Source organism: Lysinibacillus sp. RU7 (assembly GCF_057837305.1).
Window position 1 is genome coordinate 57,672 of the sequence record NZ_JBYQFK010000017.1, and the last position, 48,954, is coordinate 106,625.

At 38.1% G+C, this 48,954-nt stretch carries 56 protein-coding genes and 1 other annotated feature (1 of these 57 cut by a window edge); of the genes, 38 read left to right on the top strand and 18 right to left on the bottom strand.

Features of this window, described 5'->3' with window-relative positions; translation table 11 throughout:
* Nucleotides 1-1,623, top strand: partial view of an oligopeptide ABC transporter substrate-binding protein gene (locus AC3II9_RS13320; protein WP_489156156.1) — the 3' portion only. It extends 171 nt beyond the left edge of the window; the window shows 1,623 of its 1,794 coding nt (coding positions 172-1,794); its start codon lies off the left edge, out of view; it ends in the stop codon at nucleotides 1,621-1,623.
* A 55-nt stretch (nucleotides 1,624-1,678) separates the two neighbouring features.
* Here the strand turns inward: AC3II9_RS13320 and AC3II9_RS13325 are convergent, their stop codons facing one another.
* Nucleotides 1,679-2,488, bottom strand: coding sequence for a Cof-type HAD-IIB family hydrolase (locus AC3II9_RS13325; RefSeq protein WP_489156157.1), 810 nt, complete (start codon nucleotides 2,486-2,488; stop codon nucleotides 1,679-1,681).
* A gap of 118 nt (nucleotides 2,489-2,606) precedes the next feature.
* On the opposite strand from AC3II9_RS13325, the gene AC3II9_RS13330 reads away from it, so the two are divergent.
* The 3 genes from AC3II9_RS13330 (at nucleotide 2,607) to AC3II9_RS13340 (ending at nucleotide 4,903) form a co-directional block, all read left to right on the top strand.
* Nucleotides 2,607-3,368, top strand: coding sequence for an alpha/beta fold hydrolase (locus tag AC3II9_RS13330; protein WP_489156159.1), 762 nt, complete (start codon nucleotides 2,607-2,609; stop codon nucleotides 3,366-3,368).
* Between the two features lie 56 nt (nucleotides 3,369-3,424).
* The gene (locus AC3II9_RS13335) at nucleotides 3,425-3,739 is read left to right on the top strand and encodes a metal-sulfur cluster assembly factor (protein ID WP_489156160.1); all 315 of its coding nucleotides are present in this window, start codon (nucleotides 3,425-3,427) and stop codon (nucleotides 3,737-3,739) included.
* A gap of 528 nt (nucleotides 3,740-4,267) precedes the next feature.
* A complete protein-coding gene (locus AC3II9_RS13340; RefSeq protein WP_489156161.1) occupies nucleotides 4,268-4,903 on the top strand; it encodes a DapH/DapD/GlmU-related protein in 636 nt (211 codons plus the stop codon).
* A gap of 712 nt (nucleotides 4,904-5,615) precedes the next feature.
* Here AC3II9_RS13340 and AC3II9_RS13345 read toward each other — a convergent pair.
* The gene (locus AC3II9_RS13345) at nucleotides 5,616-6,320 is read right to left on the bottom strand and encodes a Crp/Fnr family transcriptional regulator (RefSeq protein WP_489156162.1); all 705 of its coding nucleotides are present in this window, start codon (nucleotides 6,318-6,320) and stop codon (nucleotides 5,616-5,618) included.
* 201 nt (nucleotides 6,321-6,521) lie between these two features.
* Between AC3II9_RS13345 and AC3II9_RS13350 the strand changes: the two genes are divergently transcribed.
* Together AC3II9_RS13350 and AC3II9_RS13355 are read left to right on the top strand one after the other, a co-directional pair.
* The gene (locus AC3II9_RS13350; RefSeq protein ID WP_489156163.1) at nucleotides 6,522-8,645 is read left to right on the top strand and encodes an ATP-dependent Clp protease ATP-binding subunit; all 2,124 of its coding nucleotides are present in this window, start codon (nucleotides 6,522-6,524) and stop codon (nucleotides 8,643-8,645) included.
* 47 nt (nucleotides 8,646-8,692) lie between these two features.
* Nucleotides 8,693-8,902 (top strand): hypothetical protein, encoded by a 210-nt coding sequence (locus AC3II9_RS13355; protein WP_489156165.1) that lies wholly within the window; start codon nucleotides 8,693-8,695, stop codon nucleotides 8,900-8,902.
* 210 nt (nucleotides 8,903-9,112) lie between these two features.
* On the opposite strand, the gene AC3II9_RS13360 is transcribed toward AC3II9_RS13355, so the two are convergent.
* The gene (locus AC3II9_RS13360; protein ID WP_391375552.1) at nucleotides 9,113-9,301 is read right to left on the bottom strand and encodes a YjzD family protein; all 189 of its coding nucleotides are present in this window, start codon (nucleotides 9,299-9,301) and stop codon (nucleotides 9,113-9,115) included.
* Nucleotides 9,302-9,501: 200 nt separating this feature from the next.
* Here AC3II9_RS13360 and AC3II9_RS13365 point away from each other — a divergent pair, with 200 nt between their 5' ends.
* The 3 genes from AC3II9_RS13365 (at nucleotide 9,502) to AC3II9_RS13375 (ending at nucleotide 12,001) form a co-directional block, all read left to right on the top strand.
* Complete coding sequence (locus AC3II9_RS13365; protein WP_489156166.1) at nucleotides 9,502-10,437, top strand: beta-ketoacyl-ACP synthase III; 936 nt, start codon at nucleotides 9,502-9,504, stop codon at nucleotides 10,435-10,437.
* Between the two features lie 14 nt (nucleotides 10,438-10,451).
* Nucleotides 10,452-11,690 (top strand): beta-ketoacyl-ACP synthase II, encoded by a 1,239-nt coding sequence (gene fabF, locus AC3II9_RS13370; RefSeq protein ID WP_489156168.1) that lies wholly within the window; start codon nucleotides 10,452-10,454, stop codon nucleotides 11,688-11,690.
* Between the two features lie 98 nt (nucleotides 11,691-11,788).
* Nucleotides 11,789-12,001 (top strand): YuzI family membrane protein, encoded by a 213-nt coding sequence (locus AC3II9_RS13375; RefSeq protein WP_391375544.1) that lies wholly within the window; start codon nucleotides 11,789-11,791, stop codon nucleotides 11,999-12,001.
* A 5-nt stretch (nucleotides 12,002-12,006) separates the two neighbouring features.
* On the opposite strand, the gene trpS is transcribed toward AC3II9_RS13375, so the two are convergent.
* Entirely contained in the window at nucleotides 12,007-12,996 is a 990-nt protein-coding gene (gene trpS / locus AC3II9_RS13380; protein WP_391375541.1) for a tryptophan--tRNA ligase, read from the bottom strand.
* A gap of 60 nt (nucleotides 12,997-13,056) precedes the next feature.
* Nucleotides 13,057-13,271 (bottom strand) — a binding site (T-box leader).
* Between the two features lie 427 nt (nucleotides 13,272-13,698).
* On the opposite strand from trpS, the gene spxA reads away from it, so the two are divergent.
* The 4 genes from spxA to pepF all read left to right on the top strand — a co-directional run bounded on the left by spxA (nucleotide 13,699) and on the right by pepF (nucleotide 18,206).
* Nucleotides 13,699-14,097 carry a transcriptional regulator SpxA gene (spxA, locus tag AC3II9_RS13385; RefSeq protein WP_391375538.1) on the top strand — a complete coding sequence of 133 codons (399 nt, stop codon included), beginning with the start codon at nucleotides 13,699-13,701 and terminating at the stop codon, nucleotides 14,095-14,097.
* Nucleotides 14,098-14,435: 338 nt separating this feature from the next.
* Complete coding sequence (gene mecA, locus AC3II9_RS13390; protein WP_391375535.1) at nucleotides 14,436-15,089, top strand: adaptor protein MecA; 654 nt, start codon at nucleotides 14,436-14,438, stop codon at nucleotides 15,087-15,089.
* A 136-nt stretch (nucleotides 15,090-15,225) separates the two neighbouring features.
* Nucleotides 15,226-16,338, top strand: a complete 1,113-nt coding sequence (locus tag AC3II9_RS13395; RefSeq protein WP_489156170.1) for a competence protein CoiA — start codon at nucleotides 15,226-15,228, stop codon at nucleotides 16,336-16,338.
* Nucleotides 16,339-16,397: 59 nt separating this feature from the next.
* The gene (gene pepF / locus AC3II9_RS13400; RefSeq protein ID WP_489156172.1) at nucleotides 16,398-18,206 is read left to right on the top strand and encodes an oligoendopeptidase F; all 1,809 of its coding nucleotides are present in this window, start codon (nucleotides 16,398-16,400) and stop codon (nucleotides 18,204-18,206) included.
* A gap of 465 nt (nucleotides 18,207-18,671) precedes the next feature.
* Here the strand turns inward: pepF and AC3II9_RS13405 are convergent, their stop codons facing one another.
* From AC3II9_RS13405 to AC3II9_RS13420, 4 genes are all read right to left on the bottom strand, one after another.
* The gene (locus tag AC3II9_RS13405; protein WP_489156174.1) at nucleotides 18,672-19,478 is read right to left on the bottom strand and encodes a DsbA family protein; all 807 of its coding nucleotides are present in this window, start codon (nucleotides 19,476-19,478) and stop codon (nucleotides 18,672-18,674) included.
* Nucleotides 19,471-19,875 carry a globin domain-containing protein gene (locus tag AC3II9_RS13410; RefSeq protein WP_489156176.1) on the bottom strand — a complete coding sequence of 135 codons (405 nt, stop codon included), beginning with the start codon at nucleotides 19,873-19,875 and terminating at the stop codon, nucleotides 19,471-19,473. The genes AC3II9_RS13405 and AC3II9_RS13410 overlap by 8 nt, the downstream gene beginning before the upstream one ends.
* Before the next feature lie 147 nt (nucleotides 19,876-20,022).
* Entirely contained in the window at nucleotides 20,023-20,724 is a 702-nt protein-coding gene (locus AC3II9_RS13415; RefSeq protein WP_489156178.1) for a lytic transglycosylase domain-containing protein, read from the bottom strand.
* Between the two features lie 15 nt (nucleotides 20,725-20,739).
* Nucleotides 20,740-21,327 carry a CYTH domain-containing protein gene (locus AC3II9_RS13420; protein ID WP_489156180.1) on the bottom strand — a complete coding sequence of 196 codons (588 nt, stop codon included), beginning with the start codon at nucleotides 21,325-21,327 and terminating at the stop codon, nucleotides 20,740-20,742.
* Between the two features lie 122 nt (nucleotides 21,328-21,449).
* Between AC3II9_RS13420 and AC3II9_RS13425 the strand changes: the two genes are divergently transcribed.
* The 6 genes from AC3II9_RS13425 (at nucleotide 21,450) to AC3II9_RS13450 (ending at nucleotide 26,888) form a co-directional block, all read left to right on the top strand.
* Nucleotides 21,450-21,842 carry a UPF0738 family protein gene (locus AC3II9_RS13425; protein WP_489156182.1) on the top strand — a complete coding sequence of 131 codons (393 nt, stop codon included), beginning with the start codon at nucleotides 21,450-21,452 and terminating at the stop codon, nucleotides 21,840-21,842.
* A 60-nt stretch (nucleotides 21,843-21,902) separates the two neighbouring features.
* Nucleotides 21,903-22,574: a GTP diphosphokinase gene (gene yjbM, locus AC3II9_RS13430; protein WP_489156184.1), complete on the top strand. Its 672-nt coding sequence runs from the start codon at nucleotides 21,903-21,905 to the stop codon at nucleotides 22,572-22,574.
* Nucleotides 22,571-23,365 (top strand): NAD kinase, encoded by a 795-nt coding sequence (locus AC3II9_RS13435; protein WP_391376140.1) that lies wholly within the window; start codon nucleotides 22,571-22,573, stop codon nucleotides 23,363-23,365. The genes yjbM and AC3II9_RS13435 overlap by 4 nt, the downstream gene beginning before the upstream one ends.
* A gap of 12 nt (nucleotides 23,366-23,377) precedes the next feature.
* Nucleotides 23,378-24,268, top strand: coding sequence for an RluA family pseudouridine synthase (locus AC3II9_RS13440; protein ID WP_489156186.1), 891 nt, complete (start codon nucleotides 23,378-23,380; stop codon nucleotides 24,266-24,268).
* An 859-nt stretch (nucleotides 24,269-25,127) separates the two neighbouring features.
* Complete coding sequence (mgtE, locus tag AC3II9_RS13445) at nucleotides 25,128-26,504, top strand: magnesium transporter (protein ID WP_489156188.1); 1,377 nt, start codon at nucleotides 25,128-25,130, stop codon at nucleotides 26,502-26,504.
* A 93-nt stretch (nucleotides 26,505-26,597) separates the two neighbouring features.
* On the top strand, nucleotides 26,598-26,888 hold the full coding sequence (locus AC3II9_RS13450) for a 4-diphosphocytidyl-2C-methyl-D-erythritol kinase (RefSeq protein WP_489156190.1): 291 nt from the start codon (nucleotides 26,598-26,600) through the stop codon (nucleotides 26,886-26,888).
* A 191-nt stretch (nucleotides 26,889-27,079) separates the two neighbouring features.
* On the opposite strand, the gene AC3II9_RS13455 is transcribed toward AC3II9_RS13450, so the two are convergent.
* Nucleotides 27,080-27,589: a CotY/CotZ family spore coat protein gene (locus tag AC3II9_RS13455; protein ID WP_489156192.1), complete on the bottom strand. Its 510-nt coding sequence runs from the start codon at nucleotides 27,587-27,589 to the stop codon at nucleotides 27,080-27,082.
* Between the two features lie 130 nt (nucleotides 27,590-27,719).
* On the opposite strand from AC3II9_RS13455, the gene AC3II9_RS13460 reads away from it, so the two are divergent.
* From AC3II9_RS13460 to AC3II9_RS13485, 6 genes are all read left to right on the top strand, one after another.
* Nucleotides 27,720-28,124: a YhcN/YlaJ family sporulation lipoprotein gene (locus tag AC3II9_RS13460; RefSeq protein ID WP_489156194.1), complete on the top strand. Its 405-nt coding sequence runs from the start codon at nucleotides 27,720-27,722 to the stop codon at nucleotides 28,122-28,124.
* A complete protein-coding gene (gene spoVAC / locus AC3II9_RS13465; RefSeq protein ID WP_489156196.1) occupies nucleotides 28,124-28,579 on the top strand; it encodes a stage V sporulation protein AC in 456 nt (151 codons plus the stop codon). The genes AC3II9_RS13460 and spoVAC overlap by 1 nt, the downstream gene beginning before the upstream one ends.
* The gene (locus AC3II9_RS13470; RefSeq protein WP_489156198.1) at nucleotides 28,573-29,565 is read left to right on the top strand and encodes a stage V sporulation protein AD; all 993 of its coding nucleotides are present in this window, start codon (nucleotides 28,573-28,575) and stop codon (nucleotides 29,563-29,565) included. The genes spoVAC and AC3II9_RS13470 overlap by 7 nt, the downstream gene beginning before the upstream one ends.
* Nucleotides 29,566-29,577: 12 nt before the next feature.
* A complete protein-coding gene (gene spoVAE, locus AC3II9_RS13475) occupies nucleotides 29,578-29,943 on the top strand; it encodes a stage V sporulation protein AE (RefSeq protein ID WP_489156243.1) in 366 nt (121 codons plus the stop codon).
* 63 nt (nucleotides 29,944-30,006) lie between these two features.
* A complete protein-coding gene (locus AC3II9_RS13480) occupies nucleotides 30,007-30,156 on the top strand; it encodes a YjcZ family sporulation protein (RefSeq protein WP_431029265.1) in 150 nt (49 codons plus the stop codon).
* 12 nt (nucleotides 30,157-30,168) lie between these two features.
* Complete coding sequence (locus AC3II9_RS13485) at nucleotides 30,169-30,414, top strand: stage VI sporulation protein F (protein ID WP_489156200.1); 246 nt, start codon at nucleotides 30,169-30,171, stop codon at nucleotides 30,412-30,414.
* Nucleotides 30,415-30,527: 113 nt separating this feature from the next.
* Here the strand turns inward: AC3II9_RS13485 and AC3II9_RS13490 are convergent, their stop codons facing one another.
* From AC3II9_RS13490 to AC3II9_RS13500, 3 genes are all read right to left on the bottom strand, one after another.
* Nucleotides 30,528-30,962, bottom strand: a complete 435-nt coding sequence (locus AC3II9_RS13490) for a GNAT family N-acetyltransferase (RefSeq protein WP_489156203.1) — start codon at nucleotides 30,960-30,962, stop codon at nucleotides 30,528-30,530.
* A gap of 4 nt (nucleotides 30,963-30,966) precedes the next feature.
* Nucleotides 30,967-31,482 (bottom strand): YjcG family protein, encoded by a 516-nt coding sequence (locus AC3II9_RS13495; protein ID WP_391376108.1) that lies wholly within the window; start codon nucleotides 31,480-31,482, stop codon nucleotides 30,967-30,969.
* Between the two features lie 85 nt (nucleotides 31,483-31,567).
* Complete coding sequence (locus AC3II9_RS13500; protein WP_489156205.1) at nucleotides 31,568-32,287, bottom strand: alpha/beta hydrolase; 720 nt, start codon at nucleotides 32,285-32,287, stop codon at nucleotides 31,568-31,570.
* 116 nt (nucleotides 32,288-32,403) lie between these two features.
* Here AC3II9_RS13500 and AC3II9_RS13505 point away from each other — a divergent pair, with 116 nt between their 5' ends.
* From AC3II9_RS13505 to AC3II9_RS13540, 8 genes are all read left to right on the top strand, one after another.
* Nucleotides 32,404-32,991: a phosphatidylglycerophosphatase A family protein gene (locus AC3II9_RS13505; protein WP_391376102.1), complete on the top strand. Its 588-nt coding sequence runs from the start codon at nucleotides 32,404-32,406 to the stop codon at nucleotides 32,989-32,991.
* A gap of 92 nt (nucleotides 32,992-33,083) precedes the next feature.
* On the top strand, nucleotides 33,084-33,698 hold the full coding sequence (locus tag AC3II9_RS13510) for a thermonuclease family protein (RefSeq protein ID WP_489156207.1): 615 nt from the start codon (nucleotides 33,084-33,086) through the stop codon (nucleotides 33,696-33,698).
* 216 nt (nucleotides 33,699-33,914) lie between these two features.
* The gene (locus AC3II9_RS13515; RefSeq protein WP_489156209.1) at nucleotides 33,915-34,442 is read left to right on the top strand and encodes a YceI family protein; all 528 of its coding nucleotides are present in this window, start codon (nucleotides 33,915-33,917) and stop codon (nucleotides 34,440-34,442) included.
* Between the two features lie 96 nt (nucleotides 34,443-34,538).
* Nucleotides 34,539-35,816 (top strand): AAA family ATPase, encoded by a 1,278-nt coding sequence (locus AC3II9_RS13520; protein WP_489156211.1) that lies wholly within the window; start codon nucleotides 34,539-34,541, stop codon nucleotides 35,814-35,816.
* On the top strand, nucleotides 35,813-36,388 hold the full coding sequence (locus AC3II9_RS13525) for an RloB family protein (protein WP_391376090.1): 576 nt from the start codon (nucleotides 35,813-35,815) through the stop codon (nucleotides 36,386-36,388). Before AC3II9_RS13520 ends, AC3II9_RS13525 begins: the two co-directional genes overlap by 4 nt.
* Nucleotides 36,389-36,621: 233 nt before the next feature.
* Nucleotides 36,622-37,401 carry an ABC transporter ATP-binding protein gene (locus tag AC3II9_RS13530; RefSeq protein ID WP_489156213.1) on the top strand — a complete coding sequence of 260 codons (780 nt, stop codon included), beginning with the start codon at nucleotides 36,622-36,624 and terminating at the stop codon, nucleotides 37,399-37,401.
* A gap of 10 nt (nucleotides 37,402-37,411) precedes the next feature.
* Nucleotides 37,412-38,353: an ABC transporter substrate-binding protein gene (locus AC3II9_RS13535; RefSeq protein WP_489156215.1), complete on the top strand. Its 942-nt coding sequence runs from the start codon at nucleotides 37,412-37,414 to the stop codon at nucleotides 38,351-38,353.
* A 23-nt stretch (nucleotides 38,354-38,376) separates the two neighbouring features.
* A complete protein-coding gene (locus AC3II9_RS13540) occupies nucleotides 38,377-39,135 on the top strand; it encodes an ABC transporter permease (protein WP_489156217.1) in 759 nt (252 codons plus the stop codon).
* 16 nt (nucleotides 39,136-39,151) lie between these two features.
* Here AC3II9_RS13540 and AC3II9_RS13545 read toward each other — a convergent pair whose 3' ends face one another.
* Nucleotides 39,152-39,577: a winged helix-turn-helix transcriptional regulator gene (locus AC3II9_RS13545; RefSeq protein ID WP_489156219.1), complete on the bottom strand. Its 426-nt coding sequence runs from the start codon at nucleotides 39,575-39,577 to the stop codon at nucleotides 39,152-39,154.
* 102 nt (nucleotides 39,578-39,679) lie between these two features.
* Between AC3II9_RS13545 and AC3II9_RS13550 the strand changes: the two genes are divergently transcribed.
* The 3 genes from AC3II9_RS13550 (at nucleotide 39,680) to corA (ending at nucleotide 43,087) form a co-directional block, all read left to right on the top strand.
* Nucleotides 39,680-40,195 (top strand): DUF4242 domain-containing protein, encoded by a 516-nt coding sequence (locus tag AC3II9_RS13550; protein WP_489156221.1) that lies wholly within the window; start codon nucleotides 39,680-39,682, stop codon nucleotides 40,193-40,195.
* Between the two features lie 22 nt (nucleotides 40,196-40,217).
* On the top strand, nucleotides 40,218-41,261 hold the full coding sequence (locus AC3II9_RS13555) for an acyl-CoA dehydrogenase family protein (RefSeq protein WP_489156223.1): 1,044 nt from the start codon (nucleotides 40,218-40,220) through the stop codon (nucleotides 41,259-41,261).
* 869 nt (nucleotides 41,262-42,130) lie between these two features.
* Nucleotides 42,131-43,087 (top strand): magnesium/cobalt transporter CorA, encoded by a 957-nt coding sequence (gene corA / locus AC3II9_RS13560; RefSeq protein ID WP_489156225.1) that lies wholly within the window; start codon nucleotides 42,131-42,133, stop codon nucleotides 43,085-43,087.
* An 85-nt stretch (nucleotides 43,088-43,172) separates the two neighbouring features.
* On the opposite strand, the gene AC3II9_RS13565 is transcribed toward corA, so the two are convergent.
* Nucleotides 43,173-43,676: a hypothetical protein gene (locus tag AC3II9_RS13565; protein WP_489156227.1), complete on the bottom strand. Its 504-nt coding sequence runs from the start codon at nucleotides 43,674-43,676 to the stop codon at nucleotides 43,173-43,175.
* Between the two features lie 126 nt (nucleotides 43,677-43,802).
* Nucleotides 43,803-43,955, bottom strand: a complete 153-nt coding sequence (locus AC3II9_RS13570; protein WP_391376082.1) for a hypothetical protein — start codon at nucleotides 43,953-43,955, stop codon at nucleotides 43,803-43,805.
* 267 nt (nucleotides 43,956-44,222) lie between these two features.
* Here AC3II9_RS13570 and AC3II9_RS13575 point away from each other — a divergent pair, with 267 nt between their 5' ends.
* Entirely contained in the window at nucleotides 44,223-45,611 is a 1,389-nt protein-coding gene (locus tag AC3II9_RS13575) for an aldehyde dehydrogenase (protein ID WP_489156229.1), read from the top strand.
* Nucleotides 45,612-45,657: 46 nt separating this feature from the next.
* On the opposite strand, the gene ahpF is transcribed toward AC3II9_RS13575, so the two are convergent.
* Both ahpF and ahpC read right to left on the bottom strand, forming a co-directional pair.
* Nucleotides 45,658-47,187 carry an alkyl hydroperoxide reductase subunit F gene (gene ahpF / locus AC3II9_RS13580; RefSeq protein ID WP_489156231.1) on the bottom strand — a complete coding sequence of 510 codons (1,530 nt, stop codon included), beginning with the start codon at nucleotides 47,185-47,187 and terminating at the stop codon, nucleotides 45,658-45,660.
* A 14-nt stretch (nucleotides 47,188-47,201) separates the two neighbouring features.
* Entirely contained in the window at nucleotides 47,202-47,765 is a 564-nt protein-coding gene (gene ahpC / locus AC3II9_RS13585; RefSeq protein ID WP_489156233.1) for an alkyl hydroperoxide reductase subunit C, read from the bottom strand.
* 348 nt (nucleotides 47,766-48,113) lie between these two features.
* Between ahpC and AC3II9_RS13590 the strand changes: the two genes are divergently transcribed.
* Nucleotides 48,114-48,566, top strand: a complete 453-nt coding sequence (locus AC3II9_RS13590; protein WP_489156235.1) for a nucleoside deaminase — start codon at nucleotides 48,114-48,116, stop codon at nucleotides 48,564-48,566.
* A 133-nt stretch (nucleotides 48,567-48,699) separates the two neighbouring features.
* On the opposite strand, the gene AC3II9_RS13595 is transcribed toward AC3II9_RS13590, so the two are convergent.
* Nucleotides 48,700-48,885, bottom strand: coding sequence for an ATP-binding protein (locus AC3II9_RS13595; RefSeq protein ID WP_489156237.1), 186 nt, complete (start codon nucleotides 48,883-48,885; stop codon nucleotides 48,700-48,702).
* Nucleotides 48,886-48,954: the final 69 nt, after the last annotated feature.

The following is a 48,954-nucleotide window of genomic DNA, read 5'->3' on the forward strand; positions in this document are numbered from 1 at the left end:
ATGGTTGCGATGCAAAAAGATGAGCCATTTCAAGGGATTTTCTCTTACTCACTTTATAAAGATGCATATGATGATTACTTAATGTATTTTGCTTCGAACAAAATCTTCGAAACTGACGGTGACTTCTTAATCACTAACAAAGGGATTGCAAGCTATGAAATCACTTCTCAAGAAGAAGGGAATAATGTCGTAACAATCAAAATTCGTGAAGGCATAAAGTGGTCTGACGGTGAACCGCTTAAAATCGAAGACTTAATTTTACCTTACTATATTATCGGTCATAAAGATTACACGGGCGTACGTTATGATGGGGATTTCAAAAATATCGTAGGTGCTGAAGAATACCACGCTGGTACAGCTGAAACCATTTCAGGTGTAGTAAAAGTGGATGAAACAACATTAGAATTACACTTAAAAGATATTACACCTGGTTTAGCATCAGTTGGTGACGGTCTTTTATACTATGCAGAGCCTAGCCATATTTTAGGTGATGTTCCGGTAGCTAATTTAATTGGAAACGATGCGATTCGTAAAAATCCTGTAACGCTTGGTGCATTTGTGGTGGACAAAGTAGTTGCGGGTGAATCTGTACAATATAAAGCAAATGAACACTACTGGAAAGGTAAGCCCAAATTAGATGGCGTGATCGTAAAAGTAGTACCATCTACTTCTATCGCAAAAGCATTGGAATCGGGTGAATATGATGTAGCTTTAGCATTTGGCTCTTCTAAATATCCTGAAGTAGAAGGGTTAACAAATATTGATATATTAGCACGTCCTGAGCTTTACTATTCTTACTTAGGATTCAAACTTGGTAAATACGATTATGAAAACAGCAAAGTCATTACGGATCTTGAAGGTTCGAAAATGGGTGATGTAAACTTACGTAAAGCGATGGCATATGCGCTTAACATAGAAGAAGTAACAGAAGCATTCTATGAAGGTTTACGTAGCCGCGCGAACGCCATCTTGCCACCTGTGTTCTCTTCATTCCACCCAAGTGATTTAGAAGGATACAACTACGATCCTGAAAAAGCACAGGCATTATTAGATGAAGCTGGTTACAAAGACGTTGATGGGGATGGTATCCGTGAAGATAAAAACGGTCAACCATTTGAAATCAAATTGGCGACAATGTCTGGTGACGACGTGGCAGAACAAATTTCTGCATACTGGTTACAAAACTGGGAAGAGGTTGGTTTAAAGGTAGTATACACAACTGGTCGTACAATCGAGTTCAACTCATTCTATGAAAAAGTACAAGCAGACGACCCAGAAATCGACATCTTCATGGGTGCATGGGGGGTAGCTTCAAACCCATCTCCATCAGGTGTATATGGTGATGTAGCACAATATAACTTCTCTCGTTACACGACTGAAGAATTACAAACAACTTTAGATAACATTGACTCAGCTAAATCATTTGATGCAGACTACCGTGCAGAGCAATTTGCAAAATTCGAAGAAATTATTTTCGAAGATGCTCCTGTAATACCGATGATGTATCGTTTAGAGCTTACGCCAGTGAACAAACGTGTGAAAAACTGGAACGTTGACTTTGCGGACGAAACAATTACAAACTTACAAGATGTTGAGTTAACGGCTGACAAGCCAATTAAATAATAAGCATCAGTAAACGAACAATCCCTTCCTTGCTTTAGGCGAGGAAGGGATTGCTTTATGTTAAATGTAACCGATCAGCAAGGAATTTACCAATACCATCTTCGTTATTGCTCAGTGTAATTTCATTTGCAATGGATTTGAGTTCATCAATCCCATTGCTCATCGCAACACCAATGCCTGCATAATCAATCATTTCTAAATCGTTATCTTCATCACCAAAAGCAATAATACGGTCACGAGGAATTTCTAAATCATGTGCTACTTTTGAGATACCGACTGCTTTATTTAATCCTTTACGAACGATTTCAATAATTGGGAATGGTGCGCCCCATTTGCGATGCTCGATTAGTTCTGCATGCACATCTTGCAGGTGCTTGCGAATAAGGGGGACATTATGTTCATCAGCTTGGATTAATAAGCTTGTTGGGTCTTCTGTTAAGTTAAACTTTAAGTTGCCCGTTGTGACGCGTGGATTCCCCGTATTAAAAATATTTAATAGCGTATCATTTTCATTATGCAAGTATACATCGTCAATTACTTCGGCAATTAAATTTTGATAATGAAATTTATGCACGGAATCTACTACATCATGTACAACGCTCATGGCGATAGGCGAGTGCATCGCGCCCCATGATCGATCGAGTGGATGATGTGTAAAAGCCCCGTTAAAGTTGACGATCGGTGTTGTTAAATTTAACTCACTATAATAGAGCTGGCTTGCACGGAATGGACGACCTGTCGCAATCATCACTTGATGTCCGGCCTCTCTTGCCTTTGCCAGTATTTGTTTTGTATATGGTGAAATGGTTTGGGTATCTGTTAGCAATGTCCCGTCTAAATCTAATACAATTAAATGTTGTTTCATGTAGGAAACTCCTTTCTACGTTCGTTCAATTTTATCGTCTTTTCTTTTCCCTCGTCAAAATATTGTACCCATTTTGACCACAATTTTGATACCCTTGTCATATAAAGTTGGTTGAGGAGTGAATTTATTGTTTGTACAAAGAGAAGTGTGGAACAATATCCCGCTATTACATGTATATAATGAAGAAATAAAACAGGATGCGTCCGTTGTCCTTTTTCTACACGGCTTTATGAGTGCGAAAGAGCATAATCTGCATTATGCATATCATTTAGTAGAGAGAGGTATTCGGGTCATATTGCCCGATGCACCTTTGCACGGAGAGCGCGTTGAAAATGTATCTGAATTGCAAATGAATGCTGCCTTTTGGAAGATCGTTCTAAAATATGTAAAGGAAGTTCAAGAAATTTATGAGACGCTACAAGCCCGTGGTTTTAACGGCAAAATCGGTGTAATCGGTACATCAATGGGCGGCATTACGACAACAGGTTGCTTAAAAAAATATGACTGGATTGATGCAGCAGGGGTGTTGATGGGGGCTGTTAATTATACAGAAATGGCGCAGTTTCAAATAAAACAACTAGAGGAGCAAGGAATGGATGTGCCAATGACGGTAGCGCAACAACAGGCTCTGTTAGACACGTTACAGGAGTATAATGTGACAACGAATCGTACTATTTTTGAGCGTATTCCGGTCGTTTTTTGGCATGGTCAAAAGGATCCAGTTGTCCCGTTTCAAATGACGTATCCATTTTATGAGACACTTGTGCAACAAGGGAAAGCGCAAAAGGTTCGGTACATAGTAGACGAAAAAGCAGGGCATGCTGTATCTCGAGCAGGTGTATTAGCTGTAACAGAATGGCTAGCACAACATTTGGCATAAATCGCAACTTTTGATATGATTACAATACACTATAATGTGAAAGGAAGATACAAGCAATGGCAATCGATCAAGATATGAAAGATAGCATGTTAGGTGCTTTAGAAAATGTAATCGACCCTGAGTTAGGAATTGATATTGTCAACTTAGGTTTAGTATATGATGTAGATTTAAATGAAGAAGGCGTAGCTACTGTAACGATGACGCTGACGTCAATGGGCTGCCCTTTAGGTCCAGTTATCGTTGACCAAGTAAAAACGGCTTTAGGTGAGTTACCGGAAGTAAAAGAAACAGAAGTAAATATTGTATGGCAACCAGCCTGGTCTAAAGATATGATGTCGCGTTACGCGAAGATGGCTTTAGGCGTTCGTTAAAACTAAAAAATCCGCCATGGTGGAATTCAGACAATAGACAAAGTCGATTTTTTCGACTTTGTCTATTGTTTTTTATTTCGTTTTAGAGAAGGAGACAAAAAGGTTTGGATTGTCCAATTCCGCGCCGTTATTAGAAGGCTTGGTTATCTTTCTGGTCAAATTTACAAATGATTTACAAGTTTTTTATATGATATTTACCATGTACACTTGGCACCAAGTTAAGCTAGAAGTGGTAGTGGTACATCGGGATAGGGAAAGGTACAGAAGTAATCAATTAAGTTTTAAAAGTAACGATGAACATGCTTTCTAGTGCAAACATTGGATGAAATGATGCAAGAGGAGTTGTAAAAAAAATCAGTATCACTCTGAGTATAGAAATTTCTATTTTAGATGGACTTGTCGGGGGATACATTACGTTACCGTATCCGAGCAAAAGCCCTTGGTAAACTGTCAAAAAGCTAAGGTATCCGAGCAAAACATCGCTGTATCCAGTCAAAACTAAATTAGCAAAGAAAGAGGCGTGAAAAAGTGAAGAAATTACACCAAGTAAAAAGTGAAATAATGCTTTCAGATGAGCCATCCGTACATGAAACAGCTCAAGTAGCCAATAGTACGGCAGGTGTATATACGTCGGTTGGCGCATTCAATGAAATCGTGGAGTCGCATATTGGGGATTATACATATACGATGGAAAATGTCACGATGAATTATACAGAGATCGGTAAATTTTGTTCCATTGCATCACATGTTTGTATCAACCCTGTAAATCATCCGATGGACCGAGTCACACAACATCATATGACATATCGACGTGTTTCGTATGATTTTGCCAAAACAGATGATCAAGAAATTTTTCAATGGCGACGTGCTCATCGAGTGAAAATTGGTCATGATGTTTGGATTGGTCATGGTGCTATTATTATGAAAGATGTCACAATTGGAGATGGAGCAGTGATTGCTTCAGGTGCGGTTGTAACAAAAGACGTTGAACCATATACCATTGTAGGTGGTGTTCCAGCTAAAAAGATTAAAGATCGTTTTCTAAAAGAGATTGCTGAGAAACTTCAGCAAATTGCATGGTGGGATTGGTCAAGAGAACAGTTAGAAGAACGCTTTGAGGAATTGAATGACTTAGACCGATTTTTAGAGACATACGCTCAATAATTATCGGTACTCATTTTTGATATAAACTTGCAATAGACAAAGTCGATTTTTTCGACTTTGTCTATTGTTTTTTATTGTTACTTTATAACTCATAATGAGTAAATACCTAAACATATATTCTCATTTGAGTAACCGTTGCTTTCCGCTACGGCACTCGCTTTCCACGGGCGAGATCAAGCCTCCTCGTCGCTCATCCTTCGCTCCTGCGGGGTCTTGATTGTCTCGCTTTTCCCGTAGGAGTCTCGTGCCTCCGCTACAAGCAACTAGTGTTTCATAAAAAATCGGTTGCTTAAAAATAATGAAAGATTCACATTCATTACAGTAGAGACTGTGCAATTATACTTGCACATACAAAGAAATTGATTTCTTTTAGAGAAGAGAACTGTTTTTCTAGTATATCGAGAAGTATTCACTTTTTACCGTAGCGCGCCATAGCCACAGGAGTCAAGATTTTCTTTGCGACGAAAGCGTAAGCGTCAGGAGCAGGAACAGGAGATCCAAACAGGCCACGCCTGTTTTAGCTCCTGTGTAGGCTGTGCAAAGCGCGGAGGCTACGATACCACTTTAGCTTAATATCTTTTATTACCCTAATGGTATTTTTAGAATGTATTTTTGCTCATTACGAGTTTATAACTCAGTGTTAGTAAAATATAGTTTAATACCAGTGTATAATGTCTAATAAAATTAATTTGTTAACACTCTGAAATTTCTGTTAGTCAATACGACAAATGTTTAATGGACAGTTTTCACACGCGATGCTATCTTTTAAAAACTGTAAATCATGTATCGTAATATAGCTTTTATTCAACGTGATGATGTTCTGATTTTTTAAATCATTGAGCATACGGTTAATCATTTCACGGCTTGTTGCACAAAGGTTCGCAATTTCTGTATTGGTTAATGGGAAATTAATCAATACGTCATTGTTCGAACGAAATTCACCGTACGTATTAGCAAGTCTGATCAGTGTGGAGAACAAAGCTCCTTTTTTTCCGTTTAGCATTAAATCACGTAGACGACTTTGATGTTTTAAATTTTCAACTTGTAGCCATTTTAAATACTCCATCAATAGAGGTGGGTTTTCAGATAGTAAAAATTCAAAGGTATCTGTGTGAAGTGCAAGTAAATGCGTTGTTTCAAGTGCTTTTGCAGTTGTTGCATGATAACGTGTTTTGCAAAATATCGAATTTTCACCGATGATAGCATCTGTCCCACAAATGCGAATGGTCAGTTCCTTGCCACTTTCGGTTTCTTTACTGATTTGGATTGCACCACTGCGCACGAAAAAGATATTTTCAGCCCGTTCATCTTCACGGAAAATATAATTTCCTTTATCCACTTTAATAGCCAAACCGTGAATTTCAAATAAATCATAGATTTTCATCGGCATACTGTTTAGAGCAACGATAACAATCACATCCTTTTCTTAAGATAACAACTTAAGATTTCACCAACAGTTCATCTAAATTTCACTTAGATTTCACTATATATAAAATGATAACATATGTTAATTGGGAATAAGAGTAAATTTTTTGTGAAGGATTATTTTGCTTTTTATAGGAAATCGTTTTATAATCAAATTAGTCAAAGATGGTCAAACTTTTTTGGAGGGATGAACATGCAATTTACACAAACACAAGATAATCGTCCGCCGCTAGAGCAGTTTGGACGTAATTTAATTGAGGAAGTAAAGAACGGGAAGATGGACCCTGTGATTGGTCGTGATGAAGAAATCCGCAATGTCATTCGTATTTTGACACGGAAAACGAAAAATAACCCTGTGTTAATCGGTGAACCAGGTGTTGGGAAAACAGCCATTGTAGAAGGATTAGCGCAACGTATCGTGAGAAAAGATGTACCAGAAGGATTAAAGGATTGTTTATTATATGAGCTGGATATGAGCGCTTTAATTGCTGGTGCCAGTTACCGAGGGCAGTTTGAGGAACGTTTAAAAGGTGTGCTGAAGCAAGTAAAAGAATCAGAAGGGCGTATTATTTTATTTATCGATGAAATTCACACGATTGTAGGAGCAGGGAAAACAGACGGTGCCATGGATGCGGGGAATATGTTAAAGCCGATGCTTGCACGTGGTGAATTACATTGTATTGGTGCGACAACACTGGATGAGTATCGTATGTATATTGAGAAAGATCCAGCGCTTGAGCGTCGGTTCCAACAAGTGATGGTGCGAGAGCCTTCTATAGAAGATACCGTGTCGATTTTACGTGGACTAAAAGAGCGTTTTGAGCTGCACCATGGCGTCCGCATTCATGACCGTGCGATTATTGCAGCAGCTGAACTATCCAATCGGTATATTACAGAGCGTTTCTTACCAGATAAAGCGATTGACTTAATCGATGAGGCTTGTGCGATGATTCGGACAGAAATTGATTCCATGCCGCAAGAGTTAGATATGGTGACACGCCGCTTAATGCAGTTAGAAATTGAAGAGCAAGCCCTTCGCAAAGAAAAGGATGAAGCGAGTAAAAAGCGCTTATCCACTTTGCAAGAGGAAATTGTGAAGTTACGTACTTCTACCGAACATATGCGTAAGCAGTGGGAGCTTGAGAAAAACGGTCTGCAAACGATTCAGAAAAAGCGTGAGCAGCTCGATAAATATCGCCGTGATTCGGAAGATGCGCAAACACGTGGAGATTATAATAAAGCAGCAGAATTACAGTACAGCAAAATTCCTTCACTCGAAAAGGAAATTGCTGCGCTTGAGACAGAGCTTGTGACAACAGCCGATAAACGGATTTTACGCGAAGAAGTAACAGCCGAAGAAATTGCATCGATTGTTTCACGTTGGACAGGAATTCCGGTCACAAAACTAGTAGAGGGAGAGCGCGAGAAGCTACTTCGCTTAAAGGAAACATTACATGAGCGAGTTGTCGGTCAAGATAATGCCGTGACATTAGTAACGGAAGCAGTATGGCGTGCCCGTTCAGGCATTAAAGACCCTACAAAACCGATTGGCTCCTTCTTATTTTTAGGACCAACAGGTGTGGGGAAAACAGAATTAGCAAAAGCGCTTGCGGCTCAACTATTTGACTCAGAGGATCATTTCATCCGTATTGATATGAGTGAGTATATGGAGAAGCATAGTGTATCGCGCCTTGTTGGGGCACCTCCTGGTTATATTGGCTATGAAGAAGGTGGGCAATTAACGGAAGCGGTTCGACGTAATCCGTATTCGGTTGTGTTACTGGATGAAATTGAAAAAGCGCATCCCGATGTCGCAAATATTTTACTGCAAATTTTAGATGATGGCCGCATTACCGATTCGCAAGGTCGCAATGTGAATTTCTCGAACACAGTTGTCATTATGACGTCCAATATTGGTTCAGAGCATTTGTTAAACCAAACGGAAGAAGGTGCGGAAGATTTAATTATGATGGCGCTTCGCCAGCATTTTAAGCCGGAACTTTTAAACCGTGTAGATGATATTATTACATTCCATGCATTGTCGAATGAACATTTTGGTGCGATTGTTCGCAAGTATGTATCACAGTTAGAGAAACGTGTAGCTGAGCAAGAGATTAAGCTCGTAGTCGAGGATGCAGTTATTGCGTTTGTAGTAGCGCACGGTGCTGACCCGCAGTTTGGTGCACGTCCATTAAAACGTTTTGTGCAACGTTATTTAGAAACAGCGGTTGCCAAAGAGTTATTGCGCGGAGAAGTGGCGCCAGGGGACACACTCTATTTAATAGTAAAAAATGATGAAATTGTCGTGAAGTTTTAATGGTTTTCGCCTCCTTTGGGTATGTTATAAACAAAGGAGGTATTTTTATGGATAAAAAAGAAATGAAAAACTTACCGAAGCGTGACAAATTAGACAACCCTGATATGGTGAATACAGAGAAGCCTAGTTTGTTTGATATGCATGAAGATATGAAGACAGTAGATGCTATCCCTATAGAGGAATTGAATGATCGCTTGAAAGCTGAAAAAGATATCATCCCGACAACGACAACAGCTGATGCGGAACGACAGATGTAAGGAAACAGGTGGTGATTCACCTGTTTTTATTGTGGAAAAATAAACAATGAGTGTAAAATATAAATGAGATTCAGTTTAAAGTAGCGAAATGAGCAAAACGCGGTGTTGTCCGGTCCAAAGCTAATGGTAAGCGAGCAAAATCCCGTGATAGGCGGGCAAAACACTGTATCTTGAACATAAAAAAACGCCCCTACACGGAGCGCTTCCTAATTAATGATGTTCAGCGTGTTCTGGGCTACCTGGAAGAATAGCTGCAACAATAAACACGATTACTGCAAATGCTACAGAAACGATTACACCAGTCATGAAATCGAATGGTACGTTTAATACTGAACTTACTACGTAGTTTAACATAGAAATTAGTAGGAATGACCATACAAATGTCATAATATATTGCATCAAATTCACCTCATAAACATTATTCTATATATTTATTTAGTTTTATACCTCAACTATCATAACACAGGTTGTGAAAAAAGAAAAACAAACTTTTGAAAACATTTCTTGAACATTGTGAAAAATTTTCCGTTGTATAATATTTTTTTATGAGCTATAATTATGACCAACTACTAAATGTTAGTGTAAAAGGGGGATATTTTATGGGTGTAGGTATTATTGGATTGGGGAAATATGTCCCTGAAAAGGTACTGACAAATTATGATCTGGAAAGTGTGTTAGACACGACAGATGAATGGATTCGTTCTAGAACGGGGATTGAACAAAGACATATTGCAGCAGATGATGAAAATACTTCACATATGGCGATTAAGGCAACACAAAAAGCGATTGAAAATGCAGGGATTAAGCCGGAACAAATTGGCTTAATTGTAGTTGCAACGGTTTCGCCAGATCAAGCCTTTCCAAGTGTGGCATGTCAATTAACAGAGCATTTCGGAATACAATGTGCAGCGATGGATATTGCAGCAGCGTGTTCAGGATTTATCTATGGGCTTGTAACAGCACAGCAATTCCTTGAAAATAACAGTTATGAATATGTATTAGTAGTAGGTGTTGAAAAACTATCGAAAGTAACGGATTGGAATGACCGTAATACCGCTATTTTATTTGGGGATGGAGCGTGTGCTGCTGTTCTATCAAAAGTATCGGAAGGACGCGGTATTCTGGCATCTGAATTAGGTGCAGATGGTTCAGGTGGCAAGCATTTATATATAAATGAAGAAAATCATATTGGCATGAATGGGCGTGAAGTGTTTAAATTTGCAGTACGCCAAATGGGAGAGTCTGCCGTTCAAGTATTGGAAAAGGCTGGTTTGCAGAAAGAAGATTGCGATTTCTTAATACCACACCAAGCGAATATTCGGATTATGGAAGCAGCTCGTGAACGACTGAATTTACCTGAAGAGAAAATGTCAAAAACGGTGCATAAGTACGGGAACACATCAGCAGCTTCGATTGGGTTATCATTAGTAGAAGAGCTTGAACAAGGTAAAATAAAAGATGATGATATAGTTGTCCTTGTCGGTTTTGGCGGTGGCTTAACATGGGGCGCTGTCACAATTCGATGGGGTAAATAAGAGGGGGATTATGTATGACAAAGCGTAGAGTAGTAGTAACAGGAATTGGGGCTGTCACGCCACTTGGCAATACAGTTGAAGATACATGGGCTGCAGCAAAAGCAGGAAAATCAGGTGTTGGTCCACTAACACGCGTTGATGCAGAAAAATTCTCAGCTAAAGTGGCTGCACAAGTAAACGATTTTGATATTGAGCAGTTTGTGGAACGTAAAGAAGCGCGAAAAATGGACCGTTTTACACAATATGCTATTGCAGCATCGCTCATGGCATATAAAGATTCAGCATTAGAAATTAATGAATCAAATGCTGCACGTGTTGGTGTATGGATTGGATCTGGTATTGGCGGAATGGAAACGTATGAACAGCAGTTTTTAACATTCCAAGAACGTGGAGCAAGACGTGTCAGCCCGTTCTTCATTCCGATGATGATTCCAGATATGGCTTCAGGGCAAGTATCGATTTATCTTGGGGCAAAAGGACCTAACTCATGTTCGGTAACAGCTTGTGCATCAGGGACAAACTCGATTGGGGATGCGTTTAAAGTAATTGAGCGCGGTGATGCAGATGTTATGTTTACAGGTGGAGCAGAGGCGCCAATCGTGAATATGGCTATTGCCGGCTTTACAGCGAATACGGCGTTAACAACGAATGCAGACCCAGCAACAGCATCACGTCCATTCGATAAAAACCGTGACGGCTTTGTGATTGGTGAAGGTTCGGGTATGCTTGTTTTAGAAGAATTAGAGCATGCAAAAGCACGTGGAGCAAAAATTTATGCAGAAGTACTTGGTTACGGTGCGACAGGAGATGCACACCATATTACAGCACCAGCACCAGAAGGTGAAGGTGCGGCGCGTGCAATGCATATGGCCTTAACGACTGCTGGGGTAAATCCAGAGCAAGTGGATTATATTAATGCACACGGTACAAGTACACCGTACAATGATTTATTTGAAACATTAGCGGTAAAATCGGTGTTTGGTGAGCATGCTTATAAGTTAGCGATGAGCTCAACAAAGTCAATGACAGGACATTTACTTGGGGCCGCTGGTGGTATCGAAGCCATCTTTACAGTATTAGCGTTAAAAGAAGGTATTTTACCACCGACAATTAATCTACAAGAGCAAGATCCAGAGTGTGACTTAGATTACGTACCGAATGAGGCACGTCAAGTAAACATCGAGTATGCGATGAGCAATTCATTAGGATTTGGTGGACATAACGCAAGTCTTTTATTCAAAAAATATGAATAAATTAGTACCAGTGGTGTAAAGATATACCACTGGTTTTTTCATTGAAGGAAAAGCCACCTCTAAGAAAGAGATGACTTTTTGATAGAAAGGATGTTTAGTTGTTTCGCTTTGTCCTTTTTTTATTAAGTTACGGTTTGTGTGTAGCTTCTATTACACAATGTATTTTATATTTAAATTACCGGACGCTCGGTTATTCATGGCATGCGGTGATAAAATTTTTACTGCAAACAGTGGAGTTATATATTGCACTTGGTTCACTTATTGTGATGTTTGCAGTCATTTACGATCTCGGTATATCGCGTTCTTCCTGAAGGAATTATTTTCGTTTACGGCCAAGCCCCATTGCATTTTCCATCTTTTTTAGTGTTTTATGGGCGATGGCATTTGCTTTAGCGGCACCTTCATCTAAAATAGCATCTAGCTCAGGTGAGTCGATGAGTGCGTAATAACGCTCTTGAATCGGTGTTAAGTGCTCAATGACAGCAGCGGCAACACCCGCTTTAAAATCACCGTACCCTTTACCTTCGTATTTCTTTTCTAAATCCGCAATCGATACACCTGATAAAGCAGATTCAATTGTTAACAAATTCGATACACCTGGTTTGTTTTCGATATCGTATTTGACAATGCCGTCAGAGTCTGTAACCGCAGACTTAATTTTCTTTTCGATTTCTTTTGGTGTGTCAAGAAGACGGATTGTTGCTTTTGTATTTGTGTCAGACTTGCTCATTTTTTTCGTTGGTTCTTGTAAGGACTTAATGCGTGCGCCTTCTTTTGGTAATTGGATGTCTGGAATCGTTAAAACATCGTTGTAGCGTTTGTTAAAACGTTCAGCAAGATCGCGTGTAAGCTCAATATGCTGCTTTTGGTCATCTCCAACCGGTACAATATTTGTATTGTATAAAAGAATATCTGCGGCCATTAACGGTGGATATGTTAAAAGAGCTGCTGATACAGATTCTTTGCCATGTGACTTATCTTTAAATTGTGTCATACGTTCTAATTCACCGATTGATGCCACACACTGTAAAATCCAACCAGCTTGCGCATGTGCTGGTACTTCAGATTGAATAAATAAAATTGACTTTTTCGGATCAATCCCAACGGCAATATACATCGCGGCTAAACTACGGATATTTTTACGTAGCTCTAAACGATCTTGTGGTACGGTAATGGCGTGTTGGTCTACAATGCAATAAATGGCTTGTCCTTCGTCTTGTAAAGCGGGAAATTGCTTAATTGCACCAATGTAATTGCCTAATGTAATAGTTCCTGTTGGCTGTACACCAGAGAAAATAGTTGTCATAAAAAATCCTCCTTTAAATCTTTGGAAACTAAAAAAACATCATGCGCCCATTGAGAAATTCTCAGGGACGAATGATGTTTGAATCCGCGGTACCACCCAGCTTGCTCTAGTTTTGAGCCACTCTGCTTCGTAACGTGAAGGAGACGAGCTAGGATACTTTAAGTTCACCAAGCTAACTCGGAAGTCCATTCCATTTGTATACGCATCTGCTCACACCGACCGCAGACTCTCTTTAGCGTAACATCAAATGTACTACTCTTCGTCATCGTTTTTTATTTTCTAATTCATTCTTGAAATTATATTATATTGTACTGCAAAAAATCAAATTTTTTTTAGCATATACCAAGAAAAGAAAGGACATACTATAAGAGAAAAGAGCAACCATTTTTACTATTTATTCGTCAAATGAAATGAAAGGAATAGATAAATTCTCAGTTGTTTTTTAATAATTGAGAATGTAGTGTTTGTTGATTTTTCAAAATAAATGATTTTGAACTAGAAGGTGTAGGAAAAAAGATAATTAATTATAGCATAAATGAGTAATTTCGAGAATAAATGGGTTGATAAAAGTGTCGCTTTTTGATGGGAAGCTATATCCAAATGATAAATATTGTTGTATAATGTAGACAAGGTTTTACATTAAACTAATTCTAAAGTAAGAAGTTGTTATAGATTGAATTTAATATGGAGGGAAGTGGACGAATGTTAGTGACATTATTTACATCTCCTAGTTGTACCTCATGCCGAAAAGCAAAAGCGTGGCTTGAAGAGCATGATATTCCTTATACAGAGCGTAACATTTTTTCCGAGCCGTTAACGATTAGTGAAATTAAGAAAATTTTACGTATGACAGAAGATGGGACAGAAGAAATTATTTCAACTCGTTCAAAGGTTTTTCAAAAGTTAAATGTAGATGTAGAAACATTAACTTTACAACATTTATATGAGTTGATCCAAGAGCACCCAGGACTTTTACGCCGTCCGATTATTTTAGATGAAAAGCGTTTGCAAGTAGGGTACAATGAAGATGAAATCCGTCGCTTTTTACCACGTAAAGTACGGGCGTATCAATTGCAAGAAGCGCAGCGCATGGTGAACTAAATAAAATAGTGAAGATGTTGCAACAATTTCATAATGTGTAGCATCTTTTTTCTTTTTATTAAAATCATAAAATTAGCCTTGATTTCATAGATACAGTACAATACAATTTCAATATTCAAATTATTTGGTTTGAATAGTGTTTTTTCCTTTTCATTTTATGTGCCAACATCATACAATAGAGTTATAGAGTTCGAGCCGCTTCTCGATTCTTTATAGAACGTTTGGAGTGTTCATATGTTGGAAGAAGCATGTATGATTTTTGGTGATTTAACCAAATAGTAAGTAACAGCGGTTTACATGTATTTCAACGGAATGACTGTGAAGGGAGTTGAAGTCTTATGGACATTGAACGCATTAATGAAAATACACTAAAGCTATTTATTACGTATAGTGATATTGAAGACCGTGGCTATAGTCGCGAGGAAATTTGGTATAATCGCTCAAAAGGCGAGGAGCTATTTTGGGATGTAATTGGTGAAGTAAATACAGATGACTACTTTGACTTAGATGGGCCAATTTGGATTCATATTAATGCATCTGAGCAAGGGCTTGAAGTAATTGTAACACGGGCGAATTTACATTCTGATCAAGAGGCGAATGCCCTTATGGATGACTTTGAAGAAAACCGTGAAGTAGCTGAGCAATTGCGTGAAATGGAAAATGTCATTTTTGAATCGTTTGAAAATGATTCAGATGAAGATATGACGATTACAAATGCAAGATTTACGTTTAAAGATATAGATGAACTTGTACCACTAGCAAAGCGTATCGTGTCGTTTGGATTAACATCTTCACTTTACCAATTTGAAGGGCGCTATTATTTACATGTTGATTTCACGAACTTACCTGAACAACGTGAACGCAAAAATATGTTAGCGCTTATTAAAGAATATTTGAGACCATCACGATTAACAAGTTATCGTTTAGAAGAGTATGGCGATGTGATTATGGAGCAAAACTGCTTTGAAACAGTAATTGAATATTTCGCATAAATTTATAATCCGTGCTGATAAAAGGCGCGGATTTTTTTATTGTTTTTCATTCAAATTTTTATTTTGGTTGTTTTTGTATATTTTGATTGAATATAGTGTTTTTATTTCTTACAATGTGGGAAAGGAGGTTTAAGTTATGCTTGTCGCCATAGACGATCAAGGAGACTACTTGATATTGACGAAAAGCTTAACGGAAGCAGCCTTACAACAATTGCGTGAAAAATCATTATACTGTCCACATTGTAAAGAACGCCTTATTTTAAAAGCGGGTGCAATTAAAATTCCGCATTTTGCACACACCGCAAATCGTGCCTGTGAATCACTGTTTGCAGAAGGGGAATCCGAGCTGCATTTACTCGGTAAACAGCAATTATTTATGCATTTTCAGCAACTCGGATATGATGTTCAATTAGAAAGTTATTTGCCGCATTTACAACAAAGACCCGATTTACTCATTACAAGAAAAAAGCGATATGCACTGGAATTTCAGTGTAGCCGTATCCCAGAACAATTACTTCATCAACGTACAGAGGGTTATAAAAAGAATGATATTGTGCCCATATGGTTATTAAAAACACCTGCTTTTCCAACGTTACAAGGAGGTCGCATACTCAAAGCGTCATTCAATTTGTTTTATCAACAATTTATAACTGATAACTATGTCATCACCTATGATCCACATTCCCAACAGTTTTTTTACCTCAGTAATCTTCTTTACTTACAAGGAAATTTATTTTTATCTCAAGTATTAACATTGCCACTAACCTCACAAGTATTTCCGTTTTATGAGCCAAAATTGCTAACTGAAAAAGGGTTTTTATCGTTATTTGAAGAGTATACTAGGTACCGGAAGCAATTTTTACATGGTCGACTTTTTTACAGTCAGGTCGGTGTAAATGATTTATTTTTACGTGCAGTATACGAATGCCGATTGCAGCGAGTGGGACTACCGTCTTTTATTGGTGTACCCGTTCCGCACGCTAGAGGGATTTCGTTATTTTCAGCTGAATGGCAAATGTTATTTTTTTACTTTATGAGCTGTAATAATTTAACGATAGGGAGCGTAAACGACAGTACGAAGCATTATTTTTTATCATGGGCTAAATTACCAACCACTCAGCAATCTTTTTTAGCTGTAGATGATTATGTGAAAATATTACGTGCTTTGTCGATTAATGATATTAGCGCAACGTGTACAACAGAACAATTAATGCGTGTACTGTATAGCGAATTAATTGCAATATGCTGAAAATATTGAGAAAATAAGGTGAGAATTTCGAAAATCGGAATATGTGGAGGGAAAATGAGATGGCAAAAGACGTTTTATTGCGCGAGCAAGTACCAGAAGAGTTAACATGGGATTTAACGCCTATTTTTGCATCAGATGCCGAATGGGAAACAGAATTCAAAGCAATTGAAGCGCTGGAAGAACAGGCAAAAAAGTATCAAGGAAAAGCAACCTCAGATGCGGAAAGCTTATATAAGGCATTGCAGTTTGGCGATCAAATGTATGAACGCTTTAGTAAGCTATATGTATACAGCCATCTAAAGCATGACCAAGATACGACAAATAGCCAATATCAAGCAATGGATAGCCGCGTTAGCTCATTAGGGGCAAAATTAAGTGCGGCATGGTCATTTTTAACACCTGAGATTTTATCGTTAGATGAAGAAACCATCAATCGATATGTAGAAAGCTATAAACCGCTGCAGCTATATGCACAATCGTTAAAAGAGCTTAACTTAGGTCGACCATATATTTTATCGGCGACAGAGGAGCAATTACTAGCGCAAATGTCAGAAGTGACAGGAGCTTCTGGCGATACATTTAGCAAACTGAACAATGCTGATTTAGAATTTCCAAAAATTAAAAATGAAGATGGGGAAGAAGTACGTATTACACACGGTTCTTATATTTCATTTTTAGAAAGTACGAATCGTCAAGTACGCGAAGATGCATTTAAAGCTGTATACGAAACATATGGGAAGTTTCGTAATACATTTGCGTCGACACTTGCAGGGAACGTGAAAGCACACAATGTTCGAGCGCGTATTCGCAAATACGATTCAGCTCGTCATGCAGCTATGAGTAATAACTTTATTCCTGAAAAAGTGTACGACCAATTGATTGCAACAATCCATGAGTATTTACCATTACTACATCGTTACGTAGCACTCCGTAAAGAAGTGTTAGGGGTAGATGAGTTACATATGTATGACTTATTTACGCCGCTTGTAAAAGAAGTGAAGATGGACATGCCGTATGAAAAAGCAAAGAAACTAATGGTTGAAAGTTTTGCACCACTAGGTGAAGAATATCAAGCGATTGTGCAACAAGGATTGGATAGTCGCTGGGTCGATGTAATGGAAAACAAAGGGAAGCGTAGTGGCGCCTATTCTTCAGGTACGTATGGTACAAACCCTTATGTATTAATGAACTGGCAAGATAATGTAAATAATTTATTTACATTAGCACATGAATTCGGTCATAGTATGCATAGCTACTATACACGTAAAAATCAGCCGTATCCATATGCAAGCTATTCTATTTTTGTCGCAGAAGTGGCTTCTACATGTAATGAAGAATTATTATTCGATTATTTATTAAAAACAATCGATGATCCACAACAAAAGATTTACTTATTAAATCATTGGTTAGATAGCTTCCGCGGTACCGTATTCCGTCAAACGATGTTTGCTGAATTTGAGTATCTAATTCACGAAATGGATGCAAAGGGTGAAGCTTTAACAGCTGAAAAGCTAACGGAAGTGTATTACGATTTAAATGTGAAATATTTTGGTGAAGCGATGACAGTTGATGAGGAAATCGGCTTAGAATGGGCGCGTATTCCTCACTTCTACTACAATTATTATGTGTATCAATATGCAACAGGGCAAAGTGCCGCAACAGCACTCAGTAAGAAGATTCTTGAAGAAGGACAGCCTGCTGTTGAGCGCTATATTAACAACTTCTTAAAAGCTGGTTGCTCAGACTTCCCAATTGACGTGTTAAAAGCTGCGGGAGTAGATATGGAAAGTCCGGCACCGATTGCCGAAGCTTGTAAAGTATTTGAAGAAAAATTAACGGAACTTGAAAAGTTACTTTTAAATAAATAAAGCGAAGGACCACTAGAACTCGTTCTGGTGGTTTTTTTCTGCTTTGTAGAATATTTTTCTAAGTATAGTGATATTTTTCTTGAATAATAGTTTGTTCATTCACAAACTATCGTGATACTTCAAAGTAGATTATTGAAAAGTGTTGGTGTTACTTGAATATGCAAACGCTTTCTATTTGACGAATTTGTGAAACTATTGCACGGTTATTGCAGATATTATTATTGTGTGATAAAGTAATAGACGTGAAATAAATCACATAACAAACATACACCCCTTTGTTTGAACGTGAACATTTCTCCCATCCCCTTTGTGAAAAGAGGTGTCCTATCTGTCGAGGATAGGGCACCTCTTTTATTATGGTACCCGGTACTACGGTGGTACGTACCGGGTACTAAGCTGGCACTACGCCGGCACCATAAAAAATCCAGCTAGCATAGAGCTAGCTGGATTTTTGTATAGCAATCGTTATTTTAAACGCCAAAGCGTAACATCATCCGTCATAAGACGCTCGATTTTTTGTTGGAGCATCCGTTTTTTTAATTCACGCTCGGCTGCAACATGATCGATGGAGAAAATCTCTGCTACTTCAGCAGTTGTTAAATGTTCATATCGTTTGAATACATCTTCTAACGATGGGATCGGTTTTGGTACAAGTTCCTCGCCAATCATTTCTTGTAAAATATGCTCATATACCTCGTAATGATAGGAACCATTTACTTTTAATCCCTCATCTTCAATGCACTCGTTAAAGAACACAATGCTTGGCACTTCATCAACGTCCATTTCCCTTGTAATGTATAAATCACATTGGAAGGCACGGGCTGCTTCTTTTGATCCGAAATCTGTTGTAAATTCATTCATATCAAGACCTATTTCCTCTGCGATTTGCAGAAGAGTGGCATGGGAATTGACGTTTTTGGTTTTTAAAGCTGCATATTGTTGTAATTTTGTTAAGTAGCGTGAACCTGCCCGTTTTCCTTGTAATTCAGCAGCTTTAATAGCGATTGAAGGTAAGACTGGGTGTGTAATGTCTAGCTCTGCTCCGTTCAAACAACCTTTCATACGGTTTGTTATAGAATTGAGAGCCGATAGTTCTGTACTAAGTACGTAACGCCATGTGAAATAATGTTCATATTGTAGCTGCAGCTTGCGCAATATGCCCTTCATCGCAAATGCTTTTGGACAAAGTGGGTCGATAAAAATATATAACTCTACTGGTTTATGTGCAATAGAAGGTGCAACAGGCTGTGATAATAATTGAACACTATTCATCTAATCCCTCCTCATCTTCATTCGGTGCATTGACCATATGATGAGCAGTTAAAACAAGACGTTGGAAATATGTTTCACGAAACTTTCCGTCTAAACCAACCTCATCCATTGCTTCAGCCATGCATTCTAACCAAGCTTGTGCACGATCAGGGGTAATTTTAAAGGGCATATGACGAGCACGCATCATCGGATGCCCGTGCTCCTCTGTATATAAATTCGGCCCACCTAAGTACTGGGTTTGAAACTGAATTTGCTTACGAATCGTTTCAGTTAAATCTTCAGGAAAGATCGGAATGAGTTGTGGATGCTTTGCAACACGCGTATAGAAGGCATGTATAAGCTCCGAAAGCTTTTCAGCACCAAGTTCCTCGTAAGGAATCGTATATTTTCGATTCATAGGTGATACTCCTTTATGTCTCACTTCTTTTAGTATACGTTTACTATATACTGTATCGTTATATAACATCTTTATGTTCATTCTAACAATGACACTGAAAATTCACAAATAAAGCGCCTTTATGGTAAAATAAGGGTAATATGAAAATTAAGTATTATATGAATTTAGTATTTTTTTGACGTAATTTTGAGTTTCTTTAAATGGTGGTATCCCGTTATATTTTGAGACGTTCCCAGGTCCGGCGTTATAAGCAGCAAGTGCTAATGATAGATCACCGTTGAATTTATCCAACATTTGACGTAAATATTTTGTCCCACCCATAATATTTTGAGTAGGGTCTGTTGCGTCCGTTACCCCTAAAAATTTTGCGGTTGAAGGCATAAGTTGCATTAAGCCTATGGCACCAGCTGAACTCATGGCATTTGGCTTAAAACCTGATTCCTGTTTAATGACAGACTCAATTAATTTTGTAGGAATATTATATTTTGCTGCAGCTACTTCTATTACCTCTTGATAGTTTGTATGGGAAGCCTCTACCGATTTTGTTGACGTCGGTACAGAGAGTGCTTCCAGTACACTGGCGGGTACGTTTAACTGTCCTTCATAAATAAGTGATTGTAAATAGTTCGCAACATTTGGTTGTTGTTCTGCTGTACTTTCAGATACACTTCCTAGTAAATTACTTAATGGTGAAGATTGCTCAGTTGAAGCAGATGCTAATAATTCTTCAATCAGTGATGAGAAAGCAGATGCGTTTGAATTTAGGACTGAGCTCGTTTCATTATTACTCCCACCAATTGATTGAATCGTTTGAATTTCCATTAATGTTCGTAAAGCCTGAATATCCATGTTCTTATTCATCCTTTATTCATATTGTTGTGCTAAAGCATCTGTAAAACGTGCGATTTTTTTCTTTGCATAGCGTTTTTCTATATTATGCTCTGTTAAAAACTGCTCAAAAATAGCAAGTCCTTTTTGTTCATCGTTTGTTTCATATTCTACTTCATAATCTTCACATTGCAAATAAAAAGAGTGATCCAGTACAAGTGTTCCACCCTCATATTCTATCTCTACTCGGTTAGTAATAAGGGAGCCGAATAGTTGTAATTCTGTTAGTGGTACATTCATATGAAGTAATCGCTGTTCAACAGAGGGTGCTGCAAATGTAAGACCACGAATCATTTGTGCTGCCATATCTGCTGTTAAGGCATCGGTTGTTTCCAAATGAGCATGTTCTGAAGAACGTTCTTTTAATGTACATTCAATGTGGTCGGGTAACACACGAATCCGTAGTCCACTCCATGCATTTTTCAAATGGTAGTTAGGCGTATCGAAGTAATGGTTTTCTTGGCGTACAATTTGTTCAGGCTGAATATTGAAATATGTGAGTAGACGATTGTATTCTTCTTTTGTTAATAAATTTTTAAATTCAATTTCGATTTGTTGACTCATTTAAAGTATCCTTTCTGCAAGGGCTGCCAATATTTCCAGATTGTATTTCGAAAATGTCCACTGCATCAGTGTAAGTGGTATGTTAAAATATGAAAAGAAAGATTGGAAAGGGAGACTTACACTTGCGTAACGTATATAAAGTCGAAAATTATGTTGATGTACACAATAAGCTTACATTTAGTGTAAATGAAGAAGCATCAACTATTCAAATTATACCTGCTGGACAGGTAATTGTTGACTCAGATCATCATGCTTTTATTTATATTGTAGAGGAAGATGGGGCGTTTAGCTATTTAAGCTTTGGCGTAGACATGTGGCCCGCTTTACTAGAAATGGTGCAGCGTGGTGAAAATCCATATTTATCTGTAGGGGAAAATACAATTGAATTACTTCATTTCTATGAAGAACTAGAGGCATTAATTTATAATATTGAAGGAAATGACAACTACGGTGAATCATTTGTAACAGCAGTAGAGGCTGCATTTCAAGCGATTTTAACAAATAATGAAGTATAATGAAACAAGACGTGCTAATGAGATAATGTAAAGTTATTTCGGTGTTGGGAGGTTATTATTTTGGGACAATGGGATGTTTTTTTAAGCCCGTATAAGCAAGCGGTAGATGAGTTAAAAGTGAAATTGAAAGGAATGCGTTCACAGTTTGGGATTGTGAATGCAAACTCCCCAATTGAATTTGTAACGGGAAGAGTAAAGCCTTTAGCGAGTATTTACGATAAATCGTTACAAAAAGGGGTACCGTTTGAGCCTTCTGACAAATTAGCAACGGAATTGCAAGATATTGCAGGTGTGCGTATTATGTGTCAATTTGTAGATGATATTACAGCAGTTACAGAGCTTATTCGTCAGCGTGATGATATGAAAGTGATTGAAGAGAAGGATTATATTACACATAGTAAACCGAGTGGATATCGTTCACATCATATCATCATTGAATATCCTGTTGAAACGATTCAGGGACAAAAAATTGTCGTAGCAGAAATTCAAATTCGTACATTGGCCATGAATTTTTGGGCTTCAATTGAGCATTCATTAAATTATAAATATAAAGGGGAATTTCCTGAGATTATTAAGCAACGTTTGCAAAATGCCGCAGAAGCAGCGTTCCGTTTAGATGAAGAAATGAGTCAAATTCGTAGTGAAATTCAGGAAGCACAGGCTTATTTTAGCGAATATAAGGAAGATCCAGCAGTACTTAATAATTCAGAAAAGGAGCGTGAAAAACTTTGAAGTTTGCTATTCAATCACGCCGAGATATGCAATCCAATGAATTAATGGAGCTTGCAAAAACATATTTACAAGACTTTGGATTAATGCTTGATGAAGAAGAACCGGATATTGTATTATCAATCGGTGGAGATGGGACGCTTTTACATGCTTTTCATCGTTATTCACATCGTTTAGATAAAGTGGCATTTGTCGGCATTCATACGGGGCATTTAGGGTTTTATGCAGACTGGAAGCCATCTGAATTAGAAAAGCTTGTGTTATCCATTGCTAAAAAAGAATTTAATTCTGTCGAATATCCATTACTTGAGGTACAAGTTCATCGTCATGATGCTGCGTCAAGTACATATTTGGCACTAAATGAGGCAACGATTAAATCGCCAGATGTGACGCTCGTGATGGATGTAGAGTTAAATGGGAAGCATTTTGAACGTTTCCGGGGGGACGGGTTATGTGTATCGACTCCATCAGGTAGTACAGCGTATAATAAAGCGCTTGGAGGAGCTATTATTCATCCAACGCTTAATGCCTTTCAAATTACCGAGATGGCTTCCATTAATAATCGTGTATTCCGTACAGTGGGGTCATCACTTGTGTTACCAGCTCATCATAATTGTGTATTGAAGCCAGTAAATGATCAAAAATTCAATATGACGATTGATCATATTCAAATTACACAAACAGATGTAAAATCGATTACGTTCAATGTTGCAAATGAACGGGTTCGTTTTGCCCGTTTCCGTCCATTCCCATTCTGGGAGCGTGTACATGACTCGTTTGTTTCGAATGAATAAGTGAGGAGAAATATGGACAAGCGATTTACTGTCACATTTATGGCGAAGCAACAAGGACAATTATTGCGGGAAGCGATTAGCGATTTTGGTATTTCCAAACGTGCGCTAACGGCAATTAAGTTTGAGGGAGGCCAAATTTTAGTAAATGGTACGGAGCAAAATGTACGTTACCCTCTTCATGTAGGAGATGAGATTACGGTTAAGTTTCCGGTAGAGCGAGTGAGTGATGGGTTAATACCTCAACGGGGCGCTCTCGATATTGTTTATGAGGATCAGACACTCCTAGTATTAAATAAGCCTGCTTTTATGAGTACTATTCCTTCACGTGAGCATCCAGATGCGAGCGTAGCGAATTTTGTCGCAGGTTATTTTGAACAACAGCATATTGCCTCTACTGTGCATATTGTAACACGACTAGACCGGGATACTTCGGGGCTACTATGTATTGCGAAACATCGTCATATTCATCATTTAACAGGATTGATGCAACGAGCAGGAACGATTCACCGAGAATATGAAGCGATTGTCCATGGTCATGTGGAGAACCAATCGATTATTGCACCGATTGGAAGAAAAGATACGAGTATTATTGAACGTGAAGTACGGAATGATGGTCAATATGCGCATACAGATGTAACAGTACTGAAGCAATTTTGGGTAGATGATAAACCGTATTCACATATTCGGTTAAAGTTATATACCGGGCGTACACATCAAATTCGTGTACATATGGCGTATATTGGACACCCCTTAATAGGAGATGAATTATACGGTGGGAGTCGTGCATTGATTGCACGCCAAGCACTACATTGTGTCCATTTAGCATTAGCGCATCCTGTATCGGGCGAACCATTCATTTTTAATAGCCCACTACCAGCAGATATGCAAGAAATAATTTTCTAAAAGAAAGATGTTCGGCTACAATCGAGCATCTTTTCGTGATTTTAAATAGATTCTTGTAATGAGCAAAAATACATCCTAAAAATATCATTTAAATAGTGAAAGGTTTATATCATAGCCTCCGCGCTTTGCCACAGCCTACACAGGAGCTAAAACAGGCGTGGCCTGTTTGGATCTCCTGTTCCTGCTCCTGACGCTGCGCTTTCGTCGCAAAGTAAAGCGCTTGGCTCCTGTGGCTATGGCGCGCTACGGCAAAAGTCAATGCTTCTCGATGTGCTAGAAAAATATTTCTCTTACTAAAAGAAATCATTTTTTTCCTATTTGCAAGTGTAATTACCTAGTCTCTACGGCAATGAATGAGCATCTTTCTTCATTTTTAGCTAGGTGTGTTGATTAACAAAATAATTCCTTTATAGAAGCGTATTTTTACGCAAAACGTGATCAAAAATGACTTGCCCGTTGATTGCAGCGGAATCGGTGAGGTGTAGCTGACGGCATGCGCCTTTCGCTACAGAGCAAAGCTTCCTACGGGAATAGCAATAAAGGAACGAAGGCTAAAACCGTCACGTCCTGTGACAACGCCTTCGTGACCAACATCGTGTTGGCCTGAAGACCCCGCAGGAAATTTATTTGCGACGAAAGCGCAGCGACAGGAGCACCGAGGGATGAGCGACGAGGAGGCTGAGGCCATGCCCGTGGAAAGCGAGCCGAATGGAGCGGAAATCAACGGTTAACACAATGGTAATATATGTTTCGGGATTTGCTCATTCTAAGTAGATTGTTAAATTTCTGTATGAATTTTAAAGATTTTATTTACGAATGGTAGCGCCATGCCTATTATGAATTTGAGAGGAGGGATAACATGATCGAACCACAAAACGAGAGAGATGACGTGCTATACGATGAAGAATTTCTGCGACAATTATTATTAGACCATGAGATTCAGGCATTCCGTGAGCATTTTTTAGAAATTCATCCGTACGATCAAGCGCAATTTTATGAGAAGGTTGGACCTGATATACGTAAGATCATGTATCATTTTTTATCTCCTCAGGAAATGGCCGTCATCTTCCGAGAGATTGAAATAGAAGATGATGCATACCAAAACATGTTGAAGGAAATGGATACATCGTATGGAGCCGCGATGTTATCGGAAATGTATACGGATGATGCAGTAGACGTTTTATATGAACTCGATAATAAAGAACGCGAAAGCTATCTAGAAATGATGGATAGTGAAACCGTTGAAGAAATTAATGAATTATTAGCTTATGCTGAATATACAGCTGGGGCTATTATGACAACGGAGTATGTTTCGATTTTAGAAAGTTCTACGGTACGTTCAGCCATGGCTGTGCTGCGAAAAGAGGCACCAAATGCTGAAACCATTTACTATATTTTCGTTGTAAATGACCAACATCAATTGACCGGAGTTATTTCATTACGTGATCTCATTATTGCTGATGAGGATAAGCGCATTAGTGAAATTATGAGTGATCGTGTCGTATCTGTACAGCTAACAGCAGATCAAGAAGAAGTCGCACAAATTATGAAGGATTATAACTTTTTAGCCTTACCTGTAATTAATGAAAACAGCGAATTACAAGGGATTATAACAGTCGATGATATTATCGATGTTATTGACGAAGAGGCAAGCGACGACTACTCGAAGCTAGCCGGTATTTCCGATATAGAGGACATTGATACGGGTCCACTCAGGGCAGCGAAAAATCGTTTACCGTGGTTAATTATTCTATTATTTTTAGGAATGCTCACGGCCAATTTAATGGGCCAGTTTGAGGCAACACTCGATCAAGTAGCATTGCTTGCTGTATTCATTCCACTGATTTCTGGTACTTCAGGGAATAGTGGCACACAAGCACTTGCTGTTGCCGTTCGCGGGATTGCAACAGGAGAAGTGAGCGAGAAAAGTAAAATGAAGCTATTGATGCGCGAGTTAGTAACAGGGGTCATTATGGGGCTCGTCTGTGCAGTCATCGTAGTCGGTATTGTTTACTTTTGGAAGCATAATTTAATCATTGGCTTGTTAGTAGGAGGAGCCATTTGTTGTTCAATTTTAGTCGCGACACTTGCCGGGTCGTTTATTCCGTTACTGATGCATAAGCTTGGTATTGACCCAGCTGTTGCATCGGGACCGTTTATTACAACACTGAATGATGTGACAAGTTTGTTAATTTATTTAGGGCTTGCGACGATGTTTTTAAGTCAAATTATGTAGGGGGGATGGTTGAGTTAGCTGTTTCATCATACAAAGAACTGTGTCGAATAGAGAGCGTTTTGCATATCGTAGTGTAAAAAAGGATGTGGCAGGTTGGAGTATCCATTATTGTACATTCAAACCCCACCACCAGCGCGACGAATTGAAGAGGAAAGTACATCGATTTATGTCAAAAAAGAGCTGGTACCATCACTGATTATGCATCAGCTTCGTTATTTTTCAAGGCGGACTAATAAAGACCGGCAATTGTATTTTCAATTAAAAAACGGCGAACATTTAGTCGGTACAATCGAAAAACTAAATGGCGAAGAAGTACTGGTCAGTGCCTTGGAACAAAAAATATGGCTTGCTGCTGAATCAATATCGTATATTTCCACAAAATAAGAGAGCGGATGCGTCTATGCATCTGCTCTCTTTCTTTTATAGATAAGAAAGTATACACTTTTTCAAATTTAAAGTGTGTCTAGCAACAGCGCCTAGCCCGTCGTGACGTTTCCAAAGTCTCTTCGTGTGTAAGCACACTGTGAGCCTATTTCTAACACATGTCGGGGCTAGAGAGGGCGCTTGCACTTTTCTTAGTTACAAATACCAAGATTTACGTCTTCGATACATTGAACTGCACAGAAGCAGCTTAAGTCAACTGTAATACAGCTGTCTGAAGCGGCCCAGCCACTAACCTCGCAAACTTTATGAAGTGATACTTGAGTGCCGCAATCTGATAATAAGCATACTGGATAATCATTTTCATCTAGAGGTATTAATACACGTAATGTTGCGCAGCAGTCATCGAATATGTCTTCTACACGGAAATAAATTGATACACACACGTCCGGATATTCATCTGATGCAAAAGTAGCCATAAACGGCTTTCCTGTTTTAGTTAGTAATGTAAATACACGTGTATCTGCTGAAGAGCGAGCAGGGCTCACGATACCACCAAGTGGCTCTAAGAAACAGTTTGTTGTACATGTTGAACAATCATCTCGAACTGCTTGACTTTGAATATCTAAAATTGCACGCACTACTTCACATACGCAATTTCCACTTTCAATAGCTCCGCCACCGTGATGTTTTCCACAACCCATAAATTCACCTCCCTAGAATTGAGTTCCTTATAAAATATGAAAGTACATTTAGTGTGTTAGGGCGTTTGCACGTATTGAATATAATTTGCTTCCAACGGCGATACTACGTACATAAAGGAGGTGCACTAAAGTGAGAAGTATACTGCTTGCAGTATGTTGTTGTGTAGTACTTGCTGGATGTGGTAACACAGGTGAAAAGCTTACAACTTTTTACACTACATATGATGAGGAGAAGGCAACGAAATTAGAGGAAATACTCAATAATGAAAGCAATATAGATCATGCCAACGTCATTTTCGTAGAAAATCAGTTACTTGTAGCGATGCAAGTAAAGCCGTGGATGCGCTATAAGAAGCGAAAAATCGAAGAAGCTATCAAAGAAAAACTGGAAAAGGAATTTCCTAAGTTACAAATAACGGTTTCAACGGACTTTAAATTGCATTGGGAATCAGCAAAATTAATTGATAAAAACGAAAAAGAAGGATTAGACGATAAATTGGAAAAGCTAGACAAGTTATCAAAGGAGGAAACATGATGGATGTGCAACGTTACCAAACAATTGAACAGCAAATTACACCAAAGCCACCCGTTGCTCTAAATATGTTAAAAGCGTTTTTAGTTGGCGGCATTATTTGTGCAATTGGACAAGCTATTTCATACTTTTATATTATTTTCTTCGATTTTACAGAACAAACAGCAGGCAATCCAACAGTCGCGACAATTATTATAATTACGATGTTTTTAACAGGGGCAGGTTTATATCGAAAAATCGGTCAATTTGCCGGAGCAGGGAGCGCTGTACCAGTTTCAGGATTTGGTAATGCCGTGATTTCTGCCGCGATTGAGCATAAATCGGAAGGCTTTGTTTTAGGTGTCGGGAGCAATATGTTTAAACTCGCTGGATCTGTTATTATGTTCGGTGTAGTCTCTGCATTTTTTGTAGCTTTAATTAAACTGATTCTTGTATCAATCGGGGTGGTATCATGGTAATCGTGTTTCAAACGAAGCCGGCTATTTTAGCATGTTCAGCTGTCACAGGGCCACTCGAACAGAAAAGTGTGTTTAAAGCATATTTTGACTCGATTATGGATGATGAAAGATTTCAAGAAGATACAAATGAAAAAGGTCAAATGGCGCTTATACAAGAAGCAAGTAAAGTTCTGTTAAAAAAGGCGGATGTTAAAAATTTAGATATCGACTATTTTTTAAGTGGCGATTTAATTAATCAAATGACCCCAACAAGTTTTGCAGCAAGAGAGTTAGCGGTGTCTTTTATTGGTTTATTCGCTGCCTGTGCAACAGCCGTTTCATCGGTGATTATTGCAGGATTATTAACAGAGCTTGGCGCATCCAATTTTGCCATTGCAGGTGCGAGTAGTCATCATAATGCGACAGAACGACAATTCCGTTACCCGATTGATTATGGCGCACAAAAGCCTGCAACTGCACAATGGACAGTGACAGCAGCAGGGTATGCGCTTGTTGGGAAGTATCATGAAGGGATGCCTTATATGGTAGCGGCAACGGTTGGAAAAGTAGTCGATTATGGACAGGACAATCCTTTTCACATGGGGGGAGCAATGGCGCCAGCAGCGTATAGTACCATTACAACTCATTTGGAAAAGCGGAAGCAAAAGTTAAGTGATTATGATGTCATTTTTACAGGAGATCTTGGGAAAATCGGCTTAAAAATTTTAAAAGCGATGTTTGCAGAAGATGGTATTAAGAGTGAAGAACTAAATTTAATTCGAGATGCTGGGGAAGAGTATTTCGGGGAAGATAAGCGCTTTCTGGCAGGTGCGAGTGGCGCAGGATGTTCTGCTTCGGTATTTTATAGTTATGTGGATTTACAGTTAAGAACAGGCCGTTATAAAAAAGTGTTGTTAGTAGCAACAGGTGCGTTACTTTCGACGTTATCGTATCAGCAAGGTGAAAGCATTCCTTGTATTGCGCATGCAGTAGAAATTAATGTGTAGGAGGGACCTACTATTATTTACTCATTTATTTTTGCATTTGTTGTTGGTGGGTTAATTTGTGTTGTTGGCCAATTACTAATCGATGTGGGCAAGCTAACACCAGCTCATACATTATCAACGCTTGTCGTTGTCGGAGCGATATTAGATGGGCTGGGGCTATATGAGCCACTAATTGATCTAGCAGGAGCTGGCGCAACGGTTCCGATTACGTCATTTGGCAACGCGCTTACACATGGAGCTCTTGCTGAAGCAGAGAAGCACGGCTGGATTGGCGTATTAACGGGAATGTTTGAAGTAACGAGCTCAGGTATTAGTGCGGCCATCATTTTTGGTTTTATTGCCGCATTATTTTTTAAAACAAAAGGTAAAATTGATTAGACAAATATCCTCCCTTTGTTTGTTTTTGTAACATACATTAGCAAATAAAAGGGAGGTGTTTTTATGGGTAACTATTGTGGAGGCTACAACTATGGCTGGCAAGGCGGTCAATGTCCATCTTATGGTGGCGGTAATGACGGCAATGGCTCTGTATTCGTGTTAATCGTAGTATTATTCATTTTATTGATCATTGTTGGGAGCGTGATTGTGTAAGGAGGAGAAAAAATGGATCAGTTTTTTAAACAAATCGAAAAAAAGACTGGTGTGTCATTTGAAGAAATTTTAGCATTAGCGAATGCTATTCAGCACGCGGATTTCAAAAATGAGCGCCAAGTTCGAAAAATTGTACGCAAAGTAAGTAAGCTGGCTAACCGCCCAATCACGCCAGAATTAGAAAATAAAATCGTACAATCTATTTTACAAGATGGTCAATCACTTGATTTAAATAGTATTCAAAAAATGATGCGATAAAAAAGCAGATCATCCGTATTGAACGGCAATCTGCTTTTTTCACGAATAACAATACGTAACGTAGTTCAATATGTGGCATCAGCTCGTTCTAAGTTGGAATGAGCTGATGTTTTTTAAATAGAAATACTTTTTTCCATTGCGCGATGTGGAATATAAGCGTCTAAAAATTCCGGTGATGTGACTACATAACCGAGTTTCTCGTAAAATGGTACAGCATAAGATTGGGCATTGAGCTTCAATGTTGCCCAACCGTATTGAATGGCATATTTCTCAACATGCTCCATGATCAATATACCAAGACGTTTGCCGCGATAATCTTTCAATACACAAACACGTTCAACTTTTCCGATCCCTGGTGATACTTCCCGTGCGCGAGCGGCTGCAATCGTTTTTTCGCCGTCTTGCACGATAAAGTGTTTCGCTGTCTCATCAAATTCATCTAATTCAAGGTGTACCGGTACACCTTGCTCTTCGACAAATACTTTTTTTCGTACATTAAAAGCGAGTTGTTTTTCTTCTTCTGTTGTAACTAATTTTACATTAAACACGAACTTATTCAACTCCGCTCAATCTAAATGTTTCATATGTCGTCCATGAACCATCTTCTAGTTGGTAGAGAAGGTGGATACGATCGATCGATTCCTTTTCATCTACACCAATCATTCGAAGTTGACCAAAAATATCATCATGCTCAGAATCTGTCATTTTTTGGGCTATAGTAATATGTGGAACGAAAACATGTTTTGGTGTACCAATGTTTAATTGTTCTTGAATTTCTTTATGAATGTCTTCAAGCTGAGGTGTTGGTTCAACGCGGAAATAAATCGCGTTTGTCGTTGGGAAGAACGAACTTACACGCGAAGCATGAATAGCAAGCGGTGCAAATCGATTTGCGATTTCAGTAAGCTTTTTAGAAATCTCTTCGATTTGCATTTCATCTGCTTCAAACGTATCTTTTAATGTCATATGCGGTGTAATTTTCGCATAGTGCGGGTCATAACGTTTGCGATAAGTATTCGCTAAATCTTGTAGTTTTTTTGATGGAAATGCAACAATACCGTACTTCAAAGTTCATTACCTCCCGAAAATTCTAAATTTTTATTCCTTTACAGTATAACAGATAGTATAAATTTGCGCGATTCTACTGCAAAGATTAGCCGAAATTTTCAATTAAAGCACGCTTTAAGTCAGGCTTCCAATATTTCCACGTATGATTGCCCTTAAACTCTTCATAAAATGTATTAAACCCCATATTGACCATTAGCTGATGCATTTCACGGTTAGGTGTTAAAAAGTCCTTCACGGTTTTATCGTGTAAAATCACTTCATCTTCATCCGTACCAATCACATGATAAATGGATAGCAAATCAAGTTGAGTAGCGTTCCGTACTTTATCCATGACTAAATCATCCACATAAGGCGAGTGTAAAATTGCCTTTCCAAAGATGTTAGGGTATTGAATCGCTGCTAGTAATGACACTGTGGCCGCCATTGAATCACCGATTAATCCGCGATTTGAACCTAATGGGATCGTTGAAAATTCCGCATCTAAATACGGTACTAGCTCATGTGCTAAAAAGCGAAGGTATGCTTCATGTTGATCGCCAGATGGGATATATTTTCGCTTTCGGTCTGCTACACTTTTATAGGGTACACCGACAATAATTAAGTGTTCGATTTCATAATCATCAATGAGCTCATCTGCTAAACGAGGAATTCCACCTAACTGGAAATAATCTTTCCCATCGGATGCGATTAAAATATTATATTTATATAGTGGAGTATAGTTTGCAGGGATGTATATCAGTAGTTGTATGTGTTCCTGTAAAGACTCACTGTAAAAAGTAATATCTTTAACTGTTCCTTTATCCACTTATGTCACTCCTTCTCTCGGTTGTAAGGAAATTGTATCATATTAAATCTTAAAGGTGTAAAATATAAGAAGTGCTTTTCTTCCATCCCAACTATAAATAGAAATGAGGATTAGTAATGAATAACAAAAATGTTCGCGTGCATTCAGATGAAGTAGCTGCTGCGACACATGCAGCATTAGAGCGCCGCGGGGTTACAGTAGAAGCGATCGCAGAAATAGTATATGAAATGCAAAAAACATATAATCCCGGTTTAACAATTGAGCATTGTATTAAGTCCGTTGAACGTGTTTTACGGAAACGTGAAGTACAGCATGCTGTGCTAGTCGGTGTCGAGCTCGATGAGTTAGCAGAGAAAAAAATGTTATCTCAACCATTACAATCAATTGTTGAAAACGATGAAGGATTATTTGGTGTCGATGAAACAATTGCACTCGGCTCTGTATTTACGTATGGTAGTATTGCCGTGACAACTTTCGGTCACTTAGATAAACAAAAAATTGGCATTATTGAAAAGTTAGATACAAAAGCAGGTCAAAGTATTCATACATTTTTAGATGATTTAGTGGGTAGCATTGCGGCGAGTGCAGCATCCCGAATTGCTCATAGAATGCGTGATTTAGAGGAACAAGGTGAAACGTTTGCGGATGTCCCACCTGTTGTGCTCGGTCCAAACAATAAGCCAAAACCAAAAAAAGATATATAAAAAGTGCGCCATTTACGTGAAAGTAAATGGCGTTTTTAGTATAAATCACTTATGATAATTACTGGAGATGATCGAAACAAGGAGAAGTTGAGATGAAACTACAAGATATAAAAACATTGATTACAAGTGGTACGGTTTTAGTAGCGCTAGCACTTTATATGATTTTTGGTGATAAACCACCAGAAAAAGTAGAAGATACACAAAGTTCTGTACTTATTCCATTAGAAGAGGCAGAGCAAATAACAGGCAACACACCCCTTGCTGTTGACTATGTATCGGCGAATGACGGCGACACAATTAGTGTGAATATGAACGGTGAAAAGAAGCGAGTTCGTTTATTGATGATTGATACACCGGAGATGAATTATGATAAAGGGGACCCAATGCCATTTGCCGAAGAGGCGAAAAAATTTACGATCAACTTACTAGAAAATGCTGAATCTGTGCAGCTATTATTTGATAAAGGACCAGAGACAGACCATTATGATCGATTACTCGCTTATATTTATGTAGATGGTGTGATGTTGCAAGAAGCGTTATTAAAAGAAGGGTATGCAGCTGTTCGCTACGTAAATAAGCCAAACAATTCATTAGAACAACAATTCCGAGATATTCAAGCAGATGCCGAGCAACAAGATATTAATATCTGGTCATACGATAATTACTTCCAAAAGGACGGGTTTCACCCAGAAGCAGTTAATAATTAAATGATTTATAAGTGTGCATATTCAAATAGTTGAATATGCATTTTTAATTATGACTTGACGTAAATCGATTACTAATATAAACTAAGTTATAAATAGTAAGTGTTAGCTTACGCGTACGAACAAAATGTTTCATCATTAGTCATAAATGGGACGTTTTGATCGTATATATTTTTATACCATATCTCGAATTCGAGATAAAATGAGGAGGAATTTTTTATGACAAAGTATATAGTAGACCAATCACATTCTCACATTGGCTTCCAAGTGAAACATATGATGGTATCAAAAGTAAAAGGTGGATTTGATTCGTATACAGCCGAGGTAGAAGCAACGGATTTAGCTGATTTAACAGATGCAAATATTTCATTTGAGTTTGATGTGGCAAGTATTAACACAAAAAGTGAAGATCGTGACAATCACTTAAAATCAGCTGATTTCTTTGATGTAGCACAGTATCCAACAATTCAGTTTCAATCAACAAACATTACAAAATCTAGTGACCGTTATGAAGTAACAGGGAACTTAACCATTAAAGGTGTCACAAAGCAAGTAACATTCCATACAGAATTTAACGGTAAAGGTACAAATCCTTGGGGGCAAGAAGTATACGGCTTTGAGGCAGAGGCGAAAATTAATCGTGAAGAATTTGGCTTAACATGGAATGCTGCACTTGAAACAGGCGGTGTGCTTGTAGGGAAAGAGATAAAAATTATTGTCGAGTTAGAATTAAACCGTGCTGAATAAATGAACAACAGGAATTCCATTCGTTTGGGGTTCCTGACTTTTTTTGTCTGAATTTGCTATAATAACGATAATCGTTTTAGAAATGAGGGAGTTTTTTTGCTAGTAGATTTTAAGGTGAAAAACTGTTTATCTTATAAAGAAGAAACAGTGTTTTCCATGGTAGCAGGTAGCCGTATACGCAAATTAAAAGCATCGCATACGATAGCACATCATAAATTAAATATGGTGAAAAGTGCATTTATTTTTGGTCCAAACGGCAGTGGTAAATCTAATTTATTTACCGCCATTAAAGTGCTTCGTTCACTGTTATTTAATTTTGAGAGTTTAAATAATGTAACTCAAATGAAATTACCGTATCAACCATTTCAACTTAGTGAGAACAACGGGGAGCCAACCGAGTTTTTAATTGGGCTTCTATTAGATGGGGAATTTTTTGAATATGAAGTTCATTATTGTGCGGACAAGATTTTATTTGAACGTTTTTCAAAAATAATGAAGTTATCGACGAAGCATTTTTTTATACGTACATATAATGAAGAAACGAAGGAATATGAATATACGTTTTCAAAGAAAAAGCATGCAGAGTTAAAAAATTATACACGTCCAAATACGGCATTTTTATCCCTGTTAAATGTTTTTAACGATCCGCAAGCAGCGAAAGTTTTTGATTGGTTCCTCAACAAAATTATTTTTTTAGATGAATCGCATCGTTTATCGAGTCATCCGCTTCTTCGTAAGTTAGAGGATGAAGTGTTTAAGCAAGAAGTACTCAAGCTCTTAAAAATTGCGGACTTCTCCATTCAGGATTTAACCGCTCGTCGTGTGGAAAGAAAAGAGAAAAATACGATTTTACATGATTTTGATATGGCAGATGCAATTATTCAAGAAATAGATATTGATCTCCATTATTTATCATATGATGATAAGGGAACGCCGATTGGCACCAAGACGATTAATTGGACGATGGACTCTAAAGGGACGATTCGCATGTTGTATTTAGCAAGTGTAATGGTAGATGCACATAATAAAGGCAAAACCATTTTCATTGATGAGTTTGATACCGCCTTCCACGTCTCTATTTGTGAATTTTTAATGGCGATTATGAATAGTGAACGAAATGTCAGTAACCAGTTTATCGTGACGAGCCACGAGATTGATTTACTAGATCAGCCGCTTCGTTCAGATCAAATTTGGTTTGTGAATAAAAGCTTTAAAAATGAATCAGAGCTGTATTCACTATTTGATTTTGCAGATTTACATAAAAAGCGCGCGGATATTTCATATGCGAAGCGTTATTTAAAAGGGGAGTTCGGTGCAACACCGGTTATTAATGAATACTTATCAAAACAATATTTAAGAGAGGAAGAACAATGAGAACGAGAGAAAGAGGAAGGCTTGCTTTACGCAAGACAATACTCATTTATTGTGAAGGTGAAACGGAACGTATTTACTTCGAGCAAATGAAAATATTAAAGCGATCAAAAATGGTGAGTGTCAAAATCAAAAATGTAAAACGTTCTGCTATTAAGCTGGCACAGCATGCATACCGTGATTCGAGCTATCAACCATTTGATGAGGTATGGATTGTATTTGATAAAGATGATTTAACAGAGTGGCAATTAGAAGAGGTGAATGCATTTTGTATACAACACAATATTAATATTGCTTATACAAATGAAGCATTTGAACTGTGGCTACTTTTACATTTTGAACAAATCGATGTAAGTCAAGTATATCCTCGTGCGTTACTGAATGAAAAAATGGAGGAATATCTTGGTGTTACACGCTACATACGAAATAAAGGAAACGCTGAAGTCATTGCACCCATTGCGCTGCGTCACGAAGTTGCCGTAAGGAATTGTATGGAAATGATGAAGCTACGTGATTCGGATAGCCGTGATAATCCGTACTGTAATGTGCATGAAATGATTCAAATTGTTTTTTAGGGATCAAGTATAAATTGTTAAAGAGATTCGCATAAGAAGAGCAACAACTCGCGCAATTTTGGCGCGAGTTGTTTTTTATTAATGGCATTAGAAAGCGGGTGTACGTAATAATTTTTAGAAAATATAGAATAATTTTAGATTTAGGGTTGTTTTATTGGATTGAGTATAATAAAATAACCTTAAATATATAAAACCTAGTTGAATTATAGGTTTTAATAGAGAGGTGACATTGTATGGCTACACCAATCGTAAAAATTGAGCAAGTATCAAAATCTTATGCTTCACAGGGGCAGGATGTACTTGTTTTAAGTAATATTTCATTCGATGTAGAAAAAGGTGAAGTCATTTCGATTTTAGGGAAAAGTGGCTGTGGTAAAAGTACATTGCTGAATTGCATAGGAGGCTTTGAACAAGTAAATGGAGGACGTATTTTGCTGGACGGGCAAGAAGTAAAAAAGCCAAGCAAACGCTGTATGATGTTAATGCAAAATTATGGACTATTACCTTGGCGTTCTGTACAGAAAAACGTAGAGCTAGGGTTAGAGGGGCTAAACCTTTCAAAAGAAGAGATACATCAAAGGGCAAAGGACTATTTACAAATGGTAGGCCTTGCGGACCGTGCCAATGCATTTCCGAGTGAGTTATCAGGAGGGATGCAACAACGTGTAGCGATTGCACGAGCACTCGCTATTCAGCCAGAAGTCATTTTAATGGATGAACCTTTTGGGGCACTTGACACATTTACACGCTATTATTTGCAAGATGAGCTGATTCAAATCCAAAAGCGAGAGCATACAACGATTGTGCTTGTTACGCACGATATTGATGAAGCAATTTATTTATCAGACCGCATTTTTATTATGAGTGCAAACCCAGGGCAAGTGCATAAAGAGATTAAAATTCATGGCTCGAAACCACGCGATCGCTCGGATTCTGATTTTCAGCATTATCGTGAGCTAATCTTTAATGAATTCCAGTTTACCAATAAACAAGCAATTGAATACAACATTTAGGAGGAAGAGTATGAAAAAGGTTTATGGATTATTCGTATTATTGTTCGTACTTGTGCTTGCAGCGTGCAGCAATGATGAGGCAACCACTTCGTCAGCTGAAGGTGAAAAGCCAACAATAAAAATTGGTTATTTACCTATCACACATGCCGTGCCGCTTTATATGCAAACAGACAGTGAATATGAAGAGTACAAGTTAGAATTAGTGAAATTCGGTTCATGGCCAGAGTTGATGGATGCCTTAAATACAGGAGCTATTGACGGGGCATCGGTACTGATTCAGCTAGCAATGAATGCAAAGGAAAAAGGCATTGATTTAAAGGCAGTTGCACTTGGTCACCGCGATGGCAACGTATTAGTCGGTGCACCACAGATTGAATCAGTAGAAGATTTAAAAGGGGAATCATTCGCTATTCCAAGTCGTTTCTCGACACATAATATTTTGCTATACGAGATGTTGCAAAAACATGGAATTGCTTATGAAGATGTTAATGTTATTGAACTACCACCAGCAGAAATGCCAGCTGCATTAGCGGAAGGTCGTATTGCAGGCTATGTAGTAGCAGAGCCATTTGGGGCGATTTCAGTGGCACTTGAAAATGGTAAAGTGCTTTACCAATCACAAGAAATTTGGCAAGATTCCATCGACTGTGGGTTAGTATTACGTGGTCAATTTATCGACAAAAATCGTGAATTAGCAAAAAGCTTCGTAGGCGATTATGTAGCAGCTGGCGAGTTAGCAGAAGCAAAAGATGCTCACACACATGAAGTAGTAAATGAATACTTAACAGTAGAAGAAAATGTTTTAGATTTATCACTAGAGTGGATTTCATACGATAACTTAAAAATCGAAGAAGAAAGTTATGCCGTTTTACGTGAGGCACTACTTGAAATGGGTTTATCTGAAAATCCACCAGCTTACGAGGATTTCGTAGATCCAACTTTATTTAACTAATACTGACGGAGGGTAGCAATGCTATGTTAAAGAAACTTTCACCAATCGTTATTGGAATTATTTTACTCATTGCATTGTGGCAAATTGCTACAGTCGTTGGTGGACATCAGGCAGCGCTTTTCCCTCCGCCATCCAAAGTGGGAGAAGCATTGGTGTCCATCGTCTCAGATGGCTCCATTTTTACACATATACAAATTAGTTTATTTCGCTTCTTTACAGGTTATTTATTGGCCGTTGTTGTAGCAGTTGTACTTGGATTAGTGCTTGGTCGATTACCGACTATTTGGTCTGTACTGGATCCAATCGTACAAGTACTACGTCCCGTATCACCAATTGCGTGGTCACCATTTATCGTCTTATGGTTCGGTATTGGGAATATGCCAGCGATTATCATTATTTTCATCGCTGCGTTTTTCCCGGTGCTATTATCGACTGTATCCGCAGTGAAAAAAGTGGATAAAACGTATTTACGTATCGCCGCAAACTTAGAAATGTCTCAAGCAGAAACATTGCGAAAAATTGTTCTTCCAGCTTCATTCCCGATGATCGCAAATGGTCTCCATATGGCGTTAGGGACTGCTTGGATTTTCCTAGTAGCAGGCGAAATGGTTGGCGCACAATCAGGTCTTGGTTTTTTAATTGTTGATGCGCGAAACTCATTAAGTCTTGATGTTGTCATGGCAGGTATTGTTGTGATTGGTGTGCTTGGTCTTATGTTAGATAAGCTTATCCATTATTTTGAGGCGTGGGTCAATCGCATTTGGGGCGGTATGAAAGCATAATAAAAAGCCTGAAGCTTCAGGCTTTAACAGGACGAATATGTATATGTTCAACACGTTCGCCAGTTTTGCTTGAATAATAGCCAACTTCAACGCGATGCTCGTCATCATCAACAATTTCTTTGTAGCAAGTTTCAAGGTGTTCAGCACCCCAAATAATCATCGCATTGAATACATGTTCAAGTGCGAGGCCTTTGTCAGTAAGTGTGTAGCGGTAGCGCGGAGGATGACTAACATATAGCTCAGACTTTGCGATACCAGCCTCTTCAAGTTCTTTTAATCGACTGGATAAGACATTTGCTGAAAGACCAGGGAGTTTTAGCTTAATATCATTGAAATTTGATACACCAATCATCAGTTCGTGGATAATGAGTAATGTCCATCGATCACCTAGAATATTTAATGTTTGTGCAATATTACACGGTAAGTCATAGCGAGTTTTCATTGTGAGACCTCCTTGTAACATTAGTATAAGCATTAAATTTATGTAATGCGAGTAGTAAAAATTAATTTACTTAAAAAAATTAATCTATAGGAGGAATTTCAAATGGCTTTATTTTTAGTAGAATCAACAATTAACGAGGTATCGACAAAAGAGGGATTTTCAACATTAGTTGAAAAAGTAAATGGAACAGATGCTGTAAATGTCATTGAGGTACAAGTAGCAAAAGGCTTTACACGTGCCTATTTCATCATTGAAGCAGATGCTGAAGCGACAGCAAAATCAGCATTAGAAGCGCAAGGTGTAGCGATTGATTTAGTAAAAGAAGTACGTTTAATTGGTAAAGAATTAGACGAAGTAAAAGCTGGTGGAGAACAAGTAAACTACTTAGTAGAGTGGGAGATTCCAGCAGAAATCACTATGGAAAAATATTTAGAGCGTAAAAAGAAAAACTCGGTAAAATATGAGGAAGTACCAGATGTAAAATTCTCACGCACGTATGTATGTGAAGACATGACAAAATGCTTATGTTTCTATGATGCACCAGACGAGGCAGCAGTAAAACGTGCACGTGAAGCAGTACAAACACCAATTACGTCATTAACAGAATTAGCAGACTAAAGGATAGGAAGGAAGAGGGCAAATGGCGATTGATACAAAGCGTTTACAGGCAATCATCGATGAAAAATTAAAGCCTGTCGTAAAAAAAGTAGATGAACAGGCGTTTTATGCGGAGGATTATATAATCGCATTAGGAGAAGCAGGATTCTTCGATTCTACGACAAAAGACGAGGCCACAATTTTGCAGGATGAAGCATTCGTTGTGTTAGAAACAGCAAAGGTTTGTATGACAACGGCGTTTTGTGTATGGTGCCATTTAGCTGCTCTAACGTATATTCGAAAGTCGAGCAATCAATATTTGCGAACAGAGCTTTTGCCGAAGCTAGAAAATGGTGAATTATTAGGTGCAACAGGCTTATCGAATCCAATGAAATTTTACTCAGGGCTTGAAAAATTACACCTGTCTGCTGAAAAGGTAGAAGGTGGCTATGTCATAAACGGTATTTTACCTGCTGTTTCCAATCTAGGGAAGCGCCATTATTTTGGTGCAATCGCGAGTGTAGGGAAGCAAGAAGTCATGGTGCTTGTATCAACACAAACAAAAGGACTTGAGTTAAAAGAGAAGGTCGGTTTTATCGGTGTGAATGGGAGTGCAACATATACGTGTAAATTCGATCATGTCTTTATCCCACAAGAGCAAGTGATTGCTGAATTAGCAGGTGCCTTTTGTGAAATCATTCGTCCGACATTTATTTATTATCAAGTACCACTTGGCGCAGGTGTTATTGCAGCAGCAGCAGCAGGAATTGAAAAGGTCAAGGCGAAGCAAAACGGTTGTAATGAGTATTTGCAAGTGCAAGCGAACAAGCTATATGAAAACTATGACCGCATTATGAATGAACTGTATGCGCAAGCGAAAAATGTTTCATTAAACAATATTGTAGAAACACGCCTACAAGCAGTTCAGGATACATTAGAGGCAGTACAGGCGAATATGCTTCATAATGGTGCAGCAGGCTATGTAGCAGGTAGCATTGCCTCTCGTAAATTACGCGAAGCCTATTTCTTTGCTAACTTAACACCGACTGTTCGTCATTTAGAAAAAATAAAAGCAAAATTGCAATGAAATAAATAGCGCGTAGGACTCTGTAAAATGAAAGACCAGCGATTACTTACTCTTATTGTAAGGGATTGCCTTTCATGTGACCTAATATATTCAATGCAGTACATCACTTAATAATTAAGTGGTGTACTTTTTGTTTTATAAGTTCATAACGAATAAATTAAGAACGTATATTTCCATTTGGGTAATGGTTGCTTTCCGCTCCGGCACTCGCTTTCCACGGGCGAGATCAAGCCTCCTCGTCGCTCATGCTTCGGTGCTCCTGTCGCTACGCTTTCGTCGCAAATAAATTTCCTGCGGGGTCTTGATTGTCTCGCTTTTCCCGTAGGAAGCTGTGTTCTGTAGCGAAAGGCGTAATGCCGTCAGCTACACTCTCGTGCCTCCACTACAAGCAACTGTTGTTCCATAAAATAATGGATTTCTAAAAAATAATGAAAGACCCTCATTGATGAAAGTAAAAGCTTGAGCGATTATACATGCAAACTAAAAGAAAATGATTGCTTTTAGATAAGAGAAATTTTTTCTAGAATATTGAGAAGTATTTACTTTTGCCGTAGCGCGCCATAGCCACAGGAGCCGGAACAGGAGATCCAAACAGGCCGCGCCTGTTTTAGCTCCTGTGTAGGCTGTGGCAAAGCGCGGAGGCTACGATTATGCTTTCTTTTAATAGCTCTTACTATTTACCTGGAATTTTTATGATGAATCTTTGCTCATTACGAGTTATAAGGATGAAATTTTAAGAGGTAACCGTATAAAACAATAAAAAGGGTAGTGCATCATTTTGACATATAAGTCACACAATACAATGCAATGTATTATCCATTATTCTGCAACTACTAGAGCTGGAAATAATGAGTAGAAGGTGTTAAATCATGATTAATTTTATTGGTGTGACTTATGAGAATACCCTGGAAAAAGAAATCACTTTAAGTCATGTGAATTTGTCTAACTATAAGTGGGTTTGGGTGGATTTTAATGCCCCTACGGATGAAGAAATACGGCATTTAGCAGATACTTTTCATTTTCATCCCCTTGCCATTGAAGATTGTGTCTATAGGTTACAAAGACCTAAATTAGATTATTATGATAATCATACTTTTTATGTGACACATATTGTGAAGGAGGAAAATAAAGAAATTATAAAAGAACAATTAGATTTTTTTGTTGGAGAAAAATTTGTCGTTACTTTTCATCGGAAACCGTCGAACGAAGTAACCCAAGTGAGGGATCGATTGTTTGCTCAAAAAAACTTGGATAAATGGGATACTTTTTATGTGTTTTATCAAATTTTGGACAAGATTGTAGACAACTACTTCCCACTTATTTATAAGATTGAAGATGAATTAGACAAAATTGAACATAATACACAAAATAAATCGATGAATAATTTAATGACTCAATTATTTGATACAAGATATATGTTATTGAATTTAAGGCACACGGTTAACCCAATGAGGGATTTGCTTTACCGTATGTTAAATTCCCATCATTTAATTGAAATTAAGAATAGAAGAGAATATTTTTCTGATATTTATGATCATTTATTGAAATTATCAGAAATGGTTATGTCGAATCGAGAGTTGACTGCGGATATAAGAGACAGTTATTTGTCATTGAATGCTCACCAAACGAATAATGTAATGAAAGTTTTAACAATTATTACATCTATTTTTGCTCCCTTAACTTTTATCGCAGGGATATATGGAATGAACTTTGAAAATATACCTGAATTAACTTGGAAATATGGTTATTTCCTTTCTCTAGGCATAATGTTGATCATTGGCGTATTGATGTATCTTTGGTTTAGGAGAAAGGGATGGTTCCAATAATTACTTGTTGGACGAATGGTGGTGCTGTAAAAATAGGATTATCACTATTCAAAACTTCATCTAAAACAGTTAAGGAAGAATTATGTTATTGCAACACCTCATGCTTTTTATAGTCTGTGGCAATAGTAGGTAACTCTTGATAAGAAGTAGTAACGACTTTATTTAATCCTTCTCGGTCCAATGTAAGTGCTAATACTTCTGTATTTTCACTTTTTATGAGCATATACCAAGCGAATGTAAATGTATCAATTGTTTCGATTTTTTGGATATCTTGTAGCATATTATACGTATTTTTTAATAGCATATCTTCTGTTAAAAACTCGGATGTTTGTAATTGTAATAATACATCTTCTTTATCGTCCGTTGGTGTTACTTGAATATCTAAAATGGCATTCTCCAATAGATGTGTAGTTGAAATTTGTGCGATAGTGGTCATTGTTGAGTAACCTGGTGTTGTTTGTGTTACTCTGTTTTCCAGCTGATTTTGTTGCTGATCGCTTGGTTCATCTACCATGAAAATATTGATACCGCCAACAATAATTAAAAGGAATAATAAAACCATGTATAGCTTCGTGAATTTTCTAAACATTATAGTCCCTCACGTTCCTAGTTGTTCTATTTGGGATTATACGAAGGAATAATTATAAATGCAAATCAGTAGTTGTAAAATCCATCATAAAAGAGGTGACTCGAAGACAGAGCCACCTCTAGTTTGTTAAATAGCATGTTCATCGTCGTATTCTTTAGGCAATTGTTCCTTATAAAAGAGGAATGATTCGTCTTCTAATTGATGCATCTTTTCTTCGTTAATACCAATTGCTAGTACACCAGAAAAAATTGTTTCCCACCATGTTTCAGTAATAATCATAAAAATTGCCTCCTTCTTTTCGCTAAAACTACATGTCTTATTATTCGGAAAATTTTGGCACCTTAGCTATTCATTTGTAAACGGCTAAAGCAAATGTTACGATTTCTGAAAAGCCACAAAGGATTTTATAGATTATTTATGTAATCTATATCGTTAATATGTGTGATTGAATATAGATTATGCATAAATTTTTTTAAAGCTCTGTTTAAGTGAAGTGTTGATATTATAAAATAATGTTCTTGCTTTATAAAAGAGGAGGATATGGTTATGCGTTATACACAGCTAGATGTTGAACAAATGATTGATGAACAGCGTACTTTTTATTTCACACGTGCCACAAAAGATGTGATGTTTCGTAAAAATCAGCTTTTAAAATTAAAGGAAACAATAAAAAAATATGAGCAAGATGTCGTACAAGCATTACAGCAGGATTTGCATAAGAGTGAATTTGAGGCGTATGCAACAGAAATTGGCATTGTGTACGATTCAATTTCGTATATGTTAAAAAATATTGAGGCATGGATGAAGCCTGAAATGGTGAAAACGCCGATTCAATTCCAGCCAGGAAAAAGCTTGATTGTGCGTGAACCATACGGTGTTGTCCTGATTATCGCGCCGTTCAATTATCCATTCCAATTAGTGATGGAACCGTTAATTGGTGCTATTATTGGTGGAAATACAGCGATTGTGAAACCGTCTGAATCCAGCGTACATACAGCGGCAATTGTGAAAAAAATACTTGAGGAAGCATTTGAGCCTCGTTATGTGCGTGTTGTGGAAGGTGAAAAAGAAGAAGTGACAGCACTGATTCATGCACCGTTTGATTACATTTTCTTTACAGGAAGTGTAGCAGTCGGAAAAATCGTAGCAAAGGCAGCAGCAGAGCGTCTAACACCAATTGCTTTAGAGCTTGGCGGTAAAAGCCCCGCAATTGTCGATCAAACTGCTAATTTAGAAGTCGCAGCGAAACGCATTGCTTGGGGAAAATTCAACAATGCTGGGCAAACATGTGTAGCTCCAGATTATGTACTTGTCCAGCGCTCTGTTTATAAAAAGTTTGTAAAAATCATGCAAAAAACGATTATGAACTTCTATGGTCAGGACGCACAAACAAGTAAAGATTTTGGCCGTATTATAAACGAGCGTCAGTTCCGCCGTTTAGAGGCCATTTTACAAGCAGAAAGGGCCAATATTACATTTGGTGGAAAAATAGATAGCGAGGATTTATATATCGAGCCAACAATTATTGAAAATGTTGATTGGAATAGCCCCGTCATGGAGGACGAGCTATTTGGTCCCATTATGCCAATCATGGCTTATGAAGATTTACCGCGTGTTATCCATTGTGTAAGGAAGCTACCGAAGCCACTTGCTGCCTATTTATTTTCTGAAAATGAGCAGGCGATTGATTACTTTTTAGAAGAGTTGCCATTTGGCGGTGGTTGCATTAATGATGTCATCACTCATGTTGGTAATGTTCATTTACCATTCGGTGGGGTAGGTCCTTCTGGTGTGAAGGCTTATCACGGAAAGGCGAGCTTTGAAAACTTTACGCATCCGAAGTCTATCTTAAAGCGCTCCAATAAATTAGCGAATAATTTATTATTCCCACCATACAAACAAAAAGTAAAATTAGTGCGTACCATTATGAAATAAATAATAGGCTCGCTGTCAATGACAGCGAGCCTTCTTTTCGCACATTTTAATTACGGATGAGATAATCAAAGGCGCCTAGTGCAGCTGTTGCACCTGAGCCCATAGAGATGATGATTTGCTTATAAGCACTATCTGTACAGTCGCCCGCTGCGAACACACCAGGGATTGTTGTAGCCCCGTGCTTATCCACAACGATTTCACCCATACGTGTTTTTTCAAGTTGATCACCTAACCAGTCTGTGTTTGGCACAAGACCGATTAAAATGAACACACCTTGTAAATCGATATGGTGTTCTTCGCCAGACTCACGGTCAATATACGAAATACCATCTACTTTATCTGTACCTGTAATTTCTTTTGTTTGTACATTTTTTAGCACCGTTACATTCGGTAAGCTATAAAGGCGATTTTGTAATACTTGGTCTGCCTTTAGCTCTGGCATGAATTCAAGAACCGTTACATGGTTTACAATCCCTGCAAGGTCGATTGCTGCTTCGATACCAGAGTTACCACCACCGATCACCGCTACATCTTTCCCTGCAAATAGAGGGCCATCACAGTGTGGACAGTACGCTACACCTTTATTTTTGAATTCGGCTTCACCTGGAGCTCCTACATTGCGCCAACGAGCCCCTGTTGAAAGAATGACTGTTTTACTTTTCAGTACAGCCCCATTTTCAAGTTCGATTTCGATGAACTCTTTTTTCTCTAAACGTGTTGCACGTTGTAAGTTCATCACATCGATTGGGTAATCTTTTACATGCTCTTCAAGGCTGGCCACAAATTTTGGCCCTTCTGTTGCCTTTGTACCGATAATATTTTCGATTGCTAATGTGTCATTTACTTGACCACCAAAGCGTTCTGCCACAATACCTGTACGAATGCCTTTACGCGCTGCATAAATTGCTGCACTTGCCCCTGCTGGACCACCGCCTACAACAAGTACATCGAAAGGTTCTTTGTTATCGAATTCTGAAGCGTCTGGACCGCCACCTAATTTGCCTAAAATCTCTTCTAATGTCATACGTCCGCTACCGAATGTTTCCCCATTTAAGAAGACTGTTGGTACGGCCATAATATCTTTGCTTTCCACTTCTTCTTTAAATGCTGCGCCGTCGATCATTGTGTGCGAAATGTTCGGATTTAACACACTCATAATGTTCAGTGCTTGTACAACATCCGGACAGTTGTGACAACTTAAGCTCACATATGTTTCGAATCGATATTCGCCTTTGATATTTTTAATTTGATCAATGACGTTTTGGTCTACTTTCGGTGCACGACCACTAACTTGTAGTAGTGCTAGCACTAATGATGTAAATTCATGTCCTAGTGGAACACCAGCAAACACGATACCTGTGTCTTCGCCAACACGGTTTACGCTAAAGCTAGGCGTTCTATGTAGCGATACTTGTTCCACTTGGATAAGAGAAGACATTGATTTTAATTCATCTACTAAAGCAAGCATGTCGCGTGATACATCGTCTGAGCCCACGCTTACTTTTAGCACGATATCGCCTTCTAACAGCTCTAAATATTGCGCTAACTGTGCTTTAATTTCTGCATCTAATTTCATTAGGAATCTTCTCCTTAGATTTTACCTACTAAGTCAAGGCTTGGTTTAAGTGTTTCAGCACCTTCTTGCCATTTTGCTGGACAAACTTCGCCTGGATTGTTACGTACGTATTGAGCCGCTTTAATTTTATTTACTAAAGTTGAAGCGTCACGACCGATACCGTCAGCGTTAATTTCAACAGTTTGTACAACACCGTCTGGATCGATGATGAATGTACCGCGTTGTGCAAGACCTGCTTCTTCGTCTAACACATCAAAAGTGCGAGAAATTGTGTGAGATGGATCACCAATCATGATGTATTCGATTTTACCGATTGCTGGTGAAGAATCATGCCAAGCTTTGTGTGTGAAGTGTGTATCAGTTGATACTGAGTAAACTTCTGCACCTAACTCTTTTAATGTTGCGTATTGGTTTTGAAGATCTTCTAATTCCGTTGGGCATACGAAAGTGAAGTCTGCTGGGTAGAAGCAAACTACGCTCCATTGACCTTTGAAGTTTTCTGATGATACATCGATGAATTCACCTTTGTGATAAGCTTTTGCTGAAAATGGTTCTACTACTTTACCGATTAATGACATTGTTTACTTCCTCCTTGATTACATAAGGTAATTGCAATAATTCCTTTTTTATAATAATTATTGCCTATGTGGAAATTATGGTGGAAAACGGCTGGGTTTGTCAACCCTCATCATATCCTGAATTCTCCCCAATTATGCATATTATAGATGAAACAATCCCCAAGTGATAAGGTTCACGCACGTTTGACTACAATAGGTTTCGCAAAAATGTCGAAAATTAGACATAAATCTTCCGAATATTACCGAATAAATTTTTATAAACAATCGCAGTAACTACAGTAATAAGTATAGAAATATCGTTCATAATGAGATAAGTTAATAGTGAATAAATAGGTGGGAGGCATAAATATGGATCAATTTATGAAACGAGCAGTGGAATTAGCTATTCAAAATGTGCAGGAAGGTGGACAGCCTTTTGGTGCCGTGCTTGTGAAAGATGATCAAATTGTAGCAGAAGGTGTGAATGAGTTACATAAATCATATGATATTAGTGGGCATGCGGAATTGTTAGCGATCAGAAGAGCACAGGAAAAGATACAAACTCATCAGTTAACAGGTTATACGATGTATGCGAGTGGAGAACCTTGCGCCATGTGTTTAACAGCGATGTATTTTGCGGGAGTGGAGACGGTATTTTATTGTCAGTCCGTAGAAGATGCAGCTGGAGTAGGACTGGAGAAATCACAATTTATTTATGGAGAGTTGCAAAAGAAAAGGGAAGAACGAGCACTTACAATCAAACAGATGAAGTTAACAGAAGAGCAAAAAAACCCAATGCAACTTTGGAAAGAGCAAGCGTAAATTGAAACAAGAGGATTTTTTGAACTTTCATTCTCATTTAAGATGGATTTTTTGAGAATGTAGAATGGCATTTATTTTATAAAGAGCAAGTTACATCGTTACGGATATAGCTTGCTCTTTGCTGTTATTTAACCTAACTTACTTCCGTAATGATATTTGGGAAACTAATTAAAATGCTTGTACCGATGTTTTCTTCACTTTGAATTGTAATCGTTCCTTGGTGGTCTTGAATAATTTTATTTATAATCATCATCCCAAGGCCAGTCCCTTTAGATTTCGTAGTATAGAATGGCTCAAAAATACGCTCTAATGAGGGCACTGAAAAACTTACATTTTTTTAAATGAACAATCAAAAAAAGGCAACTAGCGTTCAAAATGAACTGAAGTT

Coding starts and splice junctions, on each gene's coding strand:
- AC3II9_RS13550 (WP_489156221.1), top strand. CDS start 39,680: ATGGCTTTATTTTTAGTAGAATCAACAATTAACGAGGTATCGACAAAA.
- ahpC (WP_489156233.1), bottom strand. CDS start 47,765: ATGTCATTAATCGGTAAAGTAGTAGAACCATTTTCAGCAAAAGCTTAT.
- AC3II9_RS13565 (WP_489156227.1), bottom strand. CDS start 43,676: ATGTTTAGAAAATTCACGAAGCTATACATGGTTTTATTATTCCTTTTA.
- AC3II9_RS13325 (WP_489156157.1), bottom strand. CDS start 2,488: ATGAAACAACATTTAATTGTATTAGATTTAGACGGGACATTGCTAACA.
- AC3II9_RS13575 (WP_489156229.1), top strand. CDS start 44,223: ATGCGTTATACACAGCTAGATGTTGAACAAATGATTGATGAACAGCGT.
- AC3II9_RS13405 (WP_489156174.1), bottom strand. CDS start 19,478: ATGAATAGTGTTCAATTATTATCACAGCCTGTTGCACCTTCTATTGCA.
- AC3II9_RS13355 (WP_489156165.1), top strand. CDS start 8,693: ATGGATAAAAAAGAAATGAAAAACTTACCGAAGCGTGACAAATTAGAC.
- AC3II9_RS13455 (WP_489156192.1), bottom strand. CDS start 27,589: ATGGGTTGTGGAAAACATCACGGTGGCGGAGCTATTGAAAGTGGAAAT.
- ahpF (WP_489156231.1), bottom strand. CDS start 47,187: ATGAAATTAGATGCAGAAATTAAAGCACAGTTAGCGCAATATTTAGAG.
- AC3II9_RS13420 (WP_489156180.1), bottom strand. CDS start 21,327: ATGAGTCAACAAATCGAAATTGAATTTAAAAATTTATTAACAAAAGAA.
- AC3II9_RS13350 (WP_489156163.1), top strand. CDS start 6,522: ATGCAATTTACACAAACACAAGATAATCGTCCGCCGCTAGAGCAGTTT.
- AC3II9_RS13515 (WP_489156209.1), top strand. CDS start 33,915: ATGACAAAGTATATAGTAGACCAATCACATTCTCACATTGGCTTCCAA.
- AC3II9_RS13545 (WP_489156219.1), bottom strand. CDS start 39,577: ATGAAAACTCGCTATGACTTACCGTGTAATATTGCACAAACATTAAAT.
- AC3II9_RS13395 (WP_489156170.1), top strand. CDS start 15,226: ATGCTTGTCGCCATAGACGATCAAGGAGACTACTTGATATTGACGAAA.
- AC3II9_RS13525 (WP_391376090.1), top strand. CDS start 35,813: ATGAGAACGAGAGAAAGAGGAAGGCTTGCTTTACGCAAGACAATACTC.
- AC3II9_RS13365 (WP_489156166.1), top strand. CDS start 9,502: ATGGGTGTAGGTATTATTGGATTGGGGAAATATGTCCCTGAAAAGGTA.
- AC3II9_RS13530 (WP_489156213.1), top strand. CDS start 36,622: ATGGCTACACCAATCGTAAAAATTGAGCAAGTATCAAAATCTTATGCT.
- AC3II9_RS13540 (WP_489156217.1), top strand. CDS start 38,377: ATGTTAAAGAAACTTTCACCAATCGTTATTGGAATTATTTTACTCATT.
- AC3II9_RS13535 (WP_489156215.1), top strand. CDS start 37,412: ATGAAAAAGGTTTATGGATTATTCGTATTATTGTTCGTACTTGTGCTT.
- AC3II9_RS13505 (WP_391376102.1), top strand. CDS start 32,404: ATGAATAACAAAAATGTTCGCGTGCATTCAGATGAAGTAGCTGCTGCG.
- fabF (WP_489156168.1), top strand. CDS start 10,452: ATGACAAAGCGTAGAGTAGTAGTAACAGGAATTGGGGCTGTCACGCCA.
- mgtE (WP_489156188.1), top strand. CDS start 25,128: ATGATCGAACCACAAAACGAGAGAGATGACGTGCTATACGATGAAGAA.
- AC3II9_RS13360 (WP_391375552.1), bottom strand. CDS start 9,301: ATGCAATATATTATGACATTTGTATGGTCATTCCTACTAATTTCTATG.
- AC3II9_RS13555 (WP_489156223.1), top strand. CDS start 40,218: ATGGCGATTGATACAAAGCGTTTACAGGCAATCATCGATGAAAAATTA.
- AC3II9_RS13485 (WP_489156200.1), top strand. CDS start 30,169: ATGGATCAGTTTTTTAAACAAATCGAAAAAAAGACTGGTGTGTCATTT.
- AC3II9_RS13480 (WP_431029265.1), top strand. CDS start 30,007: ATGGGTAACTATTGTGGAGGCTACAACTATGGCTGGCAAGGCGGTCAA.
- pepF (WP_489156172.1), top strand. CDS start 16,398: ATGGCAAAAGACGTTTTATTGCGCGAGCAAGTACCAGAAGAGTTAACA.
- AC3II9_RS13440 (WP_489156186.1), top strand. CDS start 23,378: ATGGACAAGCGATTTACTGTCACATTTATGGCGAAGCAACAAGGACAA.
- AC3II9_RS13410 (WP_489156176.1), bottom strand. CDS start 19,875: ATGAATCGAAAATATACGATTCCTTACGAGGAACTTGGTGCTGAAAAG.
- AC3II9_RS13590 (WP_489156235.1), top strand. CDS start 48,114: ATGGATCAATTTATGAAACGAGCAGTGGAATTAGCTATTCAAAATGTG.
- AC3II9_RS13470 (WP_489156198.1), top strand. CDS start 28,573: ATGGTAATCGTGTTTCAAACGAAGCCGGCTATTTTAGCATGTTCAGCT.
- spoVAC (WP_489156196.1), top strand. CDS start 28,124: ATGGATGTGCAACGTTACCAAACAATTGAACAGCAAATTACACCAAAG.
- corA (WP_489156225.1), top strand. CDS start 42,131: ATGATTAATTTTATTGGTGTGACTTATGAGAATACCCTGGAAAAAGAA.
- spxA (WP_391375538.1), top strand. CDS start 13,699: ATGTTAGTGACATTATTTACATCTCCTAGTTGTACCTCATGCCGAAAA.
- trpS (WP_391375541.1), bottom strand. CDS start 12,996: ATGACAACTATTTTCTCTGGTGTACAGCCAACAGGAACTATTACATTA.
- AC3II9_RS13415 (WP_489156178.1), bottom strand. CDS start 20,724: ATGGATATTCAGGCTTTACGAACATTAATGGAAATTCAAACGATTCAA.
- AC3II9_RS13570 (WP_391376082.1), bottom strand. CDS start 43,955: ATGATTATTACTGAAACATGGTGGGAAACAATTTTTTCTGGTGTACTA.
- AC3II9_RS13510 (WP_489156207.1), top strand. CDS start 33,084: ATGAAACTACAAGATATAAAAACATTGATTACAAGTGGTACGGTTTTA.
- mecA (WP_391375535.1), top strand. CDS start 14,436: ATGGACATTGAACGCATTAATGAAAATACACTAAAGCTATTTATTACG.
- AC3II9_RS13335 (WP_489156160.1), top strand. CDS start 3,425: ATGGCAATCGATCAAGATATGAAAGATAGCATGTTAGGTGCTTTAGAA.